The 54,774-nt window shown below is 70.4% G+C and carries 56 protein-coding genes and 5 pseudogenes (1 of these 61 only partly in view); 34 read left to right on the top strand and 27 right to left on the bottom strand.

From position 1 onward, the window contains the following. Window positions 1–148 precede the first annotated feature (148 nt). The 5 genes and pseudogenes from ACFYZL_RS34590 (at window position 149) to ACFYZL_RS34610 (ending at window position 3,007) form a co-directional block, all read left to right on the top strand. Window positions 149–595: an anthrone oxygenase family protein gene (locus ACFYZL_RS34590; RefSeq protein WP_388684510.1), complete on the top strand. Its 447-nt coding sequence runs from the start codon at window positions 149–151 to the stop codon at window positions 593–595. 184 nt (window positions 596–779) lie between these two features. Beyond that, window positions 780–1,130: an antibiotic biosynthesis monooxygenase family protein gene (locus ACFYZL_RS34595; RefSeq protein ID WP_388684513.1), complete on the top strand. Its 351-nt coding sequence runs from the start codon at window positions 780–782 to the stop codon at window positions 1,128–1,130. 217 nt (window positions 1,131–1,347) lie between these two features. Further along, window positions 1,348–1,773: a DUF4267 domain-containing protein gene (locus ACFYZL_RS34600; protein ID WP_384749563.1), complete on the top strand. Its 426-nt coding sequence runs from the start codon at window positions 1,348–1,350 to the stop codon at window positions 1,771–1,773. Between the two features lie 285 nt (window positions 1,774–2,058). Continuing rightward, a pseudogene (locus tag ACFYZL_RS34605) lies at window positions 2,059–2,238 on the top strand (DUF6009 family protein); the annotation flags it as partial. Window positions 2,239–2,779: 541 nt separating this feature from the next. Next, window positions 2,780–3,007, top strand: coding sequence for a hypothetical protein (locus ACFYZL_RS34610; RefSeq protein WP_388684515.1), 228 nt, complete (start codon window positions 2,780–2,782; stop codon window positions 3,005–3,007). A 686-nt stretch (window positions 3,008–3,693) separates the two neighbouring features. On the opposite strand, the gene ACFYZL_RS34615 is transcribed toward ACFYZL_RS34610, so the two are convergent. Further along, window positions 3,694–4,359 carry a TetR/AcrR family transcriptional regulator gene (locus tag ACFYZL_RS34615; protein WP_384749570.1) on the bottom strand — a complete coding sequence of 222 codons (666 nt, stop codon included), beginning with the start codon at window positions 4,357–4,359 and terminating at the stop codon, window positions 3,694–3,696. A gap of 97 nt (window positions 4,360–4,456) precedes the next feature. Here ACFYZL_RS34615 and ACFYZL_RS34620 point away from each other — a divergent pair, with 97 nt between their 5' ends. Together ACFYZL_RS34620 and ACFYZL_RS34625 are read left to right on the top strand one after the other, a co-directional pair. Beyond that, window positions 4,457–5,254 (top strand): alpha/beta fold hydrolase, encoded by a 798-nt coding sequence (locus tag ACFYZL_RS34620; protein ID WP_384749572.1) that lies wholly within the window; start codon window positions 4,457–4,459, stop codon window positions 5,252–5,254. Between the two features lie 358 nt (window positions 5,255–5,612). After that, window positions 5,613–6,185 (top strand): dihydrofolate reductase family protein, encoded by a 573-nt coding sequence (locus ACFYZL_RS34625; RefSeq protein WP_384749575.1) that lies wholly within the window; start codon window positions 5,613–5,615, stop codon window positions 6,183–6,185. A gap of 401 nt (window positions 6,186–6,586) precedes the next feature. Here the strand turns inward: ACFYZL_RS34625 and ACFYZL_RS34630 are convergent, their stop codons facing one another. Further along, window positions 6,587–6,730: a hypothetical protein gene (locus tag ACFYZL_RS34630; RefSeq protein ID WP_384749578.1), complete on the bottom strand. Its 144-nt coding sequence runs from the start codon at window positions 6,728–6,730 to the stop codon at window positions 6,587–6,589. A gap of 317 nt (window positions 6,731–7,047) precedes the next feature. Then, the gene (locus ACFYZL_RS34635) at window positions 7,048–7,428 is read right to left on the bottom strand and encodes an STAS domain-containing protein (protein ID WP_388684519.1); all 381 of its coding nucleotides are present in this window, start codon (window positions 7,426–7,428) and stop codon (window positions 7,048–7,050) included. 364 nt (window positions 7,429–7,792) lie between these two features. Between ACFYZL_RS34635 and ACFYZL_RS34640 the strand changes: the two genes are divergently transcribed. Beyond that, a complete protein-coding gene (locus ACFYZL_RS34640) occupies window positions 7,793–8,563 on the top strand; it encodes a hypothetical protein (protein ID WP_388684521.1) in 771 nt (256 codons plus the stop codon). A gap of 99 nt (window positions 8,564–8,662) precedes the next feature. Further along, the gene (locus ACFYZL_RS34645; RefSeq protein ID WP_388684524.1) at window positions 8,663–9,094 is read left to right on the top strand and encodes a hypothetical protein; all 432 of its coding nucleotides are present in this window, start codon (window positions 8,663–8,665) and stop codon (window positions 9,092–9,094) included. Here the strand turns inward: ACFYZL_RS34645 and ACFYZL_RS34650 are convergent. Beyond that, entirely contained in the window at window positions 9,091–9,498 is a 408-nt protein-coding gene (locus ACFYZL_RS34650) for a winged helix-turn-helix transcriptional regulator (RefSeq protein ID WP_388684526.1), read from the bottom strand. The genes ACFYZL_RS34645 and ACFYZL_RS34650 overlap by 4 nt on opposite strands. A 118-nt stretch (window positions 9,499–9,616) precedes the next feature. Between ACFYZL_RS34650 and ACFYZL_RS34655 the strand changes: the two are divergent. Next, window positions 9,617–10,282, top strand: a pseudogene (locus ACFYZL_RS34655) (NADPH-dependent F420 reductase); the annotation flags it as partial. 184 nt (window positions 10,283–10,466) lie between these two features. Then, window positions 10,467–10,856, top strand: a complete 390-nt coding sequence (locus ACFYZL_RS34660) for a hypothetical protein (protein ID WP_388684529.1) — start codon at window positions 10,467–10,469, stop codon at window positions 10,854–10,856. A 47-nt stretch (window positions 10,857–10,903) separates the two neighbouring features. On the opposite strand, the pseudogene ACFYZL_RS34665 reads toward ACFYZL_RS34660, so the two are convergent. The 3 genes and pseudogenes from ACFYZL_RS34665 to ACFYZL_RS34675 form a co-directional block, all read right to left on the bottom strand. After that, a pseudogene (locus ACFYZL_RS34665) lies at window positions 10,904–12,026 on the bottom strand (IS630 family transposase). A gap of 79 nt (window positions 12,027–12,105) precedes the next feature. Continuing rightward, on the bottom strand, window positions 12,106–13,161 hold the full coding sequence (locus ACFYZL_RS34670; protein WP_388684531.1) for a hypothetical protein: 1,056 nt from the start codon (window positions 13,159–13,161) through the stop codon (window positions 12,106–12,108). A 307-nt stretch (window positions 13,162–13,468) separates the two neighbouring features. Further along, a complete protein-coding gene (locus tag ACFYZL_RS34675) occupies window positions 13,469–13,729 on the bottom strand; it encodes a hypothetical protein (RefSeq protein WP_388684534.1) in 261 nt (86 codons plus the stop codon). A 502-nt stretch (window positions 13,730–14,231) separates the two neighbouring features. Here ACFYZL_RS34675 and ACFYZL_RS34680 point away from each other — a divergent pair. After that, the gene (locus ACFYZL_RS34680; protein WP_388684536.1) at window positions 14,232–14,537 is read left to right on the top strand and encodes a hypothetical protein; all 306 of its coding nucleotides are present in this window, start codon (window positions 14,232–14,234) and stop codon (window positions 14,535–14,537) included. 62 nt (window positions 14,538–14,599) lie between these two features. Here ACFYZL_RS34680 and ACFYZL_RS34685 read toward each other — a convergent pair whose 3' ends face one another. After that, window positions 14,600–14,875 carry an isoamylase early set domain-containing protein gene (locus ACFYZL_RS34685; RefSeq protein WP_388684538.1) on the bottom strand — a complete coding sequence of 92 codons (276 nt, stop codon included), beginning with the start codon at window positions 14,873–14,875 and terminating at the stop codon, window positions 14,600–14,602. A gap of 800 nt (window positions 14,876–15,675) precedes the next feature. Here ACFYZL_RS34685 and ACFYZL_RS34690 point away from each other — a divergent pair. Next, window positions 15,676–16,715 (top strand): annotated as a pseudogene (locus ACFYZL_RS34690) (PP2C family protein-serine/threonine phosphatase). 77 nt (window positions 16,716–16,792) lie between these two features. Here ACFYZL_RS34690 and ACFYZL_RS34695 read toward each other — a convergent pair. Continuing rightward, window positions 16,793–17,101: an STAS domain-containing protein gene (locus ACFYZL_RS34695; RefSeq protein ID WP_384749605.1), complete on the bottom strand. Its 309-nt coding sequence runs from the start codon at window positions 17,099–17,101 to the stop codon at window positions 16,793–16,795. 568 nt (window positions 17,102–17,669) lie between these two features. Here ACFYZL_RS34695 and ACFYZL_RS34700 point away from each other — a divergent pair. Continuing rightward, window positions 17,670–17,948, top strand: coding sequence for a hypothetical protein (locus ACFYZL_RS34700; RefSeq protein ID WP_388684540.1), 279 nt, complete (start codon window positions 17,670–17,672; stop codon window positions 17,946–17,948). Between the two features lie 1,198 nt (window positions 17,949–19,146). Here the strand turns inward: ACFYZL_RS34700 and ACFYZL_RS34705 are convergent. After that, window positions 19,147–21,060 carry a tetratricopeptide repeat protein gene (locus ACFYZL_RS34705; RefSeq protein WP_388684542.1) on the bottom strand — a complete coding sequence of 638 codons (1,914 nt, stop codon included), beginning with the start codon at window positions 21,058–21,060 and terminating at the stop codon, window positions 19,147–19,149. Window positions 21,061–21,669: 609 nt separating this feature from the next. Further along, on the bottom strand, window positions 21,670–21,885 hold the full coding sequence (locus ACFYZL_RS34710) for a hypothetical protein (protein ID WP_388684544.1): 216 nt from the start codon (window positions 21,883–21,885) through the stop codon (window positions 21,670–21,672). An 88-nt stretch (window positions 21,886–21,973) separates the two neighbouring features. On the opposite strand from ACFYZL_RS34710, the gene ACFYZL_RS34715 reads away from it, so the two are divergent. Further along, window positions 21,974–22,816 carry a helix-turn-helix domain-containing protein gene (locus ACFYZL_RS34715; RefSeq protein WP_388684547.1) on the top strand — a complete coding sequence of 281 codons (843 nt, stop codon included), beginning with the start codon at window positions 21,974–21,976 and terminating at the stop codon, window positions 22,814–22,816. Between the two features lie 22 nt (window positions 22,817–22,838). After that, window positions 22,839–23,399, top strand: a complete 561-nt coding sequence (gene cyaB, locus ACFYZL_RS34720; protein WP_388684550.1) for a class IV adenylate cyclase — start codon at window positions 22,839–22,841, stop codon at window positions 23,397–23,399. Window positions 23,400–24,017: 618 nt separating this feature from the next. On the opposite strand, the gene ACFYZL_RS34725 is transcribed toward cyaB, so the two are convergent. Next, the gene (locus tag ACFYZL_RS34725; protein ID WP_388684553.1) at window positions 24,018–24,356 is read right to left on the bottom strand and encodes an STAS domain-containing protein; all 339 of its coding nucleotides are present in this window, start codon (window positions 24,354–24,356) and stop codon (window positions 24,018–24,020) included. A gap of 468 nt (window positions 24,357–24,824) precedes the next feature. Here ACFYZL_RS34725 and ACFYZL_RS34730 point away from each other — a divergent pair. Then, window positions 24,825–25,187 (top strand): annotated as a pseudogene (locus ACFYZL_RS34730) (transposase); the annotation flags it as partial. Window positions 25,188–25,213: 26 nt separating this feature from the next. Here ACFYZL_RS34730 and ACFYZL_RS34735 read toward each other — a convergent pair. The 3 genes from ACFYZL_RS34735 to ACFYZL_RS34745 all read right to left on the bottom strand — a co-directional run bounded on the left by ACFYZL_RS34735 (window position 25,214) and on the right by ACFYZL_RS34745 (window position 26,293). Next, the gene (locus ACFYZL_RS34735; RefSeq protein ID WP_388684556.1) at window positions 25,214–25,783 is read right to left on the bottom strand and encodes an SMI1/KNR4 family protein; all 570 of its coding nucleotides are present in this window, start codon (window positions 25,781–25,783) and stop codon (window positions 25,214–25,216) included. Window positions 25,784–25,886: 103 nt separating this feature from the next. Continuing rightward, window positions 25,887–26,054, bottom strand: a complete 168-nt coding sequence (locus tag ACFYZL_RS34740) for a hypothetical protein (RefSeq protein WP_388684558.1) — start codon at window positions 26,052–26,054, stop codon at window positions 25,887–25,889. Between the two features lie 14 nt (window positions 26,055–26,068). After that, window positions 26,069–26,293 (bottom strand): hypothetical protein, encoded by a 225-nt coding sequence (locus ACFYZL_RS34745; protein WP_388684561.1) that lies wholly within the window; start codon window positions 26,291–26,293, stop codon window positions 26,069–26,071. Window positions 26,294–26,388: 95 nt separating this feature from the next. On the opposite strand from ACFYZL_RS34745, the gene ACFYZL_RS34750 reads away from it, so the two are divergent. Continuing rightward, window positions 26,389–26,931, top strand: a complete 543-nt coding sequence (locus tag ACFYZL_RS34750) for an SMI1/KNR4 family protein (protein ID WP_388684563.1) — start codon at window positions 26,389–26,391, stop codon at window positions 26,929–26,931. Between the two features lie 80 nt (window positions 26,932–27,011). Here ACFYZL_RS34750 and ACFYZL_RS34755 read toward each other — a convergent pair whose 3' ends face one another. After that, window positions 27,012–27,839, bottom strand: coding sequence for an oxidoreductase (locus ACFYZL_RS34755; protein WP_388684566.1), 828 nt, complete (start codon window positions 27,837–27,839; stop codon window positions 27,012–27,014). Window positions 27,840–27,957: 118 nt separating this feature from the next. Here ACFYZL_RS34755 and ACFYZL_RS34760 point away from each other — a divergent pair, with 118 nt between their 5' ends. The 3 genes from ACFYZL_RS34760 to ACFYZL_RS34770 all read left to right on the top strand — a co-directional run bounded on the left by ACFYZL_RS34760 (window position 27,958) and on the right by ACFYZL_RS34770 (window position 31,318). Beyond that, a complete protein-coding gene (locus ACFYZL_RS34760; protein WP_384749637.1) occupies window positions 27,958–28,380 on the top strand; it encodes a MerR family transcriptional regulator in 423 nt (140 codons plus the stop codon). 467 nt (window positions 28,381–28,847) lie between these two features. After that, window positions 28,848–29,465: an SMI1/KNR4 family protein gene (locus ACFYZL_RS34765; protein ID WP_388684570.1), complete on the top strand. Its 618-nt coding sequence runs from the start codon at window positions 28,848–28,850 to the stop codon at window positions 29,463–29,465. Between the two features lie 1,403 nt (window positions 29,466–30,868). After that, window positions 30,869–31,318: a hypothetical protein gene (locus tag ACFYZL_RS34770; protein WP_388684572.1), complete on the top strand. Its 450-nt coding sequence runs from the start codon at window positions 30,869–30,871 to the stop codon at window positions 31,316–31,318. Window positions 31,319–33,243: 1,925 nt separating this feature from the next. Here ACFYZL_RS34770 and ACFYZL_RS34775 read toward each other — a convergent pair. The 3 genes from ACFYZL_RS34775 to ACFYZL_RS34785 are packed head-to-tail and all read right to left on the bottom strand — an operon-like array spanning window position 33,244 to window position 34,759. Further along, window positions 33,244–33,573, bottom strand: a complete 330-nt coding sequence (locus ACFYZL_RS34775; protein ID WP_384753351.1) for an Asp23/Gls24 family envelope stress response protein — start codon at window positions 33,571–33,573, stop codon at window positions 33,244–33,246. Then, entirely contained in the window at window positions 33,570–34,184 is a 615-nt protein-coding gene (locus tag ACFYZL_RS34780; RefSeq protein WP_388684575.1) for an Asp23/Gls24 family envelope stress response protein, read from the bottom strand. Before ACFYZL_RS34780 ends, ACFYZL_RS34775 begins: the two co-directional genes overlap by 4 nt. Then, a complete protein-coding gene (locus ACFYZL_RS34785) occupies window positions 34,175–34,759 on the bottom strand; it encodes an RNA polymerase sigma factor (protein WP_384753356.1) in 585 nt (194 codons plus the stop codon). The genes ACFYZL_RS34780 and ACFYZL_RS34785 overlap by 10 nt, the downstream gene beginning before the upstream one ends. Window positions 34,760–34,928: 169 nt before the next feature. Here ACFYZL_RS34785 and ACFYZL_RS34790 point away from each other — a divergent pair, with 169 nt between their 5' ends. From ACFYZL_RS34790 to ACFYZL_RS34805, 4 genes are all read left to right on the top strand, one after another. Next, window positions 34,929–35,408, top strand: coding sequence for an Asp23/Gls24 family envelope stress response protein (locus ACFYZL_RS34790; protein WP_385131967.1), 480 nt, complete (start codon window positions 34,929–34,931; stop codon window positions 35,406–35,408). A 64-nt stretch (window positions 35,409–35,472) separates the two neighbouring features. Further along, window positions 35,473–35,655, top strand: coding sequence for a hypothetical protein (locus ACFYZL_RS34795; RefSeq protein WP_385131965.1), 183 nt, complete (start codon window positions 35,473–35,475; stop codon window positions 35,653–35,655). Continuing rightward, on the top strand, window positions 35,652–36,557 hold the full coding sequence (locus tag ACFYZL_RS34800) for a DUF6286 domain-containing protein (RefSeq protein WP_388684580.1): 906 nt from the start codon (window positions 35,652–35,654) through the stop codon (window positions 36,555–36,557). Before ACFYZL_RS34795 ends, ACFYZL_RS34800 begins: the two co-directional genes overlap by 4 nt. Further along, window positions 36,550–37,074 carry a hypothetical protein gene (locus tag ACFYZL_RS34805; RefSeq protein ID WP_384753368.1) on the top strand — a complete coding sequence of 175 codons (525 nt, stop codon included), beginning with the start codon at window positions 36,550–36,552 and terminating at the stop codon, window positions 37,072–37,074. The genes ACFYZL_RS34800 and ACFYZL_RS34805 overlap by 8 nt, the downstream gene beginning before the upstream one ends. A 428-nt stretch (window positions 37,075–37,502) precedes the next feature. Here ACFYZL_RS34805 and ACFYZL_RS34810 read toward each other — a convergent pair whose 3' ends face one another. The 3 genes from ACFYZL_RS34810 to ACFYZL_RS34820 form a co-directional block, all read right to left on the bottom strand. Further along, the gene (locus ACFYZL_RS34810; protein WP_388684581.1) at window positions 37,503–39,161 is read right to left on the bottom strand and encodes a nickel transporter; all 1,659 of its coding nucleotides are present in this window, start codon (window positions 39,159–39,161) and stop codon (window positions 37,503–37,505) included. Continuing rightward, window positions 39,158–40,441, bottom strand: coding sequence for a hypothetical protein (locus tag ACFYZL_RS34815; protein WP_388684584.1), 1,284 nt, complete (start codon window positions 40,439–40,441; stop codon window positions 39,158–39,160). Before ACFYZL_RS34815 ends, ACFYZL_RS34810 begins: the two co-directional genes overlap by 4 nt. Before the next feature lie 142 nt (window positions 40,442–40,583). Next, window positions 40,584–42,098 (bottom strand): DUF4331 domain-containing protein, encoded by a 1,515-nt coding sequence (locus ACFYZL_RS34820; protein WP_388684647.1) that lies wholly within the window; start codon window positions 42,096–42,098, stop codon window positions 40,584–40,586. A gap of 978 nt (window positions 42,099–43,076) precedes the next feature. On the opposite strand from ACFYZL_RS34820, the gene ACFYZL_RS34825 reads away from it, so the two are divergent. Beyond that, on the top strand, window positions 43,077–43,946 hold the full coding sequence (locus ACFYZL_RS34825; protein ID WP_384753375.1) for a DUF4394 domain-containing protein: 870 nt from the start codon (window positions 43,077–43,079) through the stop codon (window positions 43,944–43,946). A gap of 164 nt (window positions 43,947–44,110) precedes the next feature. On the opposite strand, the gene ACFYZL_RS34830 is transcribed toward ACFYZL_RS34825, so the two are convergent. The 4 genes from ACFYZL_RS34830 to ACFYZL_RS34845 all read right to left on the bottom strand — a co-directional run bounded on the left by ACFYZL_RS34830 (window position 44,111) and on the right by ACFYZL_RS34845 (window position 47,819). Next, a complete protein-coding gene (locus tag ACFYZL_RS34830; RefSeq protein WP_384753377.1) occupies window positions 44,111–44,761 on the bottom strand; it encodes a fasciclin domain-containing protein in 651 nt (216 codons plus the stop codon). Between the two features lie 90 nt (window positions 44,762–44,851). Then, entirely contained in the window at window positions 44,852–46,441 is a 1,590-nt protein-coding gene (locus ACFYZL_RS34835) for a sulfite oxidase (RefSeq protein ID WP_388684588.1), read from the bottom strand. A gap of 72 nt (window positions 46,442–46,513) precedes the next feature. Continuing rightward, complete coding sequence (locus ACFYZL_RS34840) at window positions 46,514–47,236, bottom strand: MMPL family transporter (protein WP_388684649.1); 723 nt, start codon at window positions 47,234–47,236, stop codon at window positions 46,514–46,516. After that, on the bottom strand, window positions 47,124–47,819 hold the full coding sequence (locus ACFYZL_RS34845) for an MMPL family transporter (RefSeq protein WP_388684590.1): 696 nt from the start codon (window positions 47,817–47,819) through the stop codon (window positions 47,124–47,126). Before ACFYZL_RS34845 ends, ACFYZL_RS34840 begins: the two co-directional genes overlap by 113 nt. A 305-nt stretch (window positions 47,820–48,124) precedes the next feature. Here ACFYZL_RS34845 and ACFYZL_RS34850 point away from each other — a divergent pair, with 305 nt between their 5' ends. Both ACFYZL_RS34850 and ACFYZL_RS34855 read left to right on the top strand, forming a co-directional pair. Beyond that, window positions 48,125–48,523, top strand: coding sequence for a hypothetical protein (locus tag ACFYZL_RS34850; protein ID WP_388684593.1), 399 nt, complete (start codon window positions 48,125–48,127; stop codon window positions 48,521–48,523). A gap of 119 nt (window positions 48,524–48,642) precedes the next feature. Further along, window positions 48,643–49,068: an ATP-binding protein gene (locus ACFYZL_RS34855; RefSeq protein ID WP_384753388.1), complete on the top strand. Its 426-nt coding sequence runs from the start codon at window positions 48,643–48,645 to the stop codon at window positions 49,066–49,068. Between the two features lie 175 nt (window positions 49,069–49,243). Here the strand turns inward: ACFYZL_RS34855 and ACFYZL_RS34860 are convergent, their stop codons facing one another. Beyond that, entirely contained in the window at window positions 49,244–49,483 is a 240-nt protein-coding gene (locus ACFYZL_RS34860; RefSeq protein ID WP_384752258.1) for a chaplin, read from the bottom strand. 305 nt (window positions 49,484–49,788) lie between these two features. Here ACFYZL_RS34860 and sigK point away from each other — a divergent pair, with 305 nt between their 5' ends. The 6 genes from sigK to ACFYZL_RS34890 form a co-directional block, all read left to right on the top strand. Next, window positions 49,789–50,454 carry an ECF RNA polymerase sigma factor SigK gene (gene sigK / locus ACFYZL_RS34865; RefSeq protein ID WP_384752255.1) on the top strand — a complete coding sequence of 222 codons (666 nt, stop codon included), beginning with the start codon at window positions 49,789–49,791 and terminating at the stop codon, window positions 50,452–50,454. Next, complete coding sequence (locus ACFYZL_RS34870; RefSeq protein ID WP_388684597.1) at window positions 50,451–51,203, top strand: anti-sigma factor; 753 nt, start codon at window positions 50,451–50,453, stop codon at window positions 51,201–51,203. Before sigK ends, ACFYZL_RS34870 begins: the two co-directional genes overlap by 4 nt. Before the next feature lie 47 nt (window positions 51,204–51,250). Further along, on the top strand, window positions 51,251–51,733 hold the full coding sequence (locus tag ACFYZL_RS34875) for a peroxiredoxin (RefSeq protein WP_384752250.1): 483 nt from the start codon (window positions 51,251–51,253) through the stop codon (window positions 51,731–51,733). A 128-nt stretch (window positions 51,734–51,861) separates the two neighbouring features. After that, window positions 51,862–53,121, top strand: coding sequence for an NAD(P)/FAD-dependent oxidoreductase (locus ACFYZL_RS34880; protein ID WP_388684601.1), 1,260 nt, complete (start codon window positions 51,862–51,864; stop codon window positions 53,119–53,121). A 26-nt stretch (window positions 53,122–53,147) separates the two neighbouring features. Further along, window positions 53,148–53,453, top strand: coding sequence for a DUF1365 family protein (locus tag ACFYZL_RS34885; protein ID WP_388684604.1), 306 nt, complete (start codon window positions 53,148–53,150; stop codon window positions 53,451–53,453). After that, on the top strand, window positions 53,450–54,774 hold the 5' portion of the coding sequence (locus ACFYZL_RS34890; protein WP_388684607.1) for a class I SAM-dependent methyltransferase. 16 nt of this gene lie beyond the right edge of the window; 1,325 of the gene's 1,341 nt are visible here — the first part of the coding sequence; its start codon is at window positions 53,450–53,452; its stop codon lies beyond the right edge, outside the window. The genes ACFYZL_RS34885 and ACFYZL_RS34890 overlap by 4 nt, the downstream gene beginning before the upstream one ends.

Here is a 54,774-nt window from a genome sequence, read left to right on the forward strand (position 1 = left end):
CCACGATGAGGCGCTCGCGGTCCGCCCGTTCGCGCTGCTTGCGTTCCTGTACCGACATGATTCGATCCTAGCACCGCTAGACAATCGAGCGGCAGCAGTACTAGCGTTGCCTCATCAGCTAGCAACGCTAGATCCTGGAGGGGTCGTCATGCTCAACGCACTCGAGGTGTTCACCACCGTGGTCGTCGGCCTGATGGTGGGGGTGGAGTTCGCCGTCGCCTTCGTCATGAACCGGATCTTCAGCGCGCTCCCCGAGGACAGCGACCAGCTCGCCCGCTCCCACGGGGGCCGGATGCTCGGCGCCCTGATGCCGGTCTGGTACTTCACCTCGCTCGGTCTCGCCGCCGTCTGGGCCATCGCCGGATGGCACCGTCCCGGCGCCGGCCTCGTCGTCATCGCCGCCGCGCTGCTGGTCCTCAGCGTGATCATGTCGGTCCTGCTGCTCGTCCCGATCAACAACCAGGGCAAGACGTGGACCCCCGAGAACCGGCCGGCCGACTGGAAGGAGCAGATGAACCGCTGGGACCGCTACCACTACGCCCGCGTCGCCGTCATCATCGCCGCCTTCACCCTGCTGGTCACCGCCCTCGTCTGAGCCGGACGGCCATGGCTGACCGGCTGTCAGCGGCAGCCGCTCGGCCGTGCATCCGAAGCGCACCGCCACCGCCCCTCCATCTACCTCCGAGCCCCGGACACCAACACCCTCGTACGCCGCTGGCATCCCCAGGACGCGGGCGCCGGCGACACCTGCGGACCTCTAGCGAGAGGAAGTACCGAGAATGGCCAAGCTGCGGAACCTGGACCCGAATACGCCGATGTTCGCGCAGTTCAAGGAGAAGACCGGACCCATCGTCCTGGCCAACACCTTCTTCGTCCCGAAGGACAGGGCAGAGGCCTTCCTGGCCCTCTTTCGGAGGCAGGCCGAGTTCATGAGGGCTCAGCCCGGATTCGTCTCCCTGCAGATACACAAGGGAACGGCGGACAGCCAACTTCTGATGAACGTCGCGGTCTGGGAGTCGACCGAGGCGCTCGCCATGGCGTTCGGCAGCCCGGAGTTCCAGCGCATGGCTGCCGAGTTCCCCGACGACATCGTGTCGTACCCCCACATCTTCGAGCAGATCGACCTGTGACACGACAGCTGTAGCCGGGGGAGGGCAGCCGGACAAGCCCTGCCCTCCCCCTGAGCGCGCATCCATGCGCATGCCGAACCCCCGACATCCGGGGATGCGGCTGCTGCACGGACCCCGTAACAGCGATCCCCGCAAGCCCCCTGATCAGTCGCGCCCATGCAGCCTGATCAGGCCCCACACGGCTCAGCAAGCTGACGAAGACTCAAGGAGAAGACCAATGTCGCTGAAGAAGATCAACACCATCCTGGCCGCCGCCTTCATCCTCTTCATCCTCTGGTTCGGGACGGAGTACATCCTGAGCCCCCAGACGACGGCGCCGGGCTACGGCCTGCCGGGCTGGCCGTCCGGCGACGGTGACGGCTTCCTGGTCATCAAGGGCATCCGCGACGTCGTCCTGGCCCTGGTCCTGGGCATCCTGCTGGTGACGGCCCACCGTCGGGCGCTGGGCTGGGCGCTGCTGGTGGAGGCCCTCGCCGCGTACGGAGACATGGCCAACGTGCTGGCCCACCACGGCTCCGTGGCCACCGCGCTCGGCGTCCACTGCCTGACCGCGACACTGATGGTGGTCAACGGCCTGCTGATCATGCGAGAGACCCGCACCGTCGCGACCGCTCCGGCAACGCCCGCCCCGCAGCCCGCCTGACGCCACCTTGGCGCGTGCCGGCACTCACCTGCCGGCACGCGGGAGGCGACGTCCAGGCCCCGCGTTGACACCTGGCCCGCCCACGCCGTGGCCCCGCACCGTGGCATTACCGCGCCCCGGCCGCACGAGCTGCCGCCGCCGGCCTTCTGACCCCGAGCCGGTTCTCGCGCACGCCGGGCGGATCGGCGAACTCCCACCGCCTGGGCCCCGACGGCGCCGCCGAGAAGCGGCGTTCGCGGCCCGGCTCGCCGCCGCCGAGCCCGAAGCCGTCGGTACGACGCCGAGCCCCGCGGCCTGTACGTGGCGGGGGCGCCGGGTGAGGCAGCCGACCCCTGGACGATCGAATTCAGGCAAGTCTGCAGAAAGGACATGCGCTCGCAGCGAGGGCTTTCCACACCGACAGTTGCCCAAATTTCAGTCCCTCTGCTCCCTCCAGCCCCTACGCGAGGCCGGCTGAGGATCTGACATAGTGCCGAATTTCAGTCCCTCCAGTCCCTCGGGTTCTGTCTTCCGCACGTCCAACCATGAAGTCGTCCATGGCATGCGCGTCGGCCCTTCACGGGCGGCCTGTACTGTCACGACTTGTTGCTACAAACTCAGGCCAGATGGGCCAGGACGTCGGACATGTCCCGCGAGGTCGTCGCGACCCCGGCGGTGTTGCCGGCCGGTGGGACTTCCCGTTCCGGGCGGTGCAGGACTTGGGATTTGGCTGAACCGCACTCGCAGTCACGGGTTACCGCACAACGCTGCTCTTCTCGGTCCGCGTGGTACGACCGGTCGACGCCTGAGGCGAGGGCTGTCACGGCGTTGACACCATGGTTCGGCTCGTGCGACAAAAGTCCATCTGAGAGCCGGCTCAGCCACGGCAACCACCAGGCTGGAGCGCGAGGCTGTCACTGTTCCCACCGCGCCGCCCTCGGCGCGTGGCGCCCCTCCCTCCACGCTGACTTCGGCAACCGCAGCAGCACGTGAGAGACATCTGAACGACGAGGACAGGAGTCCCGACTTGACCCTCATGCCCGGATCACGGGTGCCCGGACGGACCTGGACGGTCCGGCTCTCCGGCCATGGCGATCACAGCGTGTCCGTCACCTGCAGTACCGAGGCCTGCCGCATGCTGGCGCGGTCGAAGGACACCCTGGCCATGCGGAGCTTCGCCGCCGAACACATCAAGGCCGACGCCCGGCTCGCCACGGTCCGCCCCAACGCCGCCTGCTCCTGCCGCGCCACGTAGTGCGTGTTTCACAAGAACAGCGTCCAGTGCGGTGGACTCGCGCTCCTGGTCCTCGTCCACAACCCGGCCGTGGGACAGGTCTGGACTCTCGCCGAGACGTGTCAGACCTGTGCCTCGCAGACCCCCCACCTTTCGATCCTCGCCCGAGCGCAGAGCCCGGCCCGCACCGGCCCGCACCGGCCCGCACCGGCGCGCCACCGGCCACCGCGGCCGCACCGACGGCGGTCCCGGGCGGGTTTTCCTCCCCGCAGGCTGCTCCTGAAGAGCCCGTGGGGCGGCGCCGTCCCCGCCGTTCGGGGCCACGCCGCGCAGTGTGAAAGGCTGCCGGGCCCCGACGTCTTGGGCCATCCCGATCTGGATGCCGGCGCTGCGAGGCGGCCTGCCTCGGTCCCGGACGGGCCGGCATCGGGCAGTGGCCCGCACGTGTTCACGCTCCGCCGGGGTGCGGGGTCCACACGGCCGGCCCGCCGACGCGCCACTTGATCAGCAGCGCATCGGGCCGAGGGCGCGGCCGAGGATCTCACCGTCGATACGGACGCGGCGCCCGCCCTCGGCGTCCGGCGGATGTCCTGCACGTGGGCCGCGCGGGTTAGACGGAGCCGGTTCAGCGCCGGGGAGGAGAGCCACGCGGGCGGCGAGCGAGCCGTTTCGTCGGCGACGGCGGCTGTCTGCTTCGTGCTGCCGAACTAGAGGCCGCGCTCGATCATCGCGATCACGTCCTGTCCGGCGTCGTGGGCCTGTTGCGGGGTGATGCCGCGCAGTGGGCCGTCGATCGTCAGTACCGCCAGGCCGTGGACTGCCGACCAGGCGAGGAATTCTGCGCCCGGGCGGCGTTCGGCGGGCAGCAGGCCGGTTTCGACGAGGTCGTCGAGCGCGGTGCCCAGCAGTTCGAACGGGGTGAGACCGCCCGCCCCGGCCGCGGTGGTGTCCGTGGCGTAGGCCATGTCGGCCGGGACGTGGAAGGCGGTGCGGAACAGGCCCGGTTCGGTCACGGCGAAGCGGATGTAGCCCGTCCCGACGGCGCGGAACCGTGCGCGGGCGTGCCCGGCGGGGTCGTCGTCGGCGCTGCCGACGGGGGCCGCCCGGGCGATTTCTGCCTCCATCGTGAGCGCGACCTGGGCCATGGCGGCCTGGGAGACCCCGTGGACCAGGGCCCCGCGGTCGGCGAAGTGCCGGTAGGCGGCGTTGGGTGAGACCCCGGCGCGCCGGGTGACCTCGCGCAGCGAGACGGCATCGGGCCCGCCCTCGCGGGCCAGTTCCAGCGCCGCGTCGAGCAGGGCGTTGCGCAGGTTTCCGTGCCGGTACGTGCTGCGCTTGGCAGGCGGTTCGGTGCCCGGTGGCTTTGAGGACATTCGCTTCCTCCCTCAGATGTGGACAGCGTCTACTTACAGGTATAGCCTACGGACAGGAAGTGGACGCCGTCCACATAACTGTTCATGGGGGTTTGCCGTGCAGAAGGTCGTATCCCGCGACGGGACCGTCATCGCGTTCGATCGGATCGGCGCGGGCCCGGTCCTCGTACTGGTCGGCGGTGCCTTCCAGGTCCGTGACGACGCCAAGTGGGTCGAACTCGCCCGCCTTCTCGCCGACCGTTTCACGGTGGTGACGTACGACCGGCGCGGCCGCGGCGACAGCGGCGACACCGCGCCGTACGAGGTGGCCCGCGAGTTCGAGGACCTGGCGGCCGTCATCGACGCGGTCGGCGCAACCGCCGGTGTGATGGGCATGTCCTCGGGCGCAGTGCTCGCCCTGGAGGCGGCTGCCCACGGTGTCCCGATCACCGCGCTCGCCCTCTACGAGCCGCCGTTCGTCCTCGACGATGCCCGCCCACCGCTCCCCGCGGACTACCTCGACCGCCTGCACGGCGCGCTCGCGCGGGGCGACCGCGGCGGGGCCGTCGAGGTCTTCATGACCGCCGCCGTGGGCATCCCCGCGGAGTACCTCGCCCCGATGCGCGCGGACGCCGCGACCTGGGACCGGCTCTGCTCGGTGGCGCACACCCTCCCGTACGACGGCGCCGTCATGGGCGACACCATGTCGGGCCGCCCGCTGTCGGCGAGCCGCTGGGCGTCGGTACGGATTCCCGTGCTGGCAGTCGGCGGCGGCGCGAGCGACCCCTCGCTCCAGGCCGGCGCCCGGGCCCTGGCCGAGCTGCTGCCGACGGCCGGCCACGCCACCCTGGAGGGGCAGACCCACGACGTCGACCCAGCCGCCCTGGCTCCGCTGCTGACGACGTTCTTCGCCTGAGACGGGGTCTTCGCATGACCGCGGTATTGAGGTGACCCCCATCCGCTACCGCGTCACGCACTAGCCAAGCAGTTCCGTCTGGATCACGGGGCTCGAAGCATCGAAATGCCGCCCTGCTGGTCGAGGCGGTTGTGCACGCGCTCGGCGCTGTTGCGCTGCCGGCAGGTCTCGGGGGCAGGCACGTGTGTGGCTCCCCTCCAGACGCGAGGCCGTACGGACAGGCGGGCGACGGCCTATGAATGTCGTTGTGATCCGCAGTCAGAGCTCATGGTTGGTGCGCCGCCGTCACGACGGTGGTCGAAGCGCGCACTGACCGAACCTGTTGAGAACCAGTTACGAGAGACCGAGGAACCCTGAAATGCGTACCCTGATCAGCACTGCCTTCATCTCCCTCGACGGCGTTGTCGACTCCCCCGGCGGCGAGCCCGGTTACCGGAACGCGGGGTGGACCTTCAAGGACATCGAGTTCCTCCCCGAGGCCTTCGAGATCAAGGGCCGGGAGCAGAAGGAAGCCGCCGCGATCCTCATGGGCCGGACCAGCTACCAGGCGTTCAGCCCGGTGTGGCCCGACATGGAGGACTTCGCCGACTACAAACTCATGCCGAAGTACGTCGTCTCCACCACCCTCGGCGAAGACGAGCTGGTGTCGAACTGGGGTGAGACCACGATCCTGCGGTCGCTCGACGAGGTCGCCGCGCTGAAGGAGACCGAGGGCGGGCCGATCATCGTCCACGGCAGCGCCTCCCTGAACCAGGCACTTTCGGACGCCGGCCTGATCGACCGCTACCACCTGGTCGTCTTCCCCCTCCTGCTCGGTGCGGGCAAGCGGCTCTTCAGCACCACGGACAAGGACACCCAACAGCTGAAGCTCGTCGAGCACGAGGCCTACGCCAACGGCCTGCAGAAAAACGTCTTCGACGTCGTCCGCTGACAAGGCTGCCGCGCTCGCCCTGCACCCGACCCGGTCCCGTGACGCCCTGGACGCCGTCCTGGTCCGCCCCGAGCCGGCCGCGGAGATCAGCGCCGACCGGGCCATCGACCACGGCGGGATCTTCCGCCACCCGCTCCGGTACAAGCGGCTGCGCCTGGACGTGACCGTTTCCCGGTTCGACGCAGGGAAGTTTGATCGCGTGCACGGCGCCCAGGCCGGGGCCAGCGAGTTCGTGCGGGTGTCGGCAGGGGCGTGGTGTCGGTGGCGGGAGCCCCCGTAGCCCGTGCGCTCGATGCGTGGGCCGGCCGGAGGGAGCAGGCCATGGTTGCCGCATCCACCCGGCGGGTGACGTTCGAGACGGCCGATGCGGATGCCGCTCGGCTGTGCATGGAGGACACCCATCAGCAGGCGCCCCATCTGCGGCTTGCCGGGCCGCCTGCGGTGGGTCCGATCGTCTCGGTCGACCAGACGGTCGCCGGGCCGGTCAGTACGGCGAAGATCGTGATGGTGCCGGAGATCGCGGTGACCGTGGATCCGGCTGACATGCTCGCGATCGACGTGTTCCACGGAGGCACGCTGGAGCGGCGAGCAGGGGACACAACCGAGTGGTACGCCGCCGGGGACGTCACCGTCGTCGTCGGCCCGGAGATGAACTACCGGTGCACCACCGACCACCTCGACGTCCAGGTGATCAGCCTGCCCGGCTCACTGCTGCGTGAGGCATCCGGCCGACCCGCCGACCAGACGGACAGGCCCTGGCGCCGCCCGATGGGGGTTCGGGCATCCCGGGCACTTCGCCGCCCACTACCGCGACGCGTACGGGACCTCGCCCGGCGGCACCCTGCACGCTGGGAGCTGAGCCCTACCCGCTGCTGCACCAGGCTCTGGGGGCGGGACGGAGGCCGGCGAGAGCCTGGGCGAGGGAGGGGGAGGTGTGCAGCAGATCGACGGTGCCGGTGAGTTCCAGCAGGCGCAGCAGCTGCGGTGCCGGGGCGGCCACAATCAGCGCCAGGCGGCGAGCGGCGGCGTCCCGGCGGAGCTGGAGCAAAGCGTTGAGCAGGGTGGAGTCGGCGAACTCCAGCCGCGAGCAGTCGATCACGACGGCTCTCGTGGCACAGGCGGCAGCATCGGTGAACGCCGCGTGCAGGTGGCTGCGCGCCTCGATGTCGATCTCACCACGGAGCCGGCACACCACGGTGCCGTCTTCCCGGCCGGGTAGCTCGACGACGGGCGGTTCGGTCACGTAAACCATGTCCTGACCTGCCGTTTCTTCTGCTCCGGCTGGTGTCGCAGAGGTGGGGCACGGCCGGCGACACCAAAACCGGACTGCGCCTTCAGCGTCCACCCGGCGCCCGGGCAGGACTGCCCGCTGAACGAAGCCTCCCATCCTGCGCACGAATCCCTGCTCAATCGTTGGCACGGGACATGACTGAGTGTCTCCGCCCACCGTGCGGTGTCGTGCGTGGTGTCGGCCGGTCGGGGCGGGAGACTTCCGGGCATGGACGTGGAGTCGCTGGCGGTGGAGTTGTTCGAGCTACGGCCGTCGGAGTTCACCGCTGCCCGTGAGGAGTACGCGGCCAAGGCCCGCAAGGCCGGGGACAGGAAGCTTGCCGCCGCTGTCGCGGCTGCGCAAGCCGACCGTTGCGGCGTCGACGGCCAACCTGCTGGCCCGGCGCCGGCCGAAGGAAGCACAGAGCCTCGTCCAGCTCGGCGAGGCGCTCCGTACCGCGCAGCGGACGTTGGATGCCGAGCAATTGCGGAAGCTGTCGCATGATCAGCATGTGGTGATCGGGCGGCTCGCCCGTACGGCGCGCGCCCTGGCCATCGAGACCGGGCAGCCGGTGAGTGAGCCGGTGCTGCACGAGGTCCAGCAGATCCTGCACGCAGTCCTTGCCGACGCCGACACGGCCGCCCGGTGGGAGGCGGGCCGACTGGTCAAAGCCCCGGACGCCCCGATGGGTTTCACGGGCCTGGAACCGGCGCCCGGCGCTGTGCCTCCCCGGCGGGCGGCTCGACCCGCCGCACCTGCCAAGGGCCAGGTACGGCCGCCGGCATCGGATGCCGAAGAGCGGGCGGCGCAGGCGCGTGGTGAGCGCGCGGAGGCGGCACAGGCAGAGGCTGCTGAGGCGCGGGCGGAGGCGGAGCGCCTGGAGGCGGCGCAGGCCGCAGATCAGGAACTGGCGGACCGGGCGGGTGCGGACGTGGCGGCGGCCGAGGACGACGTGCGGGCTGCGGGGGAGCGGCTGGAGACGGCGCGCGCGGCGAGCGCGGGTGCGACCACCCGCTTGGAGGAGGCTGGACGGGCGGCTGTGACGGCGCGGGCGAGGGCGGAGACGGCGGCCCGGAAGGCCGAGAAACTCGCCGCCGCGGAGGGGTGAGGCGCCGCATCGTTCCTTCGGTGAATCCGCTACTCCGGCGCAGTGAGCACCCGTTCCGGGGTGCCTCGGTGGAGGTGGCCGGGGCGGTATTACCGGGCGGTGATCAAGAACCCTTTCCGCGGCTTCGCCGCCACCGCCCTGGCCTTCGCCGCCCTCGCTCCCGCGTCTCCGGCGCACGCCGACGACTACACGCTCACGGAGGCCATCACCTCCCTGCCGGTCGCCGAGGAAGTCCGCGACGGCTACCGCCGCGAGCTCTACCCGCACCGGAAGGACGACGACAAGAACGGCTGCTCGGCGAGGAATGACGTGCTGACCGCGGAGGCGATCGAGGCCCCGACCGTGGGCGTCGGATGCACGCTCACCGGCGGGGTGTGGCACTCGTACTACGACGACGTGATTGTGCAGGGGTCATCCGGGATCGACATTGACCACGCAGCGGCGCCGCCGGTACGCCAACGACCGCGGATGTCACACGCCTGCAGCGGCAGCGCGCTGACCGCGTCACGAGTAGTGGAACGTTCTGACTAGCTCCTGTCCAGGCGATCTTCCCGTGGTGCGAAGCGGGCCTGGGCCGCCAGGACGGCTTCGGTGTAGCGTCCCGCCCACGCGCCCATCGCATGGATCGGGCCGAGCAGCGCGAGGCCCGCCTCGGTGAGTGAGTAGTCGACACGCGGCGGGGCCTCGGCGTACGCCTGGCGTGCGACCAGGCCGTTGTACTCAAGGCGGCGCAGGGCTTCGTTGAGGACTTTGGGGCTGATCCCGCCGATGCGGGTGATCAGCGCGCGCGGCCTCATGGGCCCGTTCTCGCCGAGGATGTACACGATCACGCTGTCCCAGCGGTTCGACAGGACTTCGAAGGCCACCCTCGCCTGGCAGTCCGCAGCGTACTCGCCGCCGCCCAGGTCCGCGCCCAGACCTTCTTCGCCTGCCACTGCCGCAGTGTCGCTCATGCGATCATCCTGCCCGGCCCGATGCACACCATGTGGTGTGCATCGGCACGCCTAGCGTCGTTTCCTCAGACCTCGCACATCTTGCGACACGGACGACAGGAGCAAGCACATGCGCATCGGCATTCTCGGTACAGGGGCAATGGCCACGGCCCTCGGCGCGGCCTGGGTACGCGCCGGCCATGACGTCCGGGTCGGCGGTCGGGACACCGAAGCGGCCGCCCGCACTGCCCTGCTCACCGGCGCCTCCGAGCACGGCAGCCTCGCCGATGCCGCGGCTCACGGCGAGGTGGCGCTCCTCGCCATGCCGGCGGACGTGGCCCCGCAGTTGGCCAGGGGACTGGCCCCCCTGCTCGCCGGGCGGACCGTGATTGACTGCTCCGTTCCCATGGCACCGGGCGGAAACGGCCCGACCCTGACTACCGGCGGTGCCACCTCCGTCGCCCAACTCATCGCGGACGCCGCGCCCGGCGCCCATGTGGTGAAGGCGTTCGGGGTGTGCCACGAGAGCATCTGGACCCTGGACCGGCCGGCCTTCGAAGGGGCCCCACTGGCGGTCCCGTTCTGCACAGACCAGCCGGCCGCCGCCACGCGGGTGGCGGAGATCATCACCTCCATGGGCTGCACATCTCTGCCCTGCGGCGGGCTCGATCGCGCTGCCCTGCTGGAGGCCACTGCCGTCTTCGCAGTCGGCGTCTGGTGGGCGGGCGCCGAGGCGCGCTTCGCGTTCCCTGCCCCGGCTCTGGCCCCGGGGGCTGTCGATGACTAGTGCTGTGAACGGGAACGTTTGCCGGGTTGCTCGTTGTGGGGCAGGGCGGGAACCATCGGCCAGAGGCCTGATGCCGCAGCTCGGTCCCGGTCGCCCCCTTCTGCAAGCGAATGTGGACGCCGGTCGTGGCCGGCTCCCCTTACAGGCCTTCAGTTGCGAAGGCACCAAGCACTACGTTTCGACGGTGATCAATGACACGGTTCCGCAGAAGGAAGCTCGGTGGGTCGTCCTCGTGGAGGCCGAGACCCGTCCCGGGTACGAGGAGGACCACCGCTGGCAGCTCGTCGCAAAGCATGCCGTCCCGGACGGAGGTCGTGCGGCGGCTGACGGACTGGCACGCAAGCTCGCCATGGAGTACGTCCCCAGAGAGGTCAGCATGGGCTCGGCCGGGGACACGCCCGCACGCAAGGTGTTCCGAGTCGCCGACGGCTCGTGGCTCGTCGAGGTCCGGGGAATCGACCACAAAGCAATTCTGTGCCGGGTAAGCACCGCCGAGCTGGTGCGTGAGTGGAAGTACGTACATGCCGGGGAGACCGCGGCGGAGCGCAGACGCCGACTGCTGGGCCAGACCTGAGAGGCGGACGGAACCGACCGGCCGGGATCGTTTGCCGGGTTGGGTGGTCAGGCCGCGGCGGGTAGCGGTCTGCCGCCCCAGCGGATGCCCTTCTCGCTTCGGATGCGGGCGCGTTCGCGTCGTTGGGCGGCGAGGACGTCGGGGTGGCGGGCGTTGTCGTTGCGCCGGCGCAGGTAGGCGTGCAGGGCACGGGTCTGGACGGTGTGGTTGGGATGGTGTGAGTTGGCCAGGGTGAACTGCCGCAGCGGCCCGAAGTGGGCCTCGATCGGGTTCGCCCAGGACGCGTAGGTCGGCGTGAAGCACAGCTCGACCTTGTTCCGGTCCGCCCACCTGCGGATTTTCCAGTCAGGTGGGCGGAGAGGTTGTCGAGGATGACGTAGATCGGGGCGCCATCCGGGCGGGCGGCGCGGATCGACCGCAGGGCGGCCCAGGTGTAGTCGATGCCTTTGCGTCTTCGGTTGATGCCCCACAGCTTGTCGTCTCCGACCGAGTAGCAGCCGTGGAAGTAGGTGATGCCGTGGGTGCGGCGGAAGGTAGCCGGCAGCCGGTCGGGCCGGCCTTGCTTCTTCCAGCAGGATCCGGCGGTCGGACGGATGCCCAGGGGGCCGAACGCGTCGAAGGCGAACGTGCGGTCGGGACGCTCGTTGAGCGCGTACTCGATCCGGGCGAGCTTGGCGTCGAAGGCCGGGTCCGGGGACTCCTTCCAGGTCTTCGTGCGCTGGAAGGAGATCCCCCGGCGGGCCAGCAGGCAGCGCAAGGCCTCCCGGTCGATCCGGACGGGTCGGGAGATGTTGCGCCGCAGGTGATCGGCGAGTTTGGGCAGTGACCAGCGGGTGAAGGGCTTGCCCAGCGCGGTCGGGCGGGTGGTGGCCGTCTCTGGACGACGAAGTCCTCGTCGTCACGATCCAGCAGGCGGGGACGGCCTCCCGCCCACCGAGGGTCCAGGCATGCGAGCCCGATCTCGTTGAAGCGGTGGATCACGTCCCGGATGGTGTCCTCGTCGGCCTGGACCAGCCGCGCGAGCACCGGGACCGTGCTACCGCCGGCCGAGGCCAGCAGCATCATCGCCCGCCGGAACCGCACCGAGCTGGTGCTGCCCCGCCGAACGACGTGTTGCAGCTTCTGCCCCTCCTGCTCGGTCAGCCCGCGGACCCTGACCGGTAACGCCATCCCGCTTCCCCATGCCAGTCGAAGTCGTCACATCCGACCAGCACAACGAGCAACCCGGCAAACCTTCCCGGTCACAGCACTAGTCGGCCGGGACCGCTGTGGCCGGTGAGTTTGCGCGGGCCGTCTCGGTGGGTGGGGCCTCCGAGGTCGCCGCGGTGGCGCAGACGGGGCGGGTCCGGGCGGAGTAGGAGCGTGCGGCCGCTAGGAGGGCGAAGCCCAGGCCGCCGAAGGCCATTCCACCGAAGGCGGCCAGCCAGAGAGTCCCGGAGAGGGTGGCGCCGAGATCCGTGTCGAGTTTGGGGGCCGGCAACACTCCGAGGGCGGCGAGCGGAGCGTAGATCACCAGGAGGACCCTGTACACCGACAGACCGAACGCGGTCAGCCAGGCTGGGATCAAGGGCAGCAGACGCGGCACCCGGCGCCCGGAGAGGATAAGCGTCCAGCGGGGAAACACCTGCCCCCACGGGTACATCAGCCCGGTCAGGAGAAAGAATCCGAGTCCCGCGGCCAGCACAGTGACATCGATGCCTACATCGGCGAGCGCCTTCGCCACCTCCGATCCGCCGGAGTTCGACTCCTTCCACTTCTCGGCCGTGATGCCGAGCGCGTCACCACCCAGCGTCCAGATGGTCTTTGCTCCGGCCCACGGCAGCATCCCGCACATCAGCAGATAAGCCAGCCTCCTGGTACGCGGGGAGGCGGTCGAGGCACTGGGATGGACGAGTGGGGCATCATGGCCGCCCGTGTGCTTCTGCCCGCAGCGCGGGCAGGCGCCAGCCAGCCGTCGGCGGTACGACAGAGCGACGAGGACGAGGAGAGCAGTGAGGGCCGAACTCAGCAGCACATGGGCCAGGCCGGTGGCGCTCTCCAGCCCTGAACCGGAGGCCAGGGCAACGAAGTAGCCCGGCAGGCCCGCCGCGCCCATCGTCAATACCGGGGTGGCCAACACGAGCACACCCCTGATCGCCATCCGGCCAGGCTGGGCCGTCCGTCGTCTGGTGGCCCAGCAGGCGACACCGGCGGCAATGGCCAGGCCGGCCAGGATCATCTGGGCGATCGGAGAGTAGGGGGTGTGCAGGGTGAAAGGTACCGTGGTCCCCCTCACGGCCCAGGTGGCCTCGACGATGGCGTACACCGCGCCACAGGTCACAGCGGCGGCAGGCGCCCCATCAGGCCAACGCCGCGACCAGCCGGTCCAGCCGCGGGTCGGGGCGAGGGGTGCTGTCCCCCCATGTGTCTGTGTCGTTGCGGGGATAGCCACCGTGACCTCCGGCTTCCGTAATCCTGACAATTCATGCTCTGCCGGGTCCGTTGCCGGTCGCATCAGCCCTATGGGCCATTCCCCTCCCCCGCGCGGGGGAGGGGGCGGCTCGGGGGTCTACCTCGTCGCGGGTCCCACGACGGCGCCAAGGGCCGCAGCCTGTCGGGGCTGCGGGCTCAGGTCAGCCGATCCAGTCTCGGAATCGGGCGTGGGATGGTCCGCATGTGCCGTCGGCCAAGGCGTCCTCGTAAGCCTGCCGGGCCAGGGCTTCCCTCTCTTCTGCCGAAGTGCCGCCGGACATGAGGGACCCTGAGCCGACTGCGTAGGTCGTGCATCGTGGATAGACCGGCTGAACGGCGTACCACCCGAAGGCGACGACGGCAGCCAGCGTGGCCAGGGTGACGAAGCGGCGTCTGGGTGCGTGGAAGAACGGGTTGATCACCTATTGATGGTACGGAGCGTGTCCGACCTGCCGGCCCGCGCCCTACTCCGTCACAGACAGGGCGACGATCCCCCACAACTCAAAGGCACCTGCATAGGCCGTGCCTGGCCACCTGGGGGCAGGTGGAGCAGTGCGGCCGCGGGTGGCGGGTGGGTGGGGGTGGTGGGATCGGCGGGTGAAGGATCCTTTCGGTTGTGACGAGTCGGCGCTTCTGGCCTGGTCCGGAGTCGCGGACCGGGCAGCGGCGGCCCGCGCTGTAGCGGCGCGCGCCGTCGACGCGGGAGATCTGGCGCTGCTTTTGGACATGCTCGGGCTGCTGCCCGAGGCGCCGGACCACCCACAATGGGAAGGTGAGCGCGCATGAGCGGCACAGCCATGAGCGAAGCGAGGCTCTGGTGAGTTCCCCGATCGCCCTATCGGAAGGCTGCGGGGATGCCCTCCACCACCTGAAGCAGACGCGGGAGTCAACACCGTCATCCTGCGCTATGCCGATAGCCCTGGTGTGCTGGTGGCGGAGGTGGTGGAGGTGGTGGAGGGGAATCTGACGCACGACGAGTTGATCGGTGCCCTGCCCGCAGACCATGCCCGGTTGGTCGTCCACGAGCTGGCCTTCGCCACCGCGGAAGGCACGCGCAGGCACGAACATCTGCTCGTCCTCTGGATGCCGGCGGTTGCCGGTCCGCAGGAAGAGGCCTACACGGCGGGCTACACCGCTCTGAAGGAGTACCTGCCGGATGTGCGGGTCCATCTCACGGCCAGGCGGACGGACCAGCTGGAGTACCGGCGGCTGCTCGCGCTGGCCGGCTGAACCCGGCCGCCGCCTCCGGTCCGCGTTGACGCACCGGGCCGGCACGGGAACCCGGGGGTGGTTCAGGTGTGGATGCGGCTGTTGGTGCCGTCGTGCAGGTCGGCCTGTTCGTCGTCGAACCAGTAGTCGCTGGCGGCGAGGTAGCGGAAGGAGTGGCTGCTGCGCGCGGGCAGGGAGACCTGGGCGGCGCGGGTGCCGTCACCGCGGGGCGTCAGGGGGTGGGCTGCGGGGTTCCAGTGGTTGAAGTCCCCGACCACGCTGACCGGGCCGGCCGGGGTGTCCTCCGGGAGGACGAAAGTGACCTGGGTGCGGCCCTTGAGCTGCTTGCGTTCGAGCACGATGGTCTCCAACCGTTCGGAAGTGGGCCCGGGCATCGTTGCGTGTGCGGGGGTCAGCCGGGGCGGGACGCGGCCGAGGGCCGTGTGCCGGTCGCCCGCCCGGATCGGTCTCCATGCGAAGGACTGACCGGTGCCGGGCTGCGGTGTACGGGGCAGGGCCCGGCCGGGTGTGGGCATCTTCGACCGGCCGGGCCCCGCATGCGTGGACCTCTCTCGCCCTGTCACCGTGACACGGGCCTGCCCGTGCCGCCGGATGTTGTAGGCCGGTCGGGGGAATCGTGCTCGCGATGGGAGCCGCCGACCGCCTCCCGGTCCAGGAGGGGGAGCAAACCGGGAGACGCCAGGGTGCCGTGGCGGGGCCGCCCCACGGGCTGGTGGCCTCGGTTGCCTCCGCTTGCTGCGGAACCACGGTACACCAAGCGGCTGTCCGCCTTTGGCGGTATCGAACGCGGTGAGGAGTCCGGCGGCGACCGCCTGATGACGACACACGTAGTAGCCCCCGTTTGCGATGTGCCTGGGTGGTCGGGTGGGGCTCGGTACGCTGAATTGGAGGCTGGAGCCCGGCCGGGTCCGCCCGGCCGGGCGCGCAGTCTGCGTGATGGGGGCGGGGACTGGGTCCATGACGAGCATACGGGCGCACACTGGAACCGGACTCCGCACTACTGACAGTCCGAACACCTCGCGGTCGCAGCGATGGGTCGTGTGCTGAGAGATTTCGGGTTCCGGTCTGGTGAAATGCCTAGACCTGCCCATCGGGGGGGGCGAGGGAACCCGTGGAGGCTGCTGCGGGGCGTGACCGGATCGGGCTGGCCGAGGTACTGGCCGCAGCCGAGAGCGCAGCTGCGGTGCGCTCCCTCGACCTGGTGGCGCGCAATCTGCGCGACCGGTTCGATGCCAGATACGTGTCCTTCCTGTTCGTCGACTTCGTCGGCCGGCGCCTGCTGCGTGTCCACGACACCGCAGCCCAGCCCGACCAGCAGCCCGCCGATCAGGTCCCCCTCGCCGGCAGCAGCATCTACGACGACGTGCTGCGCAGCCAGAAGCCCGTGGTGGCCGCAGACGGCGAGGACGGGCAACGGGTGCTTGCGCCGGTCACCAACCGCGCCGACACCATCGGCGTTTTGGAACTGCTCCTCACCCGCGTCACGCGCGAGGTACGGGTGCAGGTCCAGGAGGCCGCGCACGCACTGGCGTACATCATCGTCACCGACCGCCGTGTCACCGACCTCTACCGCTGGGGCAACCGCACCGGCCCGGTCAGCCTCTCCGCTGAGATCCAGCGCCAGCTCCTGCCCTCCGCCTCCTGCTGCGAGGCCCCCGAGTTCACCCTGGCCGGCGCGCTGGTCCCGGCCTCCGACATCGCCGGCGACACCTTCGACTACAGCCTCGACACCGACACCCTGCATTTGTCGACCACCAATGCCATGGGCCACGACGTCAGTGCCTCCCTCATGGCCACCCTCCTCGTCAACGCCTCCCGCGGCGCCCGCCGCGCCGGATGCGACCTCCAAGAACAAGCCCGCCAGACCCACCAAGCCCTCCTCGACCACGGCCACCACAGCATCGCCACCGGACAACTCCTGCGCATCGCCCTCAACGGCACGAGCGCCCGACTCGTCAACGCCGGCCACCCCTGGCCCTACCTCCTGCGCGACGGCGCGGTCACCGAACTCACCCTCGCCGTGAACCTCCCCTTCGGCGCGAGGTCGTGCGGACCCTGGTCGGTGCGGTCACCGACGCCTACGAAGGCCGGCCGCCGAAGGACGACGCCACCCTCCTGTGCCTGGACTGGTACGGGCCGGCGAACGGAGAAGGCGAACAGGCCGACCCGGCGCGATGAGCTTGTTCCGTTTTGACGGGCACCTTTGGCGTGGTGGTCAGGCCGCTGCCGGCGCGGTTACGGTGGTTTGGGTGGTTTCAGGGTGTGGGGCAGGGCGTGAGGGCGAAGAGTCGGCGGGTGCCGGTGAGGTCGAGCATGCGCAGGACTGGCCGGGGGACGCAGATGAGTTCCAGGCGGTTGCCGTGGGCCTCGGCGCGGTTGCGCAAGGCGAGGAAGGCGTTGAGGCCGCAGGAGGCCATGAAGGTGACCGCGGTCAGGTCCAAGGCCAGGGGCCGGCCGTCGAGGGGCAGGGTGTCGGTGACCTTGGTGAGGCTGGGGCAGGTGTCCGTGTCGATGGTGCCTGCCAGGGTCACCACGGTCCGCTTCGGATGTGTGCGGACAGCCACGTCAAGGGTGGATTGCACGGCCGGGGCCGCCCTTTCATTGGAGCCCATCACGGTCGGCTCCCCAGGGTCGGGGCGGAGGAGGCCGTCAAGCACGCGGCATTGGGTCCGCGCAAAGCCGGATAGGACAACCCGCACCGGCCGGCGGCCGCTCGCGGTGGCCGGTTGGTGGCGCAAGGTCTCCCACCAGACCAGGCTGGTTACCCGGCGCCTACCCCGCCCTGGCGGCCTTACCCCGCCCCGCAGCCCGGGAGTGCCCTCCGGCTGGCTCCTGGCGCGCGGAATTTCGGCCCTGACCCCTGTCGCGAGCTCGAGATTGGTGGTGGGCCTGCTCGCCGCTGGCGCGGCCGTCGCAGACGGGTATGCGGCGAATGCGACCGAGGCAGCCCAATCGACGACGACTGGTCGGGCTGGGAGGTCGGCGACGGCCGTGCGGCTGGCGCCGCCGGTTGACACCGTGGTCGCCGAGGCCGGGGGCGGCGATCAGCCGCCGCCAGCCGTGCGGTCGGCCGACGCGCGGTGTCCTGCGGGGTACCGGCCGGGCTGGGGCGCGGGCGGGAGACTTCCGGGCATGGATGTGGAGTCGCTGGCGGTGGAGTTGTCCGGGCTACGGCCGTCGGAGTTCACCGCGGCCCGCAACGAGTACGCGGCCAAGGCCCGCAAGGCCGGGGACCGACAGCTTGCCACCGCGATCGCCGCGCTGCGGAAGCCGACCGTTGCGGCGTGGACGGCCGGGCTGCTGGCCCGCCGCCGACCCAAGGAAGCGCACAGCCTCGTCCAGCTCGGCGAGGCGCTGCGTACCGCCCACCGGACGTTGGGATGCCGAGCAGTTGCGGAAGCTGTCGCATGATCAGCATGTGGTGATCGGGCGCCTCGCGCGTACGGCGCGCGCCCTGGCCATCGAGGCCGGGCAGACGGTGAGTGAGCCGGTGCTGCACGAGGTCGAGCAGATCCTCCACGCGGTGCTTGCCGATGCCGACACGGCCGCCCTGTGGGCGGCGGGCCGGCTGGTGAAGCCCCCGGATGCCGCGATGGGTTTTGCCGGCCTGGAACCGGCGTCCAGCACTGCCCCTTCGCGGCGGACGGCGCGGCCCGCCGCACCGGCCAGGGAGCAAGTGCAGCCGCCGAAACCGGATGCCGAAGGGCGTGCGGCGCAGGCGCGCCGTGAACGTGCGAGGGCGGCGCAGGCGGAGGCAGCCGAGACGGCGGGGGAGGCCAAGCGCGGGGAGGCGGCGCAGGCCGCCGCGCAGCAGTTGGCGGACCGCGCCGGCACGGACGTCGCGGTGGCTCAGGACGAGGTACGCGCTGCGAGGAAGCGGCTGGAGACGGCACGTGCCGCGCGCGTGGAGGCGGAAGCCGGTCTGAAGGAGGCAGGGCGAGCGGCCGCGAGGGCGCGGACACGGGCGCAGGCGGCGGCCAGGAAGGCCGAGAAGCTCACCGGCCCCGAGGAGCGAGGAGCGCATCGTTCTTGCGGTGAATCCGCTCCGCCGGCGGAGTGCACGGCAGGCGCGACGGGCCGGTTCCGGCTGGCTGCCCCGTGGCTGGGCCTCGCCGACGACATCGAGGGCACCGACCGGTTGTCGGGGTGGGTCGTCGCCGACGCCGACGCGCTGGCCGCCCTGGCGGCCGGGTATGCCGGGGCCACACTCGCCCGGCTCACCGCACCGGGCGCGGGCCCCCTCGCGGTGCTCGGCGAGATGCGGGTGACCGACCGGTTCCGGTCCGGGTCGGGCGGTCTGCGGATCACGCTGGAATGGCCGGCCCGCCTGCGCGGTACCACCTCGCCAACCGGCACCGGTGGCGTTGTCCGCCACGGCGTCCCGCACGAGAGGGTCGGAGAGGACTGCGTATGCGTGCGCCACGACTGCGGCGGCCTGGACCCGGTCCTGTGGTGCGACGAGCACGGCGGCGAAGTCGCCCCCGTGCTGGAGTGGCATGCGGGCGGCTGCCTGCGCTGCGCGCAGCTCGCGCGCGGCAGGGCGGCAAGCGCGTGGGGGCTCGTCGGCTGCGGGTGGTCCCGGCGCACCCTCGGATGCGCCGGGCGCCGGTCAGGCCCGGATTTCACCGTCCGGGGTGCCGGCGGCGCGCTGGTACCAGGCTTCTGCCTCGGTCTCGCGGCCAGTGTCCCGCAGCAGCACTGCGAGGTTGTTCATGGCGTTGGTGTGTCCGGTGTTGGCGGCGCGCTGGAACCAGGGTTCCGCCTCGGTCTCGCGGCCAGCGTTTACCAGCAGCAGTGCGAGGTTGTTCATGGCTTCGGTGTGTCCAGCGTCGGCGGCGCACTGATACCAGGGTTCCGCCTCGGTCTCGCGGCCGGTGTTTACCAGTAGCACCCCGAGGTTGTTCATGGCCTTGGTGTTTCCGGCGTCGGCGGCGCGCTGGTACCACGGTTCCGCCTCGGTCTCGCGGCCAGCGTTATGCAGTAGCACCCCGAGGTTGTTCATGGCTTCGGTGTTTCCGGCGTCGGCGGCGCGTTCGTACCAGGGTTCCGCCTCGGTCTCGCGGCCAGTGTTCTGCAGCAGCAGTGCGAGGTTGTTCATGGCGTTGGTGTGTCCGGTGTTGGCGGCGCGCTGGTACCAGCGTTGCGCCTCGGTCTCGCGGCCAGTGTTCTGCAGCAGCGCTCCGAGGTCGTTCATGGCGTTGGTGTGTCCGGCGTCGGCGGCGCGTTCGTACCAGTGTTGCGCCTCGGTCTCGCGGCCAGTGTTCTGCAGCAGCAGTGCGAGGTTGTCCATGGCGTTGGTGTTTCCGGCGTCGGCGGCGCGTTCGTACCAGGGTTCCGCCTCGGTCGTGCGCCCTGTTTCCTGCAGCAACGCTCCGAGGTTGTTCATGGCGTTGATCTGTCCGGCGTCGGCGGCTTTGCGGTACCAGGTTTCGGCTTCGTTGCTGCGGCCGGTGTCCTCCAGCAGGAGTCCGAGGCCGTTCATGGCGTCGGTGTTTCCGGCGTCGGCGGCTTTCCGGTACCAGGTTTCCGCTTCGTCGATGCGGTCAGCCTCTGCCAGCAACAGCGCGAGGCTGAACATGGCGTCGGAGTCTCCGGCTTCGGCGGCCCGTTGGTGGCGCTCCTCGTCGGTTTCCGGAGCCTCCGCGGCAGGGCCGTTGGTTGGCCCGGGTGCGAGGTGTGCCGAGCGCAGGCGTGCGGCGACCTCCTTGGCAGTGCGGGGGCGGTCGACGGGGTCTTTGGCAAGGAGGGAGGTGATGAGGGTGTCGATGCCGGGCGCGATGGCGGGCCGGTGGGTGCTGGGCGGTTCGGGAGCGGTAGACAGGTGCATGGCGATGACGGCGTACGCGGAGTCCGCGGTGAACGGGGGGCGCCCGGTAAGGAGCTCGTACAGGCTGGCACCCAGGGCGTACAGGTCGGCCGAGTGCGTCGGTGTCTGGCCTCTGAGCTGCTCGGGAGCCATGTAGAGAGGGCTGCCGAGCAGCGCTCCGGCCTCGGTCAGGCCGATCGTGCCGTCCTGGATCTGGACGATCCCGAAGTCGCAGATCTTGACGGTGCCGTCGTCGAGCAGCATGAGGTTGGCCGGCTTGATGTCGCGGTGCACGATGTTCCGCGCGTGGGCGGCGGCCAGCCCGTCGCACACCTGGGCGCCGTACTCCACCACCTGCTCCGGGGGAAGCCCGCCGGGGTGGTCCTCGTGCAGGACCGTCGCGAGATCACGCCCTTCCAGGAACTCCAGGACGAGGAACGGGGAGACTTCCACCTGCCCGTCGGCGCTCATCTCCTGGTGCTCGCCCAGGTCGTGGACGACGGCGATGTTGCGGTGGTTCAGCCGGGCGGCCGCCTCGCCTTCACGGCGGAAGCGGGCCAGGACCTGGGCGGCGAGCCGATCGTCACGCAGATGTGAGGCGAGCACCATCTTGATCGCGACGGTGCGGCGCAGCCTCAGATCGGTCGCCGCCCACACCTCGCCCATACCGCCGTGCCCCAACCGGCTGTCGAGTCGGTAGCGGCCCGCCAACTCCATCCCCCTGTACATGCAGGTCACCGTATGCGACCCGCCCGCGATGGGACAATTCACCAGCAGCCTGTGATGTGGAGCGGAACCAGTTGCTTGGACATCGCGGCCGGGTGCGGCGGCATCGACGTGGAGTTCACCCCAGCCCCGTAGCCGGACGGGGGTCTGCCCTGGGCGCGGACGGCAGACCCCAGGGCGTAAGGGCGACGCTGTCCCAGTTCGCCTGGTGCCCCGAGCACGGTGTCGCGGCCGGCCCGCTGCTGGAGTGGCACGCGGGCGGAGGCCTGCGCTGCGCGCAGCACACGCGCCGCAGGGCGGGGAGCGCGTAGGGGCTCGTCGGCTGGGCGCGGCCCGGGCGCACCCTCGGGTGTGCCCGGGGGCGGTGGTCAGGCCCGGATCTCGTTGATGGGATCAGGGACGTTCAGGTGGCGCCCCGGGGGGGGCAGGCCCATGCCTCGGTATCGAGGCGGTGTGCTCCGTGGTGGCCGGTGAGGGTGCCGCGGGGGACTGCCCCGTCGTCAAGGGGGCGGTTGCAGATGACGCAGGCCCGGCCCGCTTGCTGGTCCCATGTCAGCCCCTTCACGGAGGGGAGCGGGGCGCGGGCGCACGGGGTCGCGGTCACGGCCGCGGCCGGGGGTGGCTGTCTCCGGGCTCGGGGGCGGTGACGGCTTCGGGCAAGGGTGGCCACCGGGGGAGCAGACCGCGCTGCTCGCGGCAGGGGGCGCACGCGTAGAGGAGGACGGGCGGTCCGCCGCTGCGTCCGGCGAAGCGGATGGGCAGGGCGGTACGGGAGGATCCGATGTGCCAGTGACACCAGGACACGGGGCTGGTCATGATCCACACGATGTCCGCGAAGCGGTCCGGGCCTCGACACCAGAGCGGTAATCTCACGGTGAGATACCCCCGTTGACGGGAGCCGGCCGTGACCTTGATCCCGCACGCACCCCCGGTGCTCGCTGCCTGGGCGTGGGAGCGTCCGGAGGTCCGCGAAGCGCTGCGGGCCCGGGACGTGGGCGCGCTGCTGCGGGCGGTCCAGAAGTACGGCGGCGCCTCCCAGTCGAGGATCGCCGGGGCGGTCGGGATGACCCAAGCCCGCGTGAGCGAGATCATCCACGACCGGCGCGACGTCGTCCGCCTGGACGTCTTCGAGCGGATCGCGGACGGCCTGGCCATGCCCGACGACGCACGCCACCTGATGGGCCTGGCCGCTGCCCGCGACCGACGTGACGGCCGCGCCGCGTTCGACCTGGCCGCGTTCCCCGAAGTCGTCCGTGTCTACGAGGCGCAGGCCGCCGCCCGTGAGGAAATCCAGCGCCACGCCCGCACGGCAAGCACGCTCGATGTCCTGGCCGTGCGCGGACTCGGACTGATCGGCCTCACCGATTCCGTGCTCCGCACCCACCTCATTCGCGACGACGTACGGGTACGGGTACTCCTCTTGGACCCCGAAGCCCCCGCCGCCGTGCAGCGCGCGGCGGAGATCGGGGAGTCGGCCCAGACGCTCGCTGCGGGCATCTGCCTCACGGAAGCCCGCTTGCGGGAGTTGGCCGCGGTGTGCGACATCGAGGTGTACCGGTACGCGATGCTCCCGACCTGGCGCCTGATCCGCGCCGACGACACCATGTTCGTCGGCGCCTTCGACGCCGGCTGGGAAGGCCACGAGTCCGCCACCTACAAAGTGGTGGCCACCGCGCACGGCCCCCTGTTCCGGGGGCACCGGCGAATGTTCGAGGCAATGGTGACGGGCGCACGGCGCACCGTCTGACCTGGGAAGGCGGAAGTACAGGGTGATCGAAGCAGAACTGAAAGCCCGGGTCCCGGACCGCGAAGCCCTGGTGCAGCTGCTCGACAAGCTCACCGAGGCCCGCCCAGAGGTCTACCAGGACACCTACTACGACACGGCAGAGCGGGCACTCGAAGCCCGGGACGCCGAACTCCGGGTACGCACCGTGGAAAGCGCGGACGGCACCGCGCGCACGGTCCTGACCTACAAGAGCGCCGCCGTGGACACCGCCTCCGGTTCGAAGCCGGAGCACGAGACCGCAGTGACCGATCCGGACGCCGTGCACGCCGTGGTGCGCGGTCTGGGCTACGAGCCGGTGATCACGTTCTCGAAGCACTGCCTCAACTACGACATCGTCGTGCGGGGCCGGCGGATGCTCGCCACCGTGGTCCAGGTCCCCGAGATCGACGGCACGTTCGTGGAGGTCGAGACGATGACCGACGCCGAAGGCCTGACCGACGCACTCCAGGATGTCCGCGCCTTCCTGGCCGGCCTCGACATCAACGAGGAGGATCTGACCCGCGAGCTGTACACGGACGCGGTACGGGATCGCAGGACTGCCTGAAAGGCCGGCTGCGCGCCGCGTCATGCCGCCGCCCCGCTGCGGGTCGGGGACCAGGTCCAAGCCGGCGGCGTCCCGGTCGCCATTGCCGATCTGCGCTACCGGCACGGTGGCACCCGGACGATGATCCCGCGCAATGGCGCGGTGGCCGTCGCCGAACGCACCGTTCGCGTCTACCGGCGTCCCCCCGTCCCGGCCCGGCCGGGGCACCCGTGATTTCCGGGCCGTACGGGGCCGTCGGGGCGGTGGTCCGGTGGCCGTGGCACGACCGGGGTCCTGTCTCCCGTCGCTGCGGACGGAACGGACCCGGAGGCGGATTCGACGGTAGAACAAGATCCGCCGTGGCCCGTGGTGTGCCCCCGGGGCGTGTGAGGGATTGGCCGGTTACGGTGACCAGCGTGGCCGAGCGCCCGGTCGTACGACTCCGGCCGGGCGCCTGGTTCTTGCCGGCAGGCAGCGAGCGAGGCGTAGCGGGGCCCGGCCGGGGCTCACGGCCGGCCGGGCCTCGCGTGCGTGGACCGTCTCGCTCTGTCGGCGTGACACGAACCGGCCCGTGGGGTCGTGTGGGTGTGGGCCGGTCGGGTGACCCCGCGCCGCCCTTAGGGCCCTGGCGGTGTGCGGTCAGGTGTCCGTGATCGGGAACAGTTTGTCGGTGCCGGTGAGTTCCAGCAGGCGCAGCAGCTGGGGTCGTGGGCCGCGCAGGCTGAGGTTTCGGCCGTGCTTCTGTGCGGCGTGCAGGCCGGCGATGAGGGCGTTGATGCCCGAGGAATCGCAGAAGGTCATCTCGGCCACGTCAAGGACGATCTCGCGGGGGCCGCCGGGCTGGGTGATCACGGCGGTCAGGCCCTCGATGAGCATCGGGGCTCGGTCGATGTCCATCTCACCCCCGACATGGACGACAGTCCGCTGGTCACTGCTGCTGACCCACAGTCCGGTGTCGCGGTCCTCTTGATCGCCCATGCCTCCACTATGAGGCACCGTGACCTCCCGAGAGACCAAGGCCCTCGGGGACCTTCGCCCCCGTGGGGGCGCCCGCTTGCGGTTTCCGGGGGAGGCGCGGGGGCCGGTGCCCTGAGGGGATGGGGCATCCGCACGATGATCCTGCGCGGCGTGCGTTGCGGAGGGGGCCGTGCGCGTGTACGCGCCCACGCGGCGCTCCTAACCGTCCCGTACGGCTTGCCTCGGGCACGGCTGCGGCCGGTTCCGCGAAATGACGTGGCGCGGGCACCTCCATCGTGGGGGCCCGCGCCTCTTGTTTCCGCCTCGGGTCAGGTGATGCGGGCGAGGGTGGTGCGGGCCAGGCCGGTGGTCTCCGAGATCGCCGATTCCGTCCACCCGGAGTTCCTGGCGCCCAGGACGAGGGAGTTGCGCCGGTTCACCGCCCGCCACCCGGCCAGGAGCTGACCTGTGATCCATGCGTCGAGCCGTTCGTCTGGTATCTCCAGCGCTAACCTGCACGACAGCCAGGGGCTGAAGCCACTCGTGCGCGGCATCCCGCCCACCCGATCACGCCGCGGCCCTCGACGCCGACGGCCGCCGAAACTGCACGCAGACAAGGGATACGACTACAACCACCTGCGTCGATGGCTTCGTGGGCGTGCAATCCGCCATCGCATCGCCCGCAAGGGCATCGAGTCCCCACAACGACTCGGCCGCCACCGATGGGTCGTCGAAAGAACCGTGTCCTGGCTCGCCGGCTGCCGCCGACTCCACCGCCGCTACGAACGCAAGGCCGGACCCTTCCTCGCCTTCGTCGGTATAGCCGTGGCCCTCAGCTGTCACCAACGTTTACGCGCTGATGACGTGCTGGGCGCAGTTCAGCAGGGCGTAACCTCGGGGTCGAAAATGCGCAGGCCCCAGGGCTCCAGTGTGCTGTCGCAGAGTTCGGCCAGGAACTGCACCGCCCCGCCCTCGTAGTGCCACCAAGCGCCGCCGCGACCGGCCACGGTAACGAACCACTCCTGCGGGGTCTCGCCAGCCGTGCTCCACATGAACTTGTCGCTCTCGTCCGACTCCGACCACGGCAGAAGGCCGCCCGGTGCGGGATAGGCCTGCAGGCCGAGATCGGGTTCCAGCCAAGCACCGACAAGTACATCCAGCGTGCTCTGAAAGCCGCAGTGCAGGAGGTGTTCTTCGCCCGGCTCGGGCAGGCTGACGAGAACGTAGTCGCCGATGGCGAACGTCGGGTACCACTCGGCGAGGTACTTGTAGTCGGATGGCAGGGCGGTGCCCAAGCTCTCCTCGACCAAAGTCCAGTCGAACACAGCCGGCATTGATCGGCGATGGTCGACCAGGCCTGGGATGGCACGCTCGAGCGCTGCAAGAGCCTCTGCCGGATCGGTGATACGGCACTTCGGCCTCTGTGTCTCGATGAGGTCATTCGTCATGGGCAGCAGCCTGTCAGACCCCTGTGACATCCCCGTGAGCGGATCCACCGCAGAAGACGCGGGTGTGCTGCGAGGGCTGGCGGGGGTCGGATCGTTGTAGTGGTCAGTTCGGCGGTGTGGTGACGCGGGTGGCGAGTCCGTCGAGCAGGGTGGTGAGGCCGTGGTGGAGGAGGGATTCGGGGGAGAGGGCGGAGTTCACCCTCGTCGCGGCGAACGCCGGTAAGGCTCCGCCGTCCATCAGCGCTGCCAGTCGTGTCTCCTGGACGTCCATCCACTCCTGCCCGCTCACGCCGCTGGTGCGGCCGCTTCGGATTCCGGTTCGAGGTCGATGGCGTGGCCGCGGACGTAGGCGAAGAGGGTGACGGCGGTGTGCATGCGGGTGTCGTCGTCCAGGCCGAGTCCGTTGAGGGCACGCGGTGAGGTCCGGTCCCGGCCTGCGCCCGCGTGATGGAGCCACACACCGGCGCGGTGTGCGTTGCGGAGCGGATGGTGCGCCTCTACCGTGCCCACGCGGCGGGTTCGCCGATCCGCGGTGGTGCATGCTGACGAGTGTGATGATCCAACCGCCCCGGCGGGGCATAGACCCGGTATTTCCTCCTGTCGCAGTGTCGTGGCAGCGCATCGACGCGTGGCTGGCCGTGCATGCGCCCAGGGCCCTGTCGGAACTCCGGCCGCCCGCGTCGAGGCAGTCCATCAAGGAGGCCGAGGGACGATTGGGCTTTCAGCTGCCCTCGGACCTGAGGGAGTCACTCCTGTGTCACGACGGCGACACCTCCCTGCTCGGTGTGTTGCCCTGCCAACGGCTGTACTCCGTCGCGGAGATCATCGAGATCCGCGAGATGCGGATGGAGATCTGGGAGCCTGACAGTGCCGAGCAGGCGGAAACCCCGTGGTGGGGGACGCGGTGGGTGCCGTTCGCGGGAAGTGACGGGGACGAGCAGTTCATCGAAGCGGGGCCAGGGCTATGGCACAACCACCTCGGTGACGCTGGTCATGCCGACCAGGCCTATTTCCTGGGGTGGCCGAGTTTGGGTTCTTGGCTTCACGAAACAGCCGAGTCCATGGCCCATCACGACGATGAGTCGTGGTTTGGAGCAGTCCCACGGCCCAAGGTCGACGACAAGGGACGCACCGAGTGGTGGGACTGAAGTGCCGGATCGAGATCCATGCGTCGATCTTGCAGCCGCGCAACCGCTTTCCCGCGCTCCCTATGACCGGGAGCGGTTCCTCAGATGGCGGTGGAGAGGGACGTCCGGCGCCACTGGTCGAGTTCGCGCCGCACCAGGTCCAGCTTCGCCTCGACGCGTTCGACCGCGTCCGCGCCCAGCTGGAGGCGCAGCGGCGCCACCGCGGCCTCGGTGACGTCGACGACGGCCTTGGCGCCCTTGACCGGATCGCCAGGCTGGAGCCCGTCGTTCGCGGCCAGCGCCTCGCGCACCGGCCCCGCGCCGGCGGCGTAGTCGGCGATGGCCGCCGGTTCGACGCGGATGCTTGAACCGCTGAGGAAGTCGGTGCGGAAGCCGCCGGGCTCGATGATCGTGACGCGGATGCCGAGCGGGGCGAGCTCCCCGTGCAGCGCCTCGGTGATGCCCTCCAAGGCGAATTTCGACGCGCCGTACAGGCCGACCGCCGGGGCAGTGGCGAAGCCGCCCACGGAGCCGATGTTCAAGACGTGTCCGGACCGCTGGGCGCGCAACGTCGGCAGGGTGGCCCGCAGCGTGTTGAGGACGCCGAACACGTTGACGTCGAAGAGGTCCCGGGCGGCCCGGTCGGAGGTCTCCTCGATCGCGCCCACCAGTCCGTAGCCGGCGTTGTTGACCACGACGTCGATCCGGCCGAACTCCGCCAGACCGGCCTCCACCGCGGCCGCCAGCTGCTTTGGCGCGGTGACGTCTGAGGTCACCGCCAGCAGTCCGTCCGGCTTCTCCGGAAACGCCTTGAGCAGCGCCGCCGCGTCCCTCGCGGTGGCGATCACGCTGTGCCCCCGGCGCAGCGCCTCACGGGTGATCTCCGCGCCGAGCCCGCGCGATGCCCCGGTGACAAACCAAACGCCCATGTCTTCTCCCGATCCGATCGTCCGACGAGCCCACTGGCTGACTGACTGGCTGGCTGATGGTCCGAATCTAGGAGCTAGAGTCGGGTCTAGATCAACAACTCTGTGACGGGGGACACTCGTGGACTTGAGCATCGGCGAGGTGGCGCGGCGCAGCGGGCTGAGCGTGCACGCGCTCCGCTTCTACGAGCGGGAAGGCCTGTTCGCCAATCCGGTGCGCCGCCTGTCCAACGGCCGCCGCGTCTACCACGAGGAGGACGTGGAGTGGCTGGCGGTCTGCACCAAGCTCCGCTCCTCCGGCATGCCGCTGCCTGTGATCCGGCAGTACGTCGAACTGGCCCGCCAGGGACCGGGCAACGAACACGAGCGGCTGGAACTGCTCCGTCGGCACGAGCGCCAGGTCGAGGCGCAGATCCAGGGTTTGCGGGAGACCCTGGAGGTGATGCGCTACAAGGTGCGGATCTACGAGGAGCACATCGCCCGCGGCGAGGCCGACCGCCTCTGGAACCCGTCGCCCCGCCCGGCGCCGGGCACCCCGGCCTGATCCGAAAGACACGGCCTATCGCCGACTGGGGGTGACGTCCGCCGCAGGGGCGGGGGTGAGCGGCTCTCCGTTCAGCGCACCCGGTCTCTGGACCAGGGCCTCGAGGTAGTTCGTTCGGCTCGAAGAATCAACGGCCCGCCTCTCGCTACGACGTCGGACGCGTCCTCGCCACCGGCGAGGCATACACCCGTCCTGCCCACCACAAGACCGGCACCCGCCCGGACGAGGGCATCGACGTTCTCACGCAGCACGTGGTGACGCTCGAGCAGATCGTGCTCTACGGGTGGCGGATCTCCCGCGAGGAGGATCCTCCGCCGGGCCACGGCTGCCTGCGCCCGCCGGGGCGTCCGCGCCGCGGCGGGCGCTGAGCAAGGAGGTGCCCGTAGTGCAGACCCCGCAAGCCGAACCACCCGAGAGATGATCGATGATTGGGCGCCCTGTATCACTCCGACAGTTCTCGAGGCGCCATGACCGACTACTTGCGGGCCGTGATTGACATGATCGGCCCCTCGGATGAGGGCTGTACCGACGCTGCCGCGTGGTTGCGGCTGGAGGGTGAGCTTGGGCGGTCGCTGCCTGCGGACTACAAGGCGATTGCCGATAAATACGGGGCCTGTCAGATCAACCACCACCTCTATTTGGACCGCCCGATGGATGGCTGGCGGGATCTCGGCACGTGGATGCGGCGTATCTCCCGGCTGTGGTCACAAGAAGAGGTGGTAAGGCAGGGAGTGGAACCCCATCTCGACCCCCGTGTCATCTGCGGCCTTCCGACCATCACTTTCGGCACGGCCCAGGGCCTCATCCCTCTCGCCGGTACCGACCAGGGACACCTCGTCTTCCTGGCGCCACAGGTTCACGACGTCCCAGATGGGATCGCCGTCCTGAACAGGGAAGGCGAGTGGACTGGTTACGCGCTGCCCTTCTCCGAATGGCTGTACCGCTACCTGATCGGTGAGGAGATGTGCGGCTGGAACAGTGCGGTCTTCTATCCGGGCCCTGTGCATCGCGAATACCTCCCCACCGGACCAGGACAGCAGCCGCGTTTCGTGCACGGTCCACCGCGAGCTGGTCACGGCTGCTGACCCGCACCTCCACGTCGCTGCCCTCCTGACCGTCCACGCGGTACCGACCATCGGACTTTGGTCAACAAGAGAGCGGGTGCTGGCCGGGCCGGCCATGCGCCAGACGCTGAGCTTCGCCCCTGGCCTCGGCACCGGCTGGAACGACGGGAGGCGCCGCACTGCCACAAGCTGCCGGGCTTGTGGCAGTGCGGCGCCTGGGGTGGATGGTGTCAATAGATGACGTTCCATGCCTGACTGGCGCCGCCGAAGTTGCAGAGCCACTGAACGGCCCACGTGAAACCGGCAGGGGTGGGATGGGGCCAGGCACCCCGATACCCGGCCTGGGGTGTCTACACGGCTGCCACAGTGGCAGCTCAAGTGCACCGTCCGCAGTGCCCTCCATCCAGGACATGCTGCCGGCGAGCACGAGCTGGAATACCTTGATGGCATGCGAGGGCAACAAAGCCTCGACGCTGGCTCGGCCCCGGCATCCCCCAGACCCGCTCATTGCCCTCGGCTCACGCGCATGTGGCGTGCAGCACAGGCCCACATGGTCCGCCACCTGCGTCCGGTCAGCGAGATGACCCGAAGGGAACGGGCGAGGTGCCAGTGTGAATCGTGGCTGGGGCCTTGGTCTCGTTCGGGTCGACGTAGCCGCCCTCACCCGGATGTCGACTCACGTCCGCACGCACCAGCACTCGTGCCTCGTCCTCGCTGGTCGGGAAGGTACTGTCGTCGCCGACCTCGTTCACGTGTATGCCGACACCCGCTCCAGCGTCGCCGAGCCGGACTGGTCCCTCGTAGACCTTCACGTGGTCGGTGCGGGGGTGATAACTGGCCCGAGACGGCCCTCGCACGATAGGTCAGTCCGTGGTTCGGTACGTGCACGCAGAGCACAGGAACCTGGCACTCAACGCACACAGTTACCCACCGCTTGGGTCCTAGATTCAGTGCCATCGGAGACAGCACCTCCACGCGAGCGCAACCACTGTGGCGTGTGCTGGCCTTTTGGTTTTCCTGTCGTAATTGGACTGTTGTCAGCTGGGTGAGTGGATTTCGGTTCATGGGAATTGGAAATGCAGGGATAAGTGCTGTGTCATTGCACTGATCCGTGACAGCTTCACTTGTCGCGGGTGAGTGGGGCCGCGCAGTAGTCATGTCCCTGGCCTGGGGATATGTCGTTGGGTTGAATGGGTTGGCCGCAGATGCCCCGCCCGTGCAGCGGCTGCAGTGGCGCATCCAGGACGGCGAGCAGGCGCTCGATCAGTCCGGGGTCGCGCTAGCGCTGACTGGGCACCGGCTCGACAACCTCCGAGAAGGCACCCGGCAGAGGGTCCCGGTCAGCCAAAGTCACCTATCCATGGGTTATTTTGACTGGCCTTCTGTCTTAAACCGAATTCCATAACGAACCAAGGGAGAACGCCATGAGAATCACCAGGACTGCACGTAGGACGCGGGCCGAGATCGCCGTATCCATCGCGGCCCTGGCCGCGGGCTCACTCGTACTCACCGCCTGCAGCGGAAGCAGCGACAGTGCCGGCAAGCTCGACGGCATCTACTACGTCAAGGACGTCAACGGCACGTCCCACCTCGGCCAGCTGGTCGTCAAGGGCAGCAATGTCTCGCATCATGAGTACTCCTGCGATGGTGTTTACGACAAGGCGGACGTGACCAGCACCGGCGAGTTCAACATGGATCAGTCCCAGATCATCTGGACGGTCGCCGGAGATGACACCCGCAACAAGAGGACCGGCACCGAGCCCATCTCAACCAGCAACACCTCGATAAGCGTCAGCGGCAGCGCGTACGTACGTGACAACTCCGATGCGGGCAAGGCTCTGCTGGACGCCTTTAAGGCCAAGTGCAAGAAGTGACGTCGACGTCCCGCTCGGCCGGCCAAGCAGCGCAGAACCCCGTGGACATCGCGTACACGGGGTTCTGTCCTTCCTCGTCTGGTCAAGCCTCTGACGCCCGCTCCTGAAGCTGCTGCGCCCGGTGCTCCTCGATGGTCTCCGGCGGCCGGCCAGACGCGCCTGTTCGTTCCAGCCGCTGCGCGGCTCCCTGCACGCTGCGCGGCCGACACTGCCCCCAGGGCCTCGCAGCGGCCTGATAGGCGCTCAGGGTGGCGTGTTCGGACTCGGATTGGGGCGTGAACAGACTGGTCTGGCTCGACAGGCCCACCGGCCAACGTCCGCCGCTGAGAACGCTCACGGCCCGGGCGAGCAGGTCCACGTCGGCATCGCGAAATTCGGAGGATCTGGACCCGCGCGAACGCGTTCTCCTCCAGCCACCGCGTCGCGGTCCAGCGGTCCTGACCGACAACTGCGCCTGCCGCAAGTCCAAGAGGTCCACCCAGGAACTGACCACGGCCGGCATCACGCCCCCTCCCGTGACGCGGTAGTGCACAAGAACAGGCGCCTTGTGACCCTGGGTGAAGGCGACGGAATCGTCACGCGTGCGCGCACGCCGCTCACCGCTCAGATGGAGATGCCGAGTGGTGCCATCCCCGAGCGGCCTCACCCACCGGCCGGAGGGGTGACACTTCAGCCTTGGGTTTGTGACGCGCTTGGGAAGGCGGTCCCTCTTGTGCTCGCATTCCGGTGACCGGCCGGGTGAAGGAGGCCGACTCATCGTGCGCCCTTGCGGATCATGCTGACGGCGGCTGCTGCCTACGGCTACCGACATGTCGATCTCGACACCTGTGCCGTCACGTTTTGCGACTCCGCATTGCTCAGTGCCATCTCTGGCTGGTGCCGCCACGGCCGCACCCTGTCCCATACGTACACGTCCAGGGCAGTGCACCGCCTCTTGGCCATGAGGCGCGACCTGGCATGCCGGAAAGCGCCCGGCGCTTGGCGAGTGACCGGACCGTGGTCTTCAGGGTGATGACAAGCGTGCCCCTTCTCCTCGCGCTCTTCCTGACGCTCAGCAGGCCGCGAGACCCGGCGCGCCGCCATCGTGCGAGCGGCGGAGCATGCTGACACACCTTGATCGGGTGGCCCGGCTCGCACGCAACGAGCACGGGCCACCCAGCCCTTCCCCCACACCGGCAGGCAACGGATTCCCCGCCCGGCCGTGCCGTGCCCGACGGTGAGGGGCCTGCGTTCTCCTGAGTGCCGTGCCGACCTGTTTCGGTCACCGATGCATCGTCCGGGTGAACGTTCGCAAGCCCGCGTCACAGCCAATGCGCGCGGATTGTCACACCGGTATGACCACAGCGCATCAGCAGATGATCCCCAATCAGGCCGCCCTCCCCCCGGCGCGGGCATCCCGGCGCCTACGGTGTGATCTCCCCGAGCCGGAGGAACGGCGCCGCCTGCGCGAGCAGTGGGGCCTGTCGACCCGCCAGGTGGCCGTGGCGTTCGGGGTGACACCGGCAACGGTCCGGTCCTGGGAGTGCGGGCGTTCGGCACCCAGGGGCAGACGCAAAGAGGCCTACCTGCGGCTTCTGGCCGGTCTGGCCCAACACGGCGAAATGACCCGGCACCGTGACGCGGTGGGCGGCGCCGCCCGTGATCGGAGTCGGGCAGCAGGCGTTCTGCATCCGGTGCCCCGACCGGCCGACAGCGCGGCGCCCGCGCTGCGAGAGCCCGTTTCACCCCTGCCGACGCGTCAGCCCCCGCCTGCTGCGGGCGGGGTGGTGCGTGTCGTCGTGGGCGAGCAGGATCCTGTTGCGCCAGAGCGGATCCGCCGCCTCCGGCTCCTGGGGGCCGCGGCCTGTCTGTGGTCGCTCGCTTTGTGGGTGATGCTTACCTGCCCGCCGCCCTTCTAGCAGGCCCGGACCGGTATCGGGGGACGGTCACACGATGCCGGTGACGGTGACCTTCACCGCACCCGGTGTGGCCGCTGCCGCCTCGGCGGCCGCCGCCCGCACGGCCCTGGCTGTGCGGGCCGCCTGCTGCTCTGCGCGGACGACGACTTCGATGTGCAGCCCGGCAATCGATCCCCGCGAGTCGAAGGTGATGCGCACCGCGGACCCCGGGGCCCCGGGGTCCGGCGCAGCCGGTGGCCGTGTGCCCGCCGTGCGCAGCAGGCTGCGCAGGCCGGGGCGCAGACATGCGACGCCCGGGACGGCCAGAACCGCTTCGGTGACTTTCCCCGTGAGGTCCGTCGCCCGTTCGCTCTTCACGGCGTGGCCTCCTGCGACTGGTTGGGGGGTTCGTGGAGGTCGGTGACGGTGACGTGGAGGTCCGAGACTGCCAGGCCGAGTCGGTCCTGGGCTGCGCGGGCGAGGCTCTTGCGCACCGCGCGCGTGGTGGCCTGCAGGTCGAGCTCGTAGGCGACGGTGACGTCGAGGCGGACGGTGACGGGTCCGCGCGCGGGGCTGGTGCGGCTGCCGGGCGGGGTGATGCGGCAGCTCCCGGCCCGCACTCCGGGCACTTGCTCGGCGGCGGTGCGCAGGGTGCGGGCTGCGACGGACTCGTAGATCCAGCTGTCCTCGTCCGTTTCACCCAGCGGCAGGTAGCGTCCCGGCCGCAGTTCCAGACGGACCGCGTCCATCACGCGCCGCACCACGGCGGAGCTGTCGATGTCAACGGACGGCGTGGCGGCCGGGAGGAGCGCGGCGGCGCGTAGGTGTTCCAGGTCCGCGACGGCCTGCCGACAGTAGGTGCAGCAGGCGGTGTGAGGGTCGGTTTCCGGGTTGCCGGCCTGTTCCCACACGGTCGCCAGGTCCCGCCCGCAGGCAAGGAGTTCGAGGCCTTCGTTCTCGAGTGCGTCGTCGGGGCTGTTCATCGCCATGCGGCCATCGCCTCCGTCAGCACGCGCCGGGCCCTGAAGACGCGTGCGCGGACCGCCTCGGGCCGGATCCCCATTGACTGGGCGATCGTCTCGTAGGACTGGCCCTCGATCTCCCGCAGCACCCAGGACACCCTCTGCTCCGCTGAGAGTGAGCCCATGGCCTGCGCGAGGTCGCGTACGGCGGCGCTCGATTCGGCGGCACGGGCGGGTGAGGACTGATGTTCCGGTGCTGCGGGCTCGGTGACCGTGTCGAGGTCTGTGGCGGGTCTGCGGGCCCGCAGCAGGTTCAGGCACCGATTGGTGACGATGCGGTGCAGCCAGGTGCCGAACCCAGCTTCGCCGCGGTATTCGGGCAGGCTGCGCCAGGCGCTGACGAAGGCGTCCTGGACGGCGTCCTCGGCTTCGCTCCGGCTGCCCATGAAGCGTTCGGCGAGCAGCAGCACGGCCGGGGAGTGACGGTGTACCAGCACCTCGAACGCCTCCTCGTCTCCTTCCGCCGCCCGGACCGCGAGCAGCCGATCCCCCGCCCCGGCCGCCGTTTCCTCATCTTCGTCCGGGCCCCACCGAGCGTTCAACACGGGCTCCTTCCAGCCTCCACTGCTTTGACACCACCGACCCGGCTTCCGTTACGCCCCACCGATACGCACTGCTGTCCACCCGTTCACCACAAGGAGTCCGTAACGGATGACGGGCCCGCAGTGTCAAAGGGGTACGAGCGCATGCGAACCAGTGCAGGGAGAAGCGATGACCGCAACGCAGGAGAAGACCCTGGCCCGCCCGGAACACGTCAACGGCGCGGTGCCGCGGGCGGGCCGTAGCGAGGTGAGCGAACCTGCGGGTACGCGGGGCAAAACCTCCATCGCGGACACCGTGGTGGTCAAGATCGCAGGGCGGGCGGCCCGGGAGATTCCAGGTGTCCACGACATGGGCGGAGGCCTGTCCAGGACGCTGGGCGCCGTACGCGACCGGGTACCCGGCGGGCGTCCCAACCTCGGGCGCGGTGTCAAGGTCGAGGTCGGCGAACGCCAGGCAGCCATCGACGTGGAGCTGGTCGTGGAATACGGCGTCCCGGTACCGGACGTGGCCCGCGACGTGAGGGAGAACGTGATCGCCGCGGTGGAGCGCATCACCGGGCTGGAGGTGGTGGAGGTGAACATCGCGATTACCGACGTCCACCTGCCCGGCGATGACGAGACGGACACGGCCGAGGCACGGGTGGCCTGATCCCCTCCCGCGCCCGGCTCCACTCCGTACGGATACGGCATGTCCTCGATGAAGGAAGGCAGTCATGGGCAAGGACGTTCTTGGGCTGGTGGTCGGGATGGCGCTGGGCTTTGCCGGCTGGTTCGGCGGCTTCGGAGCGTTCCTCCTGGTCGCAGCCTTGGGAGGGCTCGGCTACGCGGCCGGCCGCTACACCGAGCGGGGCGGAGACCTGCGTGATCTCCTGGTCGCCGAGCGCAGGCAGCGGTGAGCGCCGCCCAGCGGGGTGTCACCACCGTCTCCGACCGTGTGACGGCCAAGATCGCCCGGCAGACCTGCGCCGAAATCACCGTCCCGGCCGGCGGGCACGTCCTGCGCAGCAGCGCAAGCAGTGTCGGACGCTCCGCGGCGGTGACCGTGGAGGTGGAGCTGCCGCTCACGGCGCCGGGAAACGCCGACCACATGGCACACCTCCTCGACCATGTGACCAGACGGACCCAGTACTTGACCGGACTGGTCATCGCGCCCGCGTACATCCGGGTCCGAAGGCTCACCCAAGAACCGGGCAGCGGGGAAGTCACGGTCCCGGCACGATTCACGGCGCGCCAGCCGTGGTCCCAGCGACGGCTCGCCGCCACAGGCCTGGGTGTCGTCGTGGCTGCTCTGTCGGTCCTGCTGCTGTGGACCGTCTGCCGGCCCTACATCCCCGGCCTCCCCCCACCGTTCTGGCAACAGGTGAAGGAGGTGGCGCACCTATCGGAGAACTGGTCCTTGGTCCCTCCGGCGGCGGCTGCCGCAGGGGGCTGGCTGATCCTCCTTGCGCTCACCCCCGGCCACCGGCGCGTGCCGGCACTCCGATGCCCGCAGCCGGTCCCGGTTCGGGCCCGGACGACGCGGAGACATGCCGCACGTCTGGTGCGGGCGGCCCTGACCGAAGTCCCCGGACTGCGGGTGCGCAGCATCCGCTTCACGCCCCGCAAGATCACCGTGCGGGCTCAAGTGGCCTTCGGCAGGCCGCAAGACCTCCGGGAGGCGACGGCCGAGAGCATCTCGCGCACCATCGAGTCCATGGCCCTGGCACGGGAACCCAAAGTGCGGCTCGCACTCGCCGGCACCCGCGAGGCGTGTGCAGGCGGAACCCTCCAGCCTGGACAGGAGCGGGCGGATGCGTAGCCGCGGCGTGGCGAACCGGATGGTCCTTGCCCTGGCCGGAATCACTCTCCTCGCAGCGGCCGCGGCCACAGTCGGCGGGGCGGGGGACCAGGTTGTCGACGCCGGACTCAGGCGGGTGCGGCAAGCAGGGATCGGACCGCTGATTCTCACGATCTGCCTCGCGCTCGCGGCCTCACTGGTCCTGCTCACCGCGCAGATCCCGCGGCGCGCTCCGCGCCGCCTGGACCTTCCCACGCCCGGCTGCCACCTGGACAGCCGGGCTGTCCGCCGTGCCGTGCGAACAGGGTGCTCGGCCGTCCCGGGGATCGTGAGGACCCGCTGCAGCCTGACCGACCGTGGCAACGCGATGACCCTGTCCGTCACCCTCACCATGGACAGCACAGCGCGGCCCAGCGAGGTCCTGGCCGCAGTAACGCACGGCGTCCTTGCGCAGATTTCGACCCTGCTCGCACCCCGGCGCCTGAAGACCCGGATCCGGCTCCGCGTCCAACGGCCCCGCCCGCATCGGGTGCTTTGACACCGCCCTGCCGCCACTGGCCGGGGCAGGTGCCGGATGCTCCCTCCGCGTGGACTCCCGCCGTCAGCGGCCGGGTAGCACGGTCATGTGCTCCGCACGGCGGATCATCGAGGGCACGCACGGAGCAGCGGCATGCCCGTCGCGCGGCTGTGGCCGCACCCTCTTCTCGCGGCCACAGCCCTCACTCAAAGCACCTCCAAGATCAGGAGAGCGCCACCGCGACCGCGGGCGAAACGCACCCCGGGCAAGCAACGCGAAACCCAAGACATGGGCTCGTGCCTGTCTTCGTCCCCTTTCACCGCTGTCAGGCTGCGCGAGGGCTCTCACTTCTTCGCGCGTCGGTCTCGCCGCCACAGCCGGCCGCCGAGAATGCGGACGACGGAGCAGCGCCGAGTGCGCGCCGGCGAGACACAACGTTGCGGGCTTCTTCAGCCCGTCAGGGCGCGGAGGGTCAGCCCGACTCCCACCAGCACGACCAGGCCGGCGGTGCAGAGCGGTCCGATGCGTGTGACAGTGCTCTGCAGTCTGCGGGCGGCGGTGCTCTTGGCACTGGCCTGGAGACGCTGCTTGACGTGCAGGAGGAGGAGTCCGGCAAGAGTGAGGGTGCCTGCCATGCCCAGGCCGTACGCGAGGACGAGCAGTACTCCGAAGGCGGTGCGGCCGAGAGCGACGGCGCCGAGGAGAACGACGAGAGCGGAGGGACTGGGTACCAGCCCGCCGGCAATGCCCATCCCGATCAGGCCCGCCTTCCCAGGCCGGCGATCGGCACGGGGAAGGTGGGGCGGGGGTTCGTGCGGGTGGGTGTGCTCGGTGTCCGGGGCCTGTTCGGGCAGGACCAGGGTGGCGGTCGTGGCCGGTCCGGGCGAAACGGTGGGGCCGGCGGGCGCAGGACGGGCGGAGGGCACTGCAGGCTGGTGTTCCCCGCCGTGACGGTGAGGGTGTTCCTCGAGTTTGTGTTCCCTGTGATCGTGATGATGGTGCCCGTGCCCGTGCCCGTGCCCGTGGTGGTCATGGTGATGGCGATGCTGGCCGTGGTGATGGTGGCGGTTGCGGAGGGCCCCGGTCAGGAGCCACAGCCCGATGGCGGTGACGATCAGCCCGCTCGCGGCTCCGAGCCAGGCCAGGACGGTTTCGCCTGCGAGGTGGGTTGCCGCGGGGAGGGCGAGGCCGAGGACCAGGACGCCCGCGGTGTGGGTGAGGGTGACGGTCGCGCCGACGGTGACGGCGTCGCGGCGGGTGCCGCGGCGCCCGCCGAGGTAGGCGGCCATGATGGTCTTGCCATGGCCGGGCAGCAGCGCGTGGGAGGCGCCCAGGACGAGGGCGAGCAGGAGCGCGAGGAGTCCAACCGGAACGGTCAGTTCGCGCCGCGCGACCAGGGAGTCGAACCAGCTCGCTACCCGGTCCGCGGCCTGCCCGACCGGGTTGCTCGCGGCAGGCGTGATGGGGGTGTCGGAGGCCGGCGTGGTGTGCAGGTCGGCGGTGCGCTGGTCCAGTGGGGCGGCGAGCGGGTCCGGCGGGTAGCTGCGGAGTTCGCCGGTGGGTGAGGTGGCCGGCAGCTCGGTGCCGGTGATGCGCAGTCCGACGCCCTTGACCGTGATCTCGTGCCAGCCGATGCGGGTGGTGTCGTAGGCCGTGCGGACGCTGACGTCGCCGCCGTGCTGGAGAGCGGCCGGGGCGGAGAGGGCGCAGGTGAGGCGGTTGGTCTTCAGCCCTGCCTCACCCGGCTCCCACGTCAGGGTCGAGGACTTGGGCTGCCAGCCGGCGAGGCCGTCGGCGGTACGCACGCGGAGCCGGCCGGCCAGTTCGGAGCACCGCCTCTGGGCGTATCGGCGGGACTCGGTGTCGGTGAGGCTGCCGTCGTGGTCGGTGTCGATGGCGGAGCGTTCTTGTAGCGCGGCGATCTCGGCTCGGTCGACGACGAGGGTGGCGTCGATGCGCGCGGGGTGCAGGACGAGGCCGGTGTGGTAGTTGACGGTGAAGTTGCCCAGCGGGTGGGCCGGCGCTGCTGCGGCGGCCGGGGCGGCCAGGCAGCAGACGACGGCAAGAAGTCCGAGACTGGTGAAGGCTGCGCGGGAGACGGGGTTCATGGGCGGGTGCCGATTCGCTCGAGCAGGGCACGCGCGTGGCCGGCGTGCAGGGGATGGAGTGCGGAGGAGCGCGCGAGAACGTCTTCGAGGTCCTCGCGCGCTGCGGTGTCGTCGCCCAGCGAGTGATGGATGGCGGCGCGGTGGTAGGACCAGAGAGCCTGTCGGGTACCGAGGGCGAGGGCCTGGTCGGCGTGGGTGAGGGCCTCCTCGTCGCGGCCGGCGCGGTGCAGGGCCCAGGCATAGGCATCGTGAACGGCGACGAACGGCCTTATCCGCAGGGCTACTTCAGCCATGGCCACGGCCTTTGAGGGGCTGCCGTGGTCGGCTTCGAAGAGGATGGCGTCGGTGTCGGGCGGGCTGCCCGCCGCTGCCCGCAGCCGGTCTTGGGCCTTGAGCAGCGCGTACTGGGCGTCGGCCTGCGGCCGGTGTCCGAGGGCCTGGTGCATCTCACCCAGGGCCAGCACCAAGTGCGGCAGCGGCACGATGTCCACCGCTCGCTGCCAGTCGTTCAGCGCTTGGTCCGTGCGGCCCAGGGCTGCCCGGGCGCGGGCCCGGGCATCGAGGAGGGCAGCATCGGCGGGGGTGGCCTGCAGGCCCTGCTCGGCCTCCTGCAGGGCGTGCTCGGCCTCGCCGTCTTCGAGGGCGAGGCCGGACAGACAGGTGTAGGCGAAAGCGCGTTCGCTGTCGGTCGTGGCCGCGGTCAGGGAGCGGCGCATGAGGTCGGCGGCCCGGTCGGTGTTGCCCCGCAGTTCGAAGGTGTAGGAAGCGCGCGCCAGCGAGGCGGCGTCCGGGCGCAGGTCATTCATCTTCTGCACCGCAGCCTCGGCGTCCTGATAGTGGCCGAGCTGGGTGTGGGCGTCGGCCAGGACGCCGTAGGCGGCAGCGCTGTAGGGGGCGCCGACGATGGCCCTCTCGGCCTGGGTGCGGGCGCCTGTGAAGTCGTGGCGGGCAGCGGCGAGCGCGGCCAGGCCGGTTTCGGCACCGGTGTTGCCGGTGGCCTGCAGTGCCAGGGAGCGGCGCAGGGCCTTTTCGGCTTTCGCATAGAGCGCCGGGTCGGCGGTGGTGCGGGCCTGTTCGATGTGGGCCATGCCGAGGGCCGACCAGGCGTTCCAGTCGCCTGGCAGTCTTTCAAGGCGTGCGGTGAGGACCTGGACCGCGCCGGCGGGACGCGCACCGGCACGCACGGGGGCAGTGGTTTCGGATGGGGCCGGGCCGGCGGGGTCGATGAGGACGGCCCCGGCGGCGAACATCGCGGCGCCCAGCGCGAGGGTGACGGCCACGGCTTTCAGTCGGCGACGGCCGCGTGGGGGCGTGCGCGGATCACGGTGCATCGGAGGGGTGCCTTTTCTGCGTGAGTGACGTGTCCTGGGGCCGGACCGGGTACGCCTTCCGGCCCCAGATCGATGAAGGGGTGACGTCACATCAGGCGCGGCTGCGGCGGCGCATCCGCCATCCGGCCGCCGCGAGCAGGGCGGCGCCGGCGCCTCCGAGGGAGGCTGCGGACTTCTCCTTCGACATGGCAGTGCCTGACGGTCCGCTGTTGACGGACTTGGTGTGGGGAAGGGCCAGGTACGGGAAGGAGGTGCCGAAGGGGACCTCGTTGGTGTTGACCTTGTCGCCGTCGGCGAGCGCGGGGATGAGCTGTCCGGTCTGGGCGGCGCCTTCGACGGCCTGCAGGGAGATGTCGATGACGTCGTCGGTCAGGCGGCGACCGTTGGGGAATCCGGCCAGGTCTCCGGCGAGGACGCCGTAGCGGTTCGGGTTCGCGGTCGGGGGCACGGCCATGTTCAGGCGCAGTTCCTCCGCGGGCACGATGTTGCGGAGGCTGGCGTCACCGTTGAGACGGTGTGCGTTGAGGTCTGCCTTGATCGGCCCGCACGTCTTGCAGATCCCGGTGAGGTAGATCTCGACGAGGTCGTTGCGCGGGGCGGGCGGGGCCGGGATTCCGTAGACCTGCTGGATCAGCTTGGGCAGGATCGGGTCGAGGACCTTGTCGACGACCGGCTGGACGGTGCGGTCCTGGTCGGGGTTGAGGGTGTTGAAGGCGTCCTTGTACTTCAGCGGGACGACGACCTCGTTCACGAGGGGGTTGCCCAGCCGGGAGACCTGCTTCCACCGGTCGCCGTGCTTGTCTCGGGAATCGGAGACCTGCACGCCCTTGCGGTCGGTCGTCGACCAGATCCCCACGACCGGGTTCCGCGACGGGTTGTAGTTCAGGGCCAGGTACTTCTTGGGGATCTGCAGGGCGACGGAGTTGACGTTGTATCCGGCCAGGGTGTCCTGCCCGCGCTCGGAGAGGTTCCCGCCGTACAGCAGGTCGAAGACCCGAAGATCCGCGAAGAACGGGTCTTCCGCCTGCCCGGCGAACGCCTTCCCGCCGCCGGGCAGACTCCGCACCGCCTGGGCCCGCAGCGCGGCGTAGTCCGGCATCGAGGCCGGCCCCACCCGGGACGGGGCGGCAGGTACGTTCGACAGCAGGACTCTGCTCCTGCCGCCGCGGGTCTCGACGAGGTCGTAGACCTGCCGGAAGTTCAGGTCCGGATCGTCCAGGGTGGTCACCTGGCCGGTGTTGTAGAGGAACTGGTTGGCGGCGTCGCGGATCTGGTTCTTGAAACGCCAGGTGTAGGTGACGTCGGCGTCGCCGTCACCGTTGTTGTCGATCTTGATGTTGTAGCGGAGGTCCTCGCCGAAGGCGTAGAAGTTCGGCCCGCCGTTGGGTTCCTCGAAGGGGATCCAGTTCGCCAGCAGGGTGACGGTGTCGCTCTTGTCGGGGCTGGTGAACGCGTACACGTCGGTGTTGTCGGCGCGCGGGTCACCGGCGATCAGCGGCGCTTCGCGGTGGCTGGAGGCAGAGCTCACGCCAGGGCCGAGGGTGAGGACGGCCAGTGCGGTCGCGAGGGCGCCGGAGCCGAGGACGAGCAGGGAGTGGTCCAGCATCCGGCGCCGGCCGGACGCCGCGGGTGTTGCCTTCACGAAGAGGGGGTTCCTTCCCACCTGGGTGCGTACCGGGCCCTGCTGTTGAGCAGGGCGCGGTGGCGCAAGGTCCGGAGTGGCGGTCGGCACCGCGGCGAAACGAAGTTCGCACTGCCCGGGCAGGGTCAGGAAAGGCAACGGGGACTGAACAGACCCGGACACACCATCGCGCAAAGGCTGCGCAGGCCGAAGGAAACCACGCCGGGCAGCCGCGATGCGGCGCATGTCCGGCTGCCGGCGGCCGTGCCGGCGCAACCCCACCGGTAAACCCGCAGGTCAAGCGGCCGAAGAAGAAGGCAAGAGGCGGCCGCAGGTACCCTGCGACACGTCCGGCCGGCTTAGGCCGAACGAGCCAACAACTCACAGTTGCACATGTGTTGCAACACAGAGTGCCCGGCGCCAAGGGGTTGTTCCGGCGCGAAGCGCCGCTCCGTGGCGCAGGGGATGGCATGCGTCCGGTGGCACTGATGGTGTTCTCCACGCCTGAGGTGGTGCCGCATCGGACGGCTCGGTCGGCCCAACCGCTCCACCGGCCCGGAGCCCGACCCCTCGCTGCGCTCGGCAACTGGCTCCGGCCCGGCCCGGGCTCCGCTGGCCGTAGGAGCAAGAATTGCGGTCAGGGAGCGGGGCAGTGTCTCGCGTCGGCCCAGCAGGGCAGCTCCTGCACCGCGTCGCCCGCGCGGCGCAGTTCCAGCCCGACGCGGTCCGTCGGCTGCGGGCCTGAAGTCGATTCCATCCGCGCGCCGTCCCCAGGTCCCGCACGCGGCGCACACCGATGTGGTTCGCGACGCGCCGACGGCCACCCGCCTGGAGCACGGATTGCTTCGATGCTTGGGCCGGGCGGGTGGCATTCACGCCGGCGCCCCGTCCATCGCGGTGGCGGTGGCGAATCGCCCGCAAGCCGTTGGTCACCCTGGCCGCGGCGTCATAGCGGGAGAAATCATGCGAAACCGAACCGTGAGTGCCGTATCCGCCGTCGTGCTCGCTGCCCTGTGCGCGGCACCCGCGCTGGCGGCGTCCGACACCCCGCCGCAGACCCTGCCAGCCCACGACCACAAGGCCCTGCACGCCATCGGGCTCACCAACGACCAGCGACTGGTCGAGTTCGACGTCAACAAGCCGTCCAAGACCTGGTCGCTGGGCGGGGTCACGGGCCTGGCCGGCGACACCAAGCTCGTTGGTATCGACTTCCGCGTCCAGAACGAGAGGCTCTACGGGGTCGGTGACAGGGGCGGCATCTACACCCTGAACACCGCCAACGCCCAGGCGATGAAGGTGTCCCAGCTGACCGTAGCGCTGGCCGGGACCGCGTTCGGCGTGGACTTCAACCCGGCCGCCAACCGGCTGCGGGTCATCTCCAACACCGGCCAGAACCTGCGCCACAACATCGACGACCCGGCCGCCCCGCTGACCACAACCGTCGACGGTACTCTCACCAACCCCACCACGCCGCCGTCGACGGCCATGGGCGTCACAGGCGCGGCCTACACCAATAACGACCTCAACGCCGCAACCGCGACCAGCCTGTTCGATCTCGACACGATGGCCGACCGGATCTCCCTGCAGTCCCCGGCCAACGCCGGCACTCTCGCCCCCACCGGCAGCCTGGGCGTGGACGCCGACCTCGATGCCGGATTCGACATCTACTACAACCCGACGGCCGGCACGAACCACGGCTTCGCCGCCGTCGGTACCGGCGGTTCCTACCGCCTCTACGCGGTCGACGTGCTGACCGGCAAGGCCACCGGCAAGGGCGCCTTCCCGACCCGGTACCAGGTCACCGACCTGGCTCTGCCCATCAACCAGAAGTAGCAGCACCCCGCCCCCGGGCGCCCGGGCCCCGCGCAAGAGGTCCCGACGGGGGAGCAGTGCGCCGGGCCGGTGGTCGATCCACGCATACGGGCCGGTCATGACGGTGGCCCTGCGCCCTTCGAGGACGCAGGGCCACCGGCCGTGGGCCTATCCCGCCGCGGCGGTTACTTGGGCATCAGGACGGTGTCGACGATGTAGACGTTGGCGTTGGAGGTCTTGACGTTGCCGCACACCACGTTGGACGTGTCGTTGACCTTGTAGGCCTCACCGGAGCCCTTCGTGGTGACCATGCCCTTCTGCAGGGTTTCGAAGCTGCCGTTCTCCAACTGCTTCGGGGTGAGCCTCTGGCCGACGACGTGGTAGGTCAGGATCTTCGTCAGGGTGGCCTTGTCGGCGAGGACCTTGTCGAGGTCGGCCTTCGGGATCTTCGCGAAGGCGTCGTTGGTGGGTGCGAAGACGGTGATGTCCTTGGCGTTGTTCAGGGTGTCGACGAGGCCGGCCTGCTTGACGGCGGCGACCAGGGTGGACAGGGCCGGGTTGTTGGAGGCGGCGGTGGCGACGGGGTCCTTGGCCATGCCGTCGAAGGAGCCGGCGCCCTCCTTGGGCACACCGGCACAGGCCGGGCCGAAGGGCTGGTCGCCCGTCATGGAGTCGCCGGCGGGGGTGCTCTCGCCGGTCTTGGCCTGGTCGCCTGCGGCCGCGGTGGGGGCGGCCTTGGTGTCGCTGCCGGAGTCGGAGCATGCGGCCAGGGAGAAGGGCAGCAGGGCGGCTGCGGCGACGGCGATCGCGGTACGGCGGATCTTCAGGCTGTTCATGATCGATTGCTCCTTGAAGGAATTTCTCTACGGGGTGTTGAAGTGGTTCGGTTGTGCTGCCCGGTGCGGCCTTGTGACCGGTCGGGTGGTCTAGGGGACGCTGACGAAGAGGCTGTGCCGGCCGCTCGCTCCGTCGGGGATGGTCCGGGTGCGCTGTTCGGTCTGCACCTCGCCGGTGCCGTCGGTGGCGCGGACGGTGATGGTGTGGCCGCCGGGTGTGGCCTTCCAGGGGTAGGACCACTGGCGCCAGGTGTCGGTCGTGGCCTGGGGTGCGAGGTCGGCGTCCTGCCAGGGGCCGTCGTCGACGCGGACTTCGACGCGGGTGATGCCGCGGTGCTGGGCCCAGGCGACGCCGGCGATGGTGACGGTGCCGGCGGCCGGGCGGGCGAAGGGCTTGGGGGTGTCGATGCGGGCCTGGGTCTTGATCGGCGCGCGGCGGGCCCACTTGCGCTTGACCCAGTAGGGGTCGTAGGCGTCGAAGGTGGTGAGCTCGATGTCGTTGATCCACTTGCAGGCCGACACGTACCCGTACAGGCCCGGGACGAGCATGCGGACGGGGAAGCCATGGTCGAAAGGCAGGGGTTCGCCGTTCATGCCCACCGCGAGGATCGCGTCACGGCCGTCCATGACGTCCTCTACCGGGGAACCCAGGGTCATCCCGTCCACCGAGCGGGCCACCAGCTGATCGGCCTTCCCGCCCTTGGACGGGGGCCGCACTCCTGCCTCCTTGAGGAGGTCTGCGAGGGGTACGCCGAGCCAGCGGGCGGTGCCGATGTAGGGGCCGCCGACCTCGTTGGAGACACAGGTCAGGGTGATGTCGCGTTCGATGAGGGGGCGGGCCAGGAGCTGGTCGACGGTGTAGGTGCGGGGCCGGGTGACGCCTTTGCCGTGGATGTGCAGCCTCCAGGTTCCAGCGTCGACTTTGGGGACGGTCAGGGCGGTGTCGACGCGGTAGAAGTCGGCGTTGGGAGTGGTGAAGGGGCTGATGTCGGCGACCTTCAGCTGGACGCCGGCGGGGAGCGGGGGCGCCGGGGATGAAGGCGCAGGCAGGACCAGGCTGTTACGGGAGGCGAGGGCGCCCTGGCCCTGGCGGCCGGTGAGAAACCGGCCCAGGGCCCCTGCCGAGGTCGCCGCGACGGCAGTGACGCCGGCCGCGGCGAGGAAGCCGCGCCTGTTCCAGCCTTCGCCACCCGACTGACCGTCCGCATCAACGGGGATGGGGGCGGCGGCCTTCGGCGCAAGGACGTACAGGGCGAGTGCCCCGGTGAGGGCTCCGGCGATCGAAGGCAGTGCGTCGCCGATGCCGGCGGAGTCCGGGCGGCTGAGGGCCGCAGCCGAGCCGACGATCCCGAAGAGCAGCACGCCGATGGTGCCGACCCGCCGGTAGGACAGGGCGAGGATGCCCAGGCCGACGGCGATCACTGCGAGAATCGCGACGATTCCCAGCTGCAGGACGGTCTTGTCGTTCTCTCCGAACGTGCGGATCGCGAAGTCCTTGACCGCGGCAGGCGTCCGGTCGATCACCGCGCCCCCGACGACCGTCACGGGTCCGGCGGCCGGACGCACCATTCCGGCGACCAGCTCGGCTACGGCCAGCGCCGTGAACGCAGCCAGAAGGCCGGCCAGTGCGCCACGTGCTGCGCGGGGGAGGGTGCTGCGGAAGCTGCTCACACCCGGCATTCGGCAGCCCACGCCCGGCGGATTGGTGCGACCTCCGAAAGAGTGAACTCCTCGCGCTGTCCGGGGCGTCCGTCAGGGTCGCGACGATCTGTGTCTTCCTCTCGGGTCCGGCAGGGACGGTGGTGGTGGCCGCGATACCGGGCGTCGAGGCGATCCGGTCACGGACATCGGCCACGCGAGCGGGGGTGGGCGCGATGATGACCAGGGGCCGGCGGTGCCGGCGGGGAAGTGGCGGGCGAGGACGTGGTGCCCGGCGGCGGAGGGCGAACCGGCCGGCAGGGCCTGGTGCAGGGGAACGCCGGCCCGCGTCAGGAGTGGGGCACAGGCCGCGCCCGCGGCGAGCAGGACCACGCAGAGCGCCCATACCCGGCGCGGCTGGTGTCCGATCGCACGACCCACCTTCGTCCGCCGGCCCTCTGGCGTTTGCGTCGGGGTGGAGAGGCGAAGGGCCCACTGACCGACCAAGAGGAGTACGGCGGGCAGGAAGGTGAGGGATACCGAGGCGCAGCAGGCCATGGCGATCGCCACGGCCGGTCCCATGGTCTGCTCGGCGGGAAGATCGCTGAAGGTGAGGGTCATCATGGCGCAGGCGATGGTCGCGGTGCCGGCCAGGACCGGTGGTGCGGTGGCCCGGCGTGCCGATGCCATCGCCTGTGCGGGATCGGGCTGTCGGGCAAGTTCTTCACGGTGGCGGGCGGCCGGCAGGACGGCATAGTCGGTGCTCGCACCGATCACGAGGACGAACACGATGCCCTGCGTCTGGCCGTCGATCGGCAGCCGGCCCGGCCGGGCCAGCGTGTACAAGGCGGCGCAGGTCGCGGCCGGCGCCGGCAGTGCGCCCGAGATCACCAGCAGCGGCAGTGAGCACGCTGCGGTAGACGACCAGCAGAATCAGCAGGACACCTGAGAGGGTGACGGCCGGCAGGACGCCGTCGGTCTGCGCGAACGCTCCGTCGAGGTCGGCCTGCTCGGCGGCTGGGCCCGCCAGGTGCACGCGCATTCCGGGAACGGCTGCGGCCGCCTCGCCGATGGACTTGAGGTGGGTGGGCAGGTTGTCGGGCCCGGCGGCGATCACCGCCGTCACCGCCCGCCCGTCCGCGGCCAGCATCGGGACGACGGCAGTGCCCGCCAGGCGCGCGGTGACCCGACGGGCCGTCTCCTGCTGGGTCGCGGTGATCTGCGCGCCGTCCGCGCGCGGGGTCCAGATCACTGCGAGGGGCAGCGGCTCGTCCGCTCCGTCCGGGTTGAGCAGGCGCGCGACCTGGGCGGACTCGGCGCCGCCCGGCAACTGGACCTGCTGGCCGGATCGGGCGACCTCGCCCAGGCGCAGGGTGTAGGGGCCGGTGGCGACGGCCGGGACCAGCCAGAGCAGGAGCACGGCCCAGGGCCCTGCCCGATGGTCAGTACGAGGGCGCCATCCGACTCATGGCGGCCGAAGCCGCCCGGCGGCCCTGCGGAAGCCCGCCGACCCCCATCCGGGACGGGTGTACGCGGGCGATTCGACGCCACGGCGGGACAGGGATGGGGCAGGAGCCCCGATGTCATCCAACCGGGCGACTCTCCCTATTTGAGTACCGAACGCAATCCTTGTGCCGGTTCGTACCGAATCCTTCGCGTGAGGCCCTAGAGGGGGCCCGCAGCCAACGGAGTTCCACGAATGACTGGATTCAGGAGGTGAGTGCGATGACCGCATCGGTGAACGTGCGCAGGCTGGCGGCCGGAGCGGCATCGGCCGGACTGCTGGCCGGCGCGTCCGTGCTGGGCATCTCTGCCACCGCGGACGCAGCGTCGGCGCCGTCGTCGGCGTCCGTGAGGGTCACCGGCGACCGGGACCACCGGCACGACCGGTGGGACCGCCACGAGCGGTGCGACTGGGTGAAGGGCCAGTGGGCGCAGAAGTGGGTCAAGGGCCACTGGGAATGGAAGTGGCACCAGGGAACCTGGCACCACGGCTACCAGGACCACCACGGGAGGTGGCACGACGGCTGGTGGGGCAAGGGCCAATGGAAGCAGCACTGGGTGCCCGGCCACTACGTCGATCACTGGATTCCCGCCCACTGGAACTGCCACGACAAGTGGTAGCCCCTGCTGGGCCGTCGCGGGGTTCCGGTTCCACCGGAACCCCACTCCCGCTTCCCGTGCCTCGTCCCTGCCCTCCGTCCGCCCGATTGCGCGGGTGACGCCGATCGTGAGGAATGATCATGGACACGGTCATCGCGTCTACCGTGTGTCCGCCCACACTGCACCTCCCCCTTCCGCCCGGTGCGCAGGCTGCCCGGCATGCCCGTCAGGGCGTGGAAAGGATGCTGGCCCTGCAGCCGGCCGTCTGCCCGTGTGCGGTTGCCGAAGACCTCGTGCTGATCGTTTCCGAACTGGTCACCAACGCCGTCCTGCACGCCGAGGGCCCCTACGCGCTCACGGTGAGTCTGGAGCCGGGACGGGCGGGCGTCGCCGTCAGCGACGGTTCCCAGGGCCTGTCGGGTCGCCGCTCGCAGGGCGGGATGCGGCGGCCCGGTTCGGGCGGCCGAGGCCTGAACATCGTCCGGGCGCTCGGCGCGGACCTCTTTGTCAGCCGCTCGGACAGCGGCAAGCAGATCGTGGCGGTTCTCACCTGGCAGGCAGGGTGAAGAGGGGTACTGCGGGTGGCTGTGCCGACAGCCACCCGCAGCCCGACCCGCCCGGCACGAAAATCGCACGAAACGCGTCCCCAGGGCCGCGCTCGGCACCGTGCCGGGCCGGGTCACCGGCCGGCGCCTCCCCGTCGTGACGGCGCCGCACCGGAGCTTCTTGCGCCGGCGCCGGTCAGGCGTTGACGCAGGTGTTGCCGAAGGACGGGTTCAGCAGCCCGATGACGCTGACGGTGTTGCCGCAGGCGTTGACCGGGATGTGGATCGGCACCTGGATGAGGTTGCCGGAGCCCACGCCGGGCGAGTACGCGGCCACGCCCTGGGCGCCGGCATCGGCGGACGCCGCCGCCGCGCCGCCCGCCAGGATCGCGCCGGCCGCCAGGGTCACGGCCAGACCTCGTCGCACAGAAACCATGTCTTCGTACCTCTCGTGAGGGTGTCCGGCCGCGCGGAGGGTCCGCGCGGCCGGTGAGGAAGCCCCGGGAGCGCCCTCGGGGCCCCTCACACCCGCTCTTCGCCACCAGCCGAGGACCGGCTTGCCCCAAACGCTCAGCTTCCCTCCAACGGGTGAGTTCCGGCCTGGGCAGGTGACGAAGCCTTCTCCCATCCGCAGGCCCGTCGGCAACGAAGAACAGGCAACAGAGGCACAGGTTTGCCACGCCGGACCGCCCCCGGGGCGGCCCGGCCCCGTAGCAGCGACGACACCAGGAACGGCATGCGATGGACGCCCCGACCCCCGACGGCCGCACCAGCCGGCCGCTTCGCCTCCTGCCCACAACCGGAGCCACGCCGGTGAACCAACCGAGCCCCCTCAGCACCGGACGCCCCTGCGACCCTGCCCGCGGCGATCTCGCCGGCATCATGCAAAGCGTCGCCCACGGCGACAAACAGGCCTTCTCCGCGCTCTACGACGCCCTCGCCCCGATGGTGTTCGGCATCGTCGTCAAGGTCGTACGCGATCGGGCGCAGTCCGAAGAAGTCACCCAGGAAGTCATGATCGACCTGTGGCGGCAGGCCGCCCGCTACCGTGCCGACGCCGGTGCCGTCACGACCTGGGCCGCGACCATCGCCCACCGGCGGGCCGTGGACCGGGTCCGCTCCGCCCAGGCGGCCTCCGACCGCGAGCAGGCCCAGGCCGCCCGCGAGCACACCACCGCCTTCGACGAGGTCGCCGAACAGGTCGAGACCCGCATGGAGTCCGAGCAGGTACGCCGCTGCATGCGGGGTCTGACCGAGCTCCAGCGCCAGGCCGTGACCCTGGCCTACTACCAGGGGCTGACTTACCGTGAGGTCGCCGAAGCCCTGCGCACTCCTCTTCCGACCATCAAGACACGCATGCGCGACGGGCTCATCCGGCTCCGCGACTGCATGGGGGTGACCACATGAAACACCACGCCACCGACGCCCACACGCTAGCCGCCGCCTATGCCCTCGGCGCCCTCGAGGACGACGAGCGCCAAGCCTTCGACGCCCACCTTCAAGCCTGCGAGGCATGCCGGCAGGAAGCCGCCGAATTCGAGGCCACCGCGGCGCGCCTGGCCGCAGCCGCCGCCCAGCCACCACCCGCCTCGGCCAAAACGCAGGTCATGGCCGCCATCAACGAAGTGCGCCAACTGCCTCCCCGCGTGCCGGCAACCGTAGCCACCGTGCCCGCGGTCGGCGGCATGCTGCGCCGACGGGCCGTGCCCCTGGCGCTGGCCGCCGGCGTGGCCGCCGCCGCCCTCGGCGGCATCGCCGTATGGCAGACGCAGAACGGACAGGACCTCAAGGACCAGACCCGCCGAGTCCAGCAGCAACTCGACACGATCAGCACGGTTCTGGCAGCCCCCGATGCGCACACCGTCCACGGACGGGCCGCCAACGGCGCCCTGACCACCGTCGTCTCCTCCGACCGGCAGAACAAGGCCGTCTTCACCGCCGCCAACCTCCCCACAGCCGGCCCCGGCAAGACTTACCAGCTATGGCTCGACCACGACGGCGTCATGCGCCCCGCCGGACTCATCGACCACGACGGCACCGTCATCCTCACCGGCAACCCCGCCGACGCCGGCGCCGTAGGCCTCACCCTCGAACCCGCCGGAGGATCCCCCCGCCCCACCACCGACCCCCTGCTCCTGATGACCCTTCCCACCTGACCCACCCACTGCGACCGCCCGCACCGGGCGACGGATCGAGATCCCACATGGCCCACACCCCCAGGATCGGGGACACCGTCGGCGACTTCCGGCTGCCCGGCGGGCACCTGGACGGCGAAACCTTCCACCGGCGCGACTACACCCTGTGCGAACAGCGCGGCAATCCCCTCGTCCTCGCCTTCTACCCCGGCGACGACACCCCGGTGTGCACCGCTCAGCTGTGCTCCTACTCCGACGGCCTGGGCGGTCTCCAGGCCGCGGGGGCCACGGTGTGGGGGATCAGCCCGCAAGGACTCGACAGCCACGAACGGTTCGCCCGCGACCGGAATCTGCGCATGCCCCTGCTGTCCGATCACGAGCGCACCGTGGCGAGGGCTTTCGGGATCACGGCACCCCTGATCGGGCTTCGCCGGGCGGTGTTCATCCTCACCGCCACCGGCCGCCTGCACTGGAAGCACGTCACCGCCGTGGGCGCCACCTACCCGCCAGCCGCCACGCTGGCCGCGCAACTCGCCCGCCTGCCCCTCTGAACCCACCAAGCCTCTTGCCCGGGCGCCGCACCGTTGGCGGATCTCCTCCAATCCGGCCGCCGGACCGCTGCGAAGTATGAGTGAAACGCAGCAGCCTGGCGGCGTGTCGAGTGGCGGGAGCGGTTGTGGTGCAAGACCGGACAGTGGCGGTCATCGGCTCGGGGGTGGCGGGCCTGACCGCCGCCTACATCCTCGCCCGCTCGCATCACGTCACCCTGTACGAGGCGGACAGGCGGCTCGGCGGTCACACCCACACCCGCGACCTGCCGGCCGCCGGGGGCCGGCAGGTCGCGGTGGACTCCGGCTTCATCGTCCACAACGAGCGCACCTACCCCACCCTGCTCCGGCTCTTCGGGGAGCTCGGGATCGGCACGCAGGACGCCGAGATGAGCATGTCGGTCCGGTGCGACGGCTGCGGCCTGGAATACGCCGGCGCCCGCGGCCCGGCCGCCCTGTTCGCATCCCGGGCCGCGCTGCGGGGCCGCCACCTGCGGCTGCTGGCCGAGGTACCGGTCTTCCACCGCGGCGCCCGGCGCCTGTTGGCCCGCGGGGCCCACCCGGGCATCACCTTCGGGGACTTCATGCGCGAGGGCGGATTCTCCCCCTACTTCGTCAGCCACTTCGCCCTGCCGCTGGTCGCCGCGGTGTGGTCCTGCCCCGCGCAGACCGCCCTGTCCTATCCGGCCGCCTACCTGTTCGCCTTCCTGCACCACCACGGGCTGCTGTCCGTCACGGGCTCCCCGCAGTGGAAGACCGTCACCGGCGGATCCGCCGCCTACGTCACCGCCGCCGCCAAGCACATCCAGCGCGTCCGCACCTCCAGCCCCGTCGACGCCGTCCGCCGCACCGGCCAGGGTGCACTGGTCACCACCAAGGACAACGGCACCGAGGACTTCGACGCCGTCGTCATCGCCACCCACCCCGACCAGGCACTGCGCCTCCTCGCCGACCCCACCGAGGACGAGAAGCGGCTTCTGGGCGCGTTCACATACTCCAGCAACCCCACCGTGCTGCACACCGACACCACCGTCCTGCCGCGCTCACCGCGCGCCCGCGCAAGCTGGAACTACCGCCTGACGGGCTGTGACCCCTCCACGGAGCCCGTCCGCGTCAGCTACGACATGCGGCGCCTGCAGCATCTGCCCGAGGGCGCCGACTACGTCGTCACCCTCGGCGGCCAGGCAGGAATCGCCGCCGACCGCGTGGTGGAACGGATGGTGTACGAGCACCCGGTCTACACCCCCGCGTCCGTCATGGCGCAGAAGCAACTGCCGCGCCTGAACGACGGGGTGACCGCGTACGCCGGCGCCTGGCACGGCTGGGGCTTCCACGAGGACGGCTGCCGCTCCGGCGTTCAGGCAGCCCGGTCCCTGGGAGGGCGCTGGTGACCGGAACCACACAACCGACGGAAACCGTGCCAACGGAAGTGGCCGGGGCGCCCCACCCGGCGCTCCACGAGTGCGTGATCGCCCACACCCGCACCACACCACTGCGCCATTCCTTCCGGCACCGCACTCACCTGTGGTGCGCGGACCTCGACCGGCTGCCGTCCTGCCCCGCCCGGTGCGCCCGCTCGCCCGGTTCGACGCCCGCGACCACTTCACCGGCGTCTCCACCACCATCCACCGGCATCCGCCGCCACGGCATCGCCCTGCTGATGCGCGGCCGGCCCGTACACCCGCGTCCCCGTTCTACCCCGCAGAAGGGCATGCTGCCGTGACCCGCCCCACCCTCACCTCGCACACCACCTTTCAGCCTGCGGGCCGCACCATCGGGATCCCTCCCCAGACGATCCCGGGCAGCAAGCCCCCAGCCGCCGCGCCGACCGTCCGCCGGGAACACGCAATCGCCGAACGATGGCCGGACGTGGCCCAGCTGCCCTCCGCCGGACCTGCTCGTACCGCCATCGCCCGGCTGCTGGTGACCCGCGCCCTGGACCGACTGGGCCTGACCGCGCGGACCACAGGCGCCCCCACCGATACGGCCTGCCCACAGCTGACCCTTCACGACCCCGTGGCCTTCCACCGCCGCATCGGCCGCCACGGCCTGATCGGCTTCGGCGAGTCCTACATGGCCGGCGAATGGGACAGCGACGACCTGGCCGACGTGCTGACCGTCCTCGCACGCCACGTCGAGGACCTGGTCCCCGCCCCTCTGCGGCGGCTCCGTGGACTGTGGGTCTCCGCCCGCCCCACCACCGACCGGAACACCCGCGACGGGGCCCGCACCAACATCCAGCGCCACTACGACCTGTCCAACGACCTGTTCGCCGCATTCCTGGACCCCACGCTCACCTACTCCTCCGCCCTCTTCACCGCCTTCCCCGCCCGCTTCGAGTCCCTCGCCTCCGCACAGCACCGCAAAATCGACCGCCTCCTGGACCTCGCCGCCGTCGGCCAGGGCACCCGGCTGCTGGAGATCGGCACCGGCTGGGGCGAACTCGCCCTGAGGGCCGCCGCCCGCGGCGCCCGCGTCACCACCCTGACCCTCTCGGCCGAGCAGGCCGCCCTGGCCCGCGAACGCATCACGGCCGCCGGACTCGCCGAGCGGGTGGACGTCCAGCTGCGCGACTACCGCGACATCGAAGGCCTGCACGACGCCGTGATCAGCGTCGAAATGATCGAAGCGGTCGGCGCCGACTACTGGCCCACCTACTTCACGGCCCTACGCCGCGCGCTCGCCCCCGCCGGCCGGATCGCCCTGCAGACGATCACCATGGGCCATCAGCACATGCTCCACACCGCCGCCACCCACACCTTCATCAGCAAGTACGTCTTCCCCGGCGGCCTGATCCCCTCCCGCGAGGCCATCGCCGAACACTCCGCCGCCGCCGGTCTGCGCACGCTCGCCGACGAGGGATTCGGCGACCACTACGCCGAGACGCTGCGCCTGTGGCGCGAACGGTTCACCGCCAACCGCCCCACCGTCACCGCCCTCGGCTTCGACCCGGTCTTCCAGCGCATGTGGGAGTTCTACCTCGCCTACTCCGAAGCCGGATTCCGTTCCCGCTACCTCGACGTCCGCCAGCTCCTGCTCACCGA

Source organism: Streptomyces sp. NPDC001717 (genome assembly GCF_042892775.1).
Lineage (GTDB): Bacteria > Actinomycetota > Actinomycetes > Streptomycetales > Streptomycetaceae > Streptomyces.

Excerpts from the sequence above, each read along its gene's own strand:
- ACFYZL_RS34860 (WP_384752258.1), bottom strand. The coding sequence starts at position 49,483 with ATGGTTTCTGTGCGACGAGGTCTGGCCGTGACCCTGGCGGCCGGCGCG.
- ACFYZL_RS34850 (WP_388684593.1), top strand. The coding sequence starts at position 48,125 with ATGACCGCATCGGTGAACGTGCGCAGGCTGGCGGCCGGAGCGGCATCG.
- ACFYZL_RS34835 (WP_388684588.1), bottom strand. The coding sequence starts at position 46,441 with ATGCCGGGTGTGAGCAGCTTCCGCAGCACCCTCCCCCGCGCAGCACGT.
- ACFYZL_RS34740 (WP_388684558.1), bottom strand. The coding sequence starts at position 26,054 with ATGGACGTCCAGGAGACACGACTGGCAGCGCTGATGGACGGCGGAGCC.
- ACFYZL_RS34795 (WP_385131965.1), top strand. The coding sequence starts at position 35,473 with ATGGGCAAGGACGTTCTTGGGCTGGTGGTCGGGATGGCGCTGGGCTTT.
- ACFYZL_RS34790 (WP_385131967.1), top strand. The coding sequence starts at position 34,929 with ATGACCGCAACGCAGGAGAAGACCCTGGCCCGCCCGGAACACGTCAAC.
- ACFYZL_RS34710 (WP_388684544.1), bottom strand. The coding sequence starts at position 21,885 with ATGACCAGCCCCGTGTCCTGGTGTCACTGGCACATCGGATCCTCCCGT.
- ACFYZL_RS34810 (WP_388684581.1), bottom strand. The coding sequence starts at position 39,161 with ATGAACCCCGTCTCCCGCGCAGCCTTCACCAGTCTCGGACTTCTTGCC.
- ACFYZL_RS34855 (WP_384753388.1), top strand. The coding sequence starts at position 48,643 with ATGGACACGGTCATCGCGTCTACCGTGTGTCCGCCCACACTGCACCTC.
- ACFYZL_RS34725 (WP_388684553.1), bottom strand. The coding sequence starts at position 24,356 with ATGGGCGATCAAGAGGACCGCGACACCGGACTGTGGGTCAGCAGCAGT.
- ACFYZL_RS34820 (WP_388684647.1), bottom strand. The coding sequence starts at position 42,098 with ATGCTGGACCACTCCCTGCTCGTCCTCGGCTCCGGCGCCCTCGCGACC.
- ACFYZL_RS34615 (WP_384749570.1), bottom strand. The coding sequence starts at position 4,359 with ATGTCCTCAAAGCCACCGGGCACCGAACCGCCTGCCAAGCGCAGCACG.
- ACFYZL_RS34765 (WP_388684570.1), top strand. The coding sequence starts at position 28,848 with ATGACCGACTACTTGCGGGCCGTGATTGACATGATCGGCCCCTCGGAT.
- ACFYZL_RS34870 (WP_388684597.1), top strand. The coding sequence starts at position 50,451 with ATGAAACACCACGCCACCGACGCCCACACGCTAGCCGCCGCCTATGCC.
- ACFYZL_RS34700 (WP_388684540.1), top strand. The coding sequence starts at position 17,670 with ATGGATGTGGAGTCGCTGGCGGTGGAGTTGTCCGGGCTACGGCCGTCG.
- ACFYZL_RS34875 (WP_384752250.1), top strand. The coding sequence starts at position 51,251 with ATGGCCCACACCCCCAGGATCGGGGACACCGTCGGCGACTTCCGGCTG.
- ACFYZL_RS34770 (WP_388684572.1), top strand. The coding sequence starts at position 30,869 with ATGAGAATCACCAGGACTGCACGTAGGACGCGGGCCGAGATCGCCGTA.
- sigK (WP_384752255.1), top strand. The coding sequence starts at position 49,789 with ATGGACGCCCCGACCCCCGACGGCCGCACCAGCCGGCCGCTTCGCCTC.
- ACFYZL_RS34755 (WP_388684566.1), bottom strand. The coding sequence starts at position 27,839 with ATGGGCGTTTGGTTTGTCACCGGGGCATCGCGCGGGCTCGGCGCGGAG.
- ACFYZL_RS34625 (WP_384749575.1), top strand. The coding sequence starts at position 5,613 with ATGCGTACCCTGATCAGCACTGCCTTCATCTCCCTCGACGGCGTTGTC.
- ACFYZL_RS34735 (WP_388684556.1), bottom strand. The coding sequence starts at position 25,783 with ATGACGAATGACCTCATCGAGACACAGAGGCCGAAGTGCCGTATCACC.
- ACFYZL_RS34630 (WP_384749578.1), bottom strand. The coding sequence starts at position 6,730 with ATGTCAGCCGGATCCACGGTCACCGCGATCTCCGGCACCATCACGATC.
- ACFYZL_RS34705 (WP_388684542.1), bottom strand. The coding sequence starts at position 21,060 with ATGGAGTTGGCGGGCCGCTACCGACTCGACAGCCGGTTGGGGCACGGC.
- ACFYZL_RS34595 (WP_388684513.1), top strand. The coding sequence starts at position 780 with ATGGCCAAGCTGCGGAACCTGGACCCGAATACGCCGATGTTCGCGCAG.
- ACFYZL_RS34830 (WP_384753377.1), bottom strand. The coding sequence starts at position 44,761 with ATGAACAGCCTGAAGATCCGCCGTACCGCGATCGCCGTCGCCGCAGCC.
- ACFYZL_RS34825 (WP_384753375.1), top strand. The coding sequence starts at position 43,077 with ATGCGAAACCGAACCGTGAGTGCCGTATCCGCCGTCGTGCTCGCTGCC.
- ACFYZL_RS34600 (WP_384749563.1), top strand. The coding sequence starts at position 1,348 with ATGTCGCTGAAGAAGATCAACACCATCCTGGCCGCCGCCTTCATCCTC.
- ACFYZL_RS34590 (WP_388684510.1), top strand. The coding sequence starts at position 149 with ATGCTCAACGCACTCGAGGTGTTCACCACCGTGGTCGTCGGCCTGATG.
- ACFYZL_RS34780 (WP_388684575.1), bottom strand. The coding sequence starts at position 34,184 with ATGGCGATGAACAGCCCCGACGACGCACTCGAGAACGAAGGCCTCGAA.
- ACFYZL_RS34805 (WP_384753368.1), top strand. The coding sequence starts at position 36,550 with ATGCGTAGCCGCGGCGTGGCGAACCGGATGGTCCTTGCCCTGGCCGGA.